The sequence below is a fragment of the Sinomicrobium halophytocola genome (assembly GCF_052983395.1).
Genome location: NZ_JBRKIT010000040.1, coordinates 288,358 through 346,028 on the forward strand (window position 1 = coordinate 288,358; position 57,671 = coordinate 346,028).

Below are 57,671 nucleotides of genomic sequence, written 5' to 3' on the forward strand. Positions count from 1 at the left end.
AACGCCTTAAAGAACTGACTAAAAGAACTACTTTTATTCGTGTTACGGAACAACAAAACGAAGTTTTCGAATAGATGCCCATGCGAACGGAATTCTATTCCCCGCATTCAGATAGTTAACAATTATGAATATAACCACCGAGAACATTTTACTCATAGGCTCTGCCCTGCTCTTTATAAGTATAATTGCCGGAAAAACTTCCTATCGCGTTGGGCTTCCTACCCTTATCCTGTTCCTTGCCATAGGGATGCTGGCCGGCTCCGAAGGCATCGGGGGGATTCACTTTGATGATCTGGGAACAGCGCAGTTCATCGGTATCGTATCTTTAAATTTCATTCTTTTCTCAGGGGGACTGGACACCAGCTGGAAATCAATTAAACCCGTCTTCTGGCAGGGAATATCATTATCTACCCTCGGGGTGCTTCTTACCGCCACATCCCTGGGCTTTTTTGTATGGGCCATCACCGATTTTACGATCTACGAAGGGATGTTACTTGGTGCGATTGTCTCATCAACAGACGCCGCAGCGGTTTTTTCTATTCTCAGGTCCAAAAACATAGCCCTCAAAACCAACATACGCCCCACCCTGGAACTGGAAAGTGGTAGTAATGACCCGATGGCATATTTCCTGACTATTGCGTTTCTGAGCCTGGTAATAAACCAGGATGAAGGCATATGGTCTGTCGTACCGATGTTCCTGAAACAGATTTCCCTGGGCCTGCTATTGGGCTTTCTCTTTGGTAAAGCCGGTAAATTTATCATTAACAAGATCAATATCGATTTTGAAGGACTATACCCGGTATTGGCAATAGCGCTCATGTTTTTTACGTTTTCAGCTACCGATTTCATAGGAGGCAATGGGTTTCTTGCCGTATACCTGTGCGCCGTATATCTTGGCAACCAGGATATCATTCACAAGAAGACCATTATGAGAATGTTTGACGGACTGGCCTGGCTTATGCAGATAGCCCTGTTCCTGACCCTGGGGCTCCTGGTTTATCCCAGTCAAATCCCACCTATCTTTGGTATAGGCATCCTCATTTCACTTTTCCTGATCTTTATCGCACGGCCATTCAGCGTATTTTTCAGCCTCGTATTCTTCAGAATGAAACTTCGCAGGCGCTGGTATATTTCATGGGTAGGACTACGAGGAGCCGTTCCAATCGTATTTGCTACTTATCCCTTACTAGCCGGTATAGACAAAGCAGGTATCATTTTCAATATTGTGTTCTTCGTCTCCGTAACCTCCGTACTCGTGCAAGGGACCACCCTATCGGTTGTAGCCAAATTGCTTCATGTAGCACTTCCGGAAAAAGCCAAACGAAAAACACCGGTAGACCTCTTTTTGTCCGACAGTGCCAAATCCGCATTAGAAGAAATACACCTGGACGCGGACAATCCTTCCGTAGGCAAAAAAATTGTAGACCTGCATTTTCCTAAGAACGCGATCATTGCCATGATAAAAAGAAACGGAAAGTATATAACACCAAATGGAGCTACCGTACTGGAAAACGGGGATTTTCTGGTGGTCCTGGCCGAAAATAAGGACGGACTGGAACAGGTATATGACACCCTCCAGATACGCGATACAGAACACAAATACGAAATGGACTAAATAACTACTAATCGGTACTTGCCGTTTAGCGCCTACTCCCGCCCGAAACAACAGTATAGATACTCTTTCTCAGGCAAACCTACCTTAGCGGTTGAGTTCCGTATCCGTAAAATAATACATCGCCTTTTGCAAAAATTCTGCAAAAAAAGGATTGGGTTTTCCGTTTACCGTAGTATACCTTTTATCCTGTACATAAAGATCTCCTAATCCTTTATACGCTTCCGCCTTGGTAGCTTTCGGATTCCCCCAGAAGCGCATAATATACTCATAGTGCCTCCGGATCTCCGACTGCACTTCTACATCGGCCGGATTCCTGTCACAAAGCTGTAACAACTTTTCGGTATTCGCTTTGAAGCCGTCCTGCAATGCCTGAAAACTCTCTTTGTCCATTTTCAGCAGTTGTTTCTCCGCGTGCTCTACCTGGCCCGGCCATTTTTCCATGGCTTCCTTTCGCCAGATCCCGGCCTGTTCCCTCGGCAGCCCCTTGTATAAATCTTCCGGTTTTATCATTTTTTTGTTTTTTAAATTTGTAATGGTTTGCTGTAATGTAGACATCATGGTATGTATCCGATTTTTCTCGGCAATAAGGCGTTTTCTGTGATCTTCCAACGCCATCAAAATATCGAATTCAGGATCATCCAGCGCCTCTTTTATATCCTTTAAGGGAAATGCCAGCTCCCTGTAAAAAAGGATCTGCTGTAAGCGAAGGAGGTCCTCTTCCCCATACTTTCCGTAGCCAGCAGTAGTACGAACCGATGGTTTCAGCAAGCCGATATGATCGTAATAATGTAGTGTACGCACACTCACTCCCGCTATTTTGGCCAGCTTTTTCACCGAATGATACTTCATGACTGTACTTTTAAGATTAACAGGAACAAAAATAAGCTATGACATAAGGTAAGGGTCAAGGATTTTTTGTTCTTTTTCAGAAAATAAAACATAAACATATGATATATAGTGTTTTGATATCATATTTTTAACTTTCATTCATCCCTAAACACGGCAAAAAACAAAAACTGTTACAGAAACTATTTAAGTTTTATCCTGATGAACGAATCTTGGCTCGGTGAATAACACCCATTTTATCTAGCTACACGCAACCTTTGATTCCTTTACCGATCTATTAACTAAACCCTAAAATTTATTGTTATGGTATCAAAATTCAATTGCTATGTCTGCCTTATTCTTGGTCTTCTTTTCTTTCCGGGATGCTCGGATGACGACGACGGAAACGACAACCCCAAAACCGTCGATTTCCATTTTTCCGAAGATGCGGAGGGATGGAGCGGTGATTTTGCCGATTACCCTGAAGGAGAGGAGGACTTCTACGAACTGGAATTCGGTTACGCACCTCTTCCTGAACCCCTTGATGACTCCGAGGGAGCCCTCAGGCAAATAGGGAATAACCACAGTGATGATCTGTTCATGTTTATAAAACGGAAAATAACAGGTCTCGATCCCAACCGGGAATACCGTGTTTATTTTGATATCCGCATAGCCTCCAATGCCCCGGAAGGGTCGGTGGGTATAGGCGGAAGTCCCGCAGAATCCGTATTTATAAAGGCTGGTGCTGTAAAAGATGAGCCGGAAAAAAAGGTAGGCGAAAATGACTATTTCGAGATGAATATAGACAAGGGAAATCAGTCACAACCGGGAAAAGACATGATCAACATAGGTGATTTCTCCAATGAAACAGACAATGACACCTATGTCATCGTACAAAGAGGCAATACCGACCCCTTTACGGCAACCAGCAATGCAAATGGTGAATTATGGCTGGTCTTAGGTACGGATTCCGGTTTTGAAGGTACTACTACCATCTATTACGATAGTATATCGGTCACATTCGAATAAAAAACAAAAACCTGGCAGATCGCAATGCTCTGCCAGGTTTTTATCTTACTATTATGAACAAAAAAATTATTTATTCTCTTTATCCATTTTCTCTTTAAGTTCTGCAAGAGCATCCAGGTCACCGAGAGTTGTTTTCTCCACATTGGTGTTGGTAGCAGACTTAATGTTCTTCTCTTCCTGTTCTTTGAAGATAGCTGTGTGAGAAGCTACAACCCTTTTGAATTCTTTGTTGAACTCAATCACTTTGAATTCGGCTGTTTCTCCTTTTTTCAGTTTTTTACCATCTTCTTTTTCCAGGTGACGGGAAGGAACGAAAGCAACGATATCCTCATTGAGGTTTATGGTAGCTCCCTTGTCTACGATCTCACTTACTTCCGTAGTGTGAACCGTACCCACACCGAACTCGGTTTCGTATTTATCCCACGGGTTTTCCGTAGTTTGTTTGTGACCGAGGCTCAGTTTACGTCCTTCAACATCCAGTTCCAGCACTTCCACTTCCAGTTTGTCCCCTACGGTAACAAACTCAGACGGGTGCTTGATCTTTTTGGTCCAGGAAAGATCTGAGATATAGATAAGACCGTCAATTCCTTCTTCCAGCTCTACGAATACGCCAAAGTTGGTGAAGTTACGTACGATACCTTCGTGTTTGGAACCAACAGGATATTTGCTGGTGATATCTGTCCACGGATCCGGGGTCAGTTGTTTGATACCAAGCGACATTTTGCGTTCCTCTCTGTCGAGAGTAAGTACAACTGCTTCTACTTCGTCTCCTACGGAAACAAAATCCTGAGCGGAGCGCAAGTGCGTAGACCAGGACATTTCAGAAACGTGGATAAGTCCTTCCACTCCTTCAGCTACCTCGATAAAGGCACCATAATCTGCAATAACAACTACTTTACCTTTTACCTTATCTCCGATTTTAATGTCGTCGCTAAGAGCTTCCCATGGATGCTTCTGAAGTTGCTTCAGACCAAGTTGAATTCTTGACTTGTTATCATCAAAATCAAGGATTACCACATTCAATTTCTGATCCAGTTCCACAACCTCACTCGGATGGTTAATCCTGCTCCAGGAAAGGTCGGTAATATGGATAAGACCGTCAACACCTCCAAGGTCGATAAATACACCGTAAGAAGTAATGTTTTTAACAACTCCTTCGAGTACCTGACCTTTTTCAAGCTGACCGATAATCTCTTTTTTCTGTTCTTCGATATCTGCTTCGATAAGCGCTTTATGCGAAACCACAACGTTCTTGAATTCATGGTTGATCTTTACCACTTTGAACTCCATGGTTTTGCTTACGTACTGATCGTAATCACGGATAGGTTTTACATCTATCTGTGATCCTGGCAAGAACGCTTCGATACCAAATACATCTACGATCATACCTCCTTTGGTTCTGCATTTTACAAAACCGTTTACGATTTCACCGTTATCATAAGCAGCATTAACCCTATCCCAGGCTTTTATCGTACGGGCTTTTCTGTGAGAAAGCACCAACTGTCCGGATCTGTCTTCACGAACGTCGATTAGTACCTCTACTTTATCACCAACTTTCAGGCCGGGATTGTAACGAAATTCGTTAAGAGAAACAACACCTTCGGATTTAGCGTTGATGTCGATGATAGCTTCCCTGTCTGTAAGGTGAGCCACAACTCCTTCTACTACTTCCTCATCGGCAGTATCTACGAAATTCTCCTCAACGAGCTTTTCAAACTCTTTAAGTTTATCTTCTTCAACTTTTTCAATACCTTCCTCGTAGTTGTGCCAGTCGAAGTTCGCTAAAAATTCTTCAGGATTCTTAACATCCTGTTCTGTTTTTGTTTGTGTGTCAGCCATTGCTGATTTAAAATTTGTATTCCGAATCCGTACAAGAGGTGCAGCAATAGGAATTCAGAAGAATTAATAATTTAGTTTTTACACGCCTTTCCCTCCTGGGTTTGCTTAAAAGGAGTGCAAAATTACAATTATATTTTTGATTTCCAAAAGTTTGCACCACAATAATTCACACAAAAACGTACCTGACACCGTTATTCCTTGTGAAATTCTGACAAACAAGGAAAATATTGTGTTTAAAACGTTCGCCCCCCTCCCCGCTCCTGACATTTTTAATACCTTTGCGCCAAAATTACAGTTTAAATTACACGTCAATGCTACAACCTATTTCCTGCAACGGTTATAACATCTATTTCAATGAAAACGGATACGGAAAACTCCATGAGTATCTTGAAGAAAAAAAACATTCCAAGGTTTTTATCCTTACCGATGAACACACACACCAATACTGCCTTTCCCGTTTTATGGGCAAGATGCCGGAAGATTTTACAGCAGAGGTCATAGAAATAGAATCCGGGGAAATCCATAAAAATATGGAGACCTGTAGCCAGGTGTGGCAGGTACTCTCCGATATGGGAGCAGATAGAAAAAGTGTAGTAATCAACCTCGGGGGGGGGGTGGTTACCGATCTCGGAGGCTTTGTCGCTTCTACTTTTATGCGGGGCATAGATTTTGTGAATATTCCCACCTCCCTCCTGGCTATGGTAGATGCTTCCGTAGGCGGAAAGACCGGTGTAGACCTGGGTCCCTTAAAAAACCAGGTCGGAGTAATCAATGTTCCGGATATACTGATCGTAGATACCGACATGCTGCAAACCCTTCCGGCAGAACAAATGCGCAGCGGCCTGGCAGAAATGCTGAAACACGGGCTTATCTATGATAAGAACTATTGGGCAGAGTTTCTGGACCTCTCTTCTTTTAACCTGGATGACCTGGATACCCTGGTAAGGGACTCCATCATCATAAAAAACAATATAGTGATGCAGGATCCAAGGGAAGCAGGCCTTCGTAAAACATTAAATTTTGGTCACACACTGGGTCATGCCATAGAATCATATTTCCTTCAAAACCCCGAAAAACCCACCCTGCTCCACGGAGAGGCCATTGCCATAGGCATGATAATGGAGACCTTTCTTTCTGTCGAGCTGGAGCGATTTCCACAGGAAAAACTGGACCAGGTAACCTCGGTTATCCTTTCCTACTTCCAGAAAGTAGATATAGAAGAAGCAGACATAGAACACATCATATCCTATCTGAAATATGACAAAAAGAATTCCCACGGGAACATCAATTTTGTATTACTCAAGGACATAGGAATTCCGGTCATAGACATCCGGGCCGATAACGAAAAAATAATCCGTTCCTTTGCTTATTATAAGGTACAGGAAATTCAGAAGAGTTAATCCATTTTCTCATAACGATACTGGCATCCTTCAATACAATAGGGAGGACCCAATGGGTTAAATATAAGATCTCCTCCTTTAAAGTTGAACAGTATATACTGCGGTTCGGTGGAATAATTGCAGTTAAAGTCCAGTTGAAGCGTATCTCTTCTTATGGAAAATTTTCCTTCCGGGCAATCCGTCGCATTGGAGGAAAAAGTGCTATCCGCTTTAAATTGATAGATTGCTCCTTCTTCCACCTTCTTCCAGCGAGTATCCTCTGCTCCGGTACCAACATAGCTTTCGGTCATTTGCCATTTCCCGATAACAGAAACCTCGGTAATGTCTGTATCCTCCGAACATCCCAAGGCCAGGGACACCGCGAAGAACATACTTAAAATAGTTTTCATCTTTGTTTTGGGTTGCTTAAACATCATTTGCTTTTTGAAACATTTATTTATTTTAAGATGTCCTGCTTCTCGAACGGTTGCGTGTTTTAACATTAGTCTGCATTTTTAAAGTGTATTTTAAACGTTATAAAAAGCGTAAAACCTTCTTCTATTTTTTGATTCAAAACCTTTACGAAAACGATTGAAATATATACTTTTGCCCCCGAACACTAAACTAATGACACCCTTTCGTACAAAAAGCGGGAGGTACTACACAAAACACAGAAAAATGAGTTTTACAAAAACTTACGAAAAGGAACTTGCTTTTCAGGCAGACCGCCGAAAAGCTTCCGTGGAATTCAGTAAAATAGTAAGCGACCTATGGTATGACAAAGCCATTGAGCTCGTTCTCTTCCGGAACCAGCTTATAGACCGGAGTGTCAGTGAGATCATCAACCTGCATGAATATGCGGGAGAATTCGTGCAGAAGCCCATCTCTATTTTTGATACGGTAGAACTAGCACAGGCTATTAAACAAATGACACTCCCTCCTGCCAAACTGGATATCGGCAAACTCACCTACGAGTACCATCTGGAAGATGATAAATACACCAATGTAACCGCTTTTATCTACGACAAACTACAGGATGCACAAAACAGTAAGGAAATACAGCCGAAAGATGTTGTATTGTATGGTTTCGGAAGAATAGGAAGGCTACTGGCCAGGGAACTGATGGCCAAAACCGGGAAAGGAAACCAGCTTCGCCTCCGCGCTGTTGTTACCCGGGGAAAATCCGATGCGGTTACCCTTGAAAAAAGGGCTTCCCTGCTACGTAACGATTCGGTACACGGTGATTTTCCCGGCACCGTAGCCACAGATCCGGAAAACGATGCGCTCATCATCAACGGGACCACCGTGCATATGATATCTGCCAATGCTCCCGAAGAAATAGACTACACGACTTATGGTATAGACAATGCCCTGGTAATGGATAATACAGGGGCTTTTCGCGATAAGGAACAACTTAGCCGCCACCTGGTATCCAAAGGAGTAAGTCACGTTTTACTCACTGCTCCCGGAAAAGGCATTCCCAATATCGTACACGGGGTGAACCACAGAGAATACGATCCGGAGGAGATAAAAATATTTTCCGCCGCTTCCTGCACCACCAATGCCATCACCCCCATCCTTAAAGTCATTGAAGACTCTCTCGGGGTTGTAAAAGGACACCTTGAGACCATCCACGCCTATACCAACGACCAGAACCTCGTAGATAATATGCACAGCAAATATCGCAGGGGAAGAGCCGCAGCACTTAACATGGTCATAACCGAAACCGGAGCCGGGAGTGCTGTTGCCAAAGCACTGCCTTCACTTGAAGGAAAACTTACTTCCAATGCCATACGGGTTCCCGTCCCGAACGGGTCATTGGTGGTACTGAGCCTCGAGGTAGAAAAAACCACTTCGAAAGAAGGGCTCAATACCATTATGAAAAAGTACGCGCTGGAAGGAGAGCTTGTAGAGCAGATAAAATACTCCCTCAGTAATGAACTCGTATCATCGGACATCATAGGCACCTCCGCTCCGTCCATATATGACAGCAAAGCCACCATTGTTTCCGCGGACGGAAAAAATATCGTACTCTACATCTGGTATGATAACGAGTACGGATACAGCCACCAGGTGATCCGGCTTGCCAAATATATTGCCAGGGTAAGGAGATACACCTATTATTAATTTCCGGCAACGACAACCAATAATTTGTCAATCTATGCCTCTACAAGGCCCAGAAACAGCAGAAAAAGGTTAGATTATTGTTTTTCAATTTATTATAAACTCATAATATTCTATATATTTGCAGCCTCACTTACCATGGTGAGGCTTTACCTTTTTTAACCCCGGTAACAATAAGTAGGTTATCTAAACGTTACGAACCATAAACAACTATAATAAATATCAAGTACAGTCCGAAATGAAAATGAAAAACATGTACCTTACGTGTATTGCACTTACCCTTATCCATCTTTTTACCAACGTTATATATGCGCAGCAGCAAACTGTAGATGAAGAAGACCCCGGAAGCAAATTATCACTTACCGAAGGCAACATCGACAACCAGTTTGAATTTGTCATACAGCGTTCCAACAACTACCAGGAATATAAAGTAGTTAAAAAGAACTGGCTTTACACACTTAAGAAAAATACACTCGACTCCCTGGCACGGGTAGAAAAAGAACTTACCGAAGCCATAAATCTCACCAAAACCCAAAACACGGAAATCGAATCGTTAAAAGGGGAACTGGGAGAAAGCAACGATCATGTATCTACTCTAACCAACGAAAGGGACAGTATTTCTTTTTTCGGTGCGCTTATTGACAAAACCACTTATAAGGCTACCATGTGGGGAATCGTAGGTCTGCTGGCCGTGGTACTCTTCTTTTTCGTCTACAAGTTCAAAAACAGCAATGCAGTGACGCATAGTGCCAAGAAAGCCCTTTCCGAACTGGAGCAGGAATACGAAGATCATCGTAAAAAGGCCTTGGAAAGAGAACAAAAAGTAAGAAGACAACTCCAGGACGAGATCAATAAACAAAAAATCTCCAAAACAAAATAGGTTCGGAAAAACCTCCGGATTACAATGTAAAAAAATAAAGGTTCAGGGCCGGTATACAACTATTGGCTCTGAACCTTTAACTTTGCAGTCTAAATTTACCGAAAACAATGCGTATTGATATTATAACCGTGCTCCCCGAACTGCTCAAAAGTCCTTTTGAAGCCTCCATTCTCAAACGGGCCATAGATAAAGGACTGGTAGAAGTACACACTCATAACCTTCGCGATTATACTACGGACAATTACAAGACCATAGATGATTACCAGTTTGGCGGTGGTGCCGGAATGGTCATGATGATAGAACCTATTGACAAATGCATTTCCTTATTACAGTCCGAAAGGAATTACGACGAGATCATCTACATGACACCGGATGGGGAAACCCTCAATCAAAAGACTGCTAATTTCCTTTCCCTCAGGGAAAATATCATTATACTGTGTGGCCACTATAAAGGCGTGGACCAAAGAGTGAGAGACCAATTCATCACCCGGGAAATATCCATCGGAGATTATGTACTTTCAGGCGGAGAGCTGGGTGCTGCCGTACTATGCGATACGATCATCCGGCTTATCCCCGGGGTCCTCAACGACGAAACGTCCGCACTCACCGACTCTTTCCAGGACGACCTCTTAGCCCCGCCGGTTTACACCCGACCTGCAGAATACAAAGGATGGAAAGTCCCGGATATCCTGCTCAGCGGTAACTTTCCCGAAATTGAGAAATGGCGTGAAAAGCAGGCCTATTTACGTACCAGGCAGAGAAGACCGGATCTGCTAAATGATTAGACAGGCAAAAAGAGTTTACAGAGCAGGATTTTATCGATCAAAACTCTTAACTTTGAATGTACAATCACACCCTTGTCATATACTAAAAAAATGAACAGACGGGATTTCATACATCACACTGCAGCCTCCTCAGCGCTTCTGACCCTCGGAGGGCTCTCTTTATCATCCTGTAGCACCCCATCGACAAAAAAACACATTACCATACTGCACACCAATGACGTGCATAGCCATATCGACGTATTCCCTCCGGACGATCCGCGAAATCCCAACCAGGGAGGAGTAGCGAGAAGGGCTACCCTGGTGGAAAATATACGCCGCGAAAATCCCAACACCCTGCTTCTGGATGCCGGAGATATATTTCAGGGCACCCCCTATTTCAACTATTACGGGGGAGAACTGGAATTCAAACTGATGAGCATGCTCAAATATGATGCGGCAACACTGGGCAATCACGATTTCGATAATGGTATTGACGGCCTGTATGCGCAATTGCCAAATGCAAACTTTGATTTCCTTATAGCCAACTACGACTTTTCCAATACGGTTATGGACACACACACCAAACCGTATAAGGTATTTATAAAAGACGGAGTTAAAATCGGTATTTTCGGCCTGGGTATCCGTTTAAAGGGACTGGTTAACGACAATCTTTATAAAGAGACCAAATATCTGGACCCTATAGAAATCGCTCAGGATATGTCGGCCACACTCCGCAACCAGGAAGGTTGTAACATTGTTATCTGTCTGTCCCACATCGGTTATCAATACAGAAATCCCGAAACCACCTGCGATATCAAACTGGCCGAAAACACGGAAAACATAGACCTTATCATAGGCGGGCATACACATACTTTTATGGACAAACCCGCTATACACCATAATCGTCAAGGAGAAGAGATACTGGTAAACCAGGTGGGTTGTTTTGGCATCAACCTGGGCCGCATAGATTTTTACCTGGACGACCAGAACAACCTTATGAAGCAGGGAGGTAGGTCTATAATCGTCTGATAAACTTACTCTTTAATCTGTTCCGTTCGTCACATCTGTCAGATCAGGTATTCTATATTGTGTCTGTCATGAAACGGAATGAGTACTACACAATAGCAGGTGCCGACCCTCGTCATTTTTTCCCGTTGGAAAAACAAAAGTCCTTCATTTTCCCTATCTTTGATATGAAGGTGCCGCTTTTTAACAAAGCAAAGCATCCTCGATTTAAACGAAAAACAACAAACACCCAAAACCATGTATACCAAGCCCTTATTCTTATTAGGCATTTTATTGCTATTCATCGCTCCGGGCAAAACCGTAGCACAGTCCGAAACTATTTCCGTAGACTCTTTTGACAAGGTTATTATAAACCCGCACATTCAGGTTACATTCCGGGAAGGTGACTCAGAATCCGTAGCCGTGGAAATGATAGGTGAACCATTGGAAAAATTGCATGTGGAAGTAAAAAACCAGGTCCTGCATATGTATCTCGATGGTGCCAGGGTTGTTACCAAAACGGAAAAGATCAAAAGGGAAGGCCGAAAGGAAAAAAAGCCCATCTACAAGGGTACGGTGGTAAAAGCCGTGGTTACCTATAAAAAAGCCGGCACATTCTCCGTAAGGGGTGATGAAACCATAGTTTTCGAAAGCCCGGTCCATATCGATAAAATGAGACTTAATATCTACGGCGAATCCGAAGTATATCTCAATGAAGCCACTGTAGAAGATCTCAGGGTAACTATTTACGGGGAATGTCACCTGGAAATCAAAAAAGGAGATATTGCCAAACAAAAATTTACCACTTACGGAGAAAGTGAGGTCAACACCCTTAAGGCCAATAATAGGTCCACAAGGATCGTAGCATATGGCGACAGCAATTTTGAATGCAGTATTTCCGAAAGGCTCAAAGTTACCTCATACGGAGATGCTACCGTTAAATACAAGGGAAATCCGGAAATCCGCAAAGGGATTAATATAGGAGACACTGAAATATCCGCGCTCCCCTGACCTGTCCGTATTGCTGTCACAATAGGCTTTATCCGGAACCTATCCCGTAATTACAAAGAAAAACCAGAAAAACAAGGTATAAATTTGGCTGGCAAGATAAGGCTAAGTAATTTTAAACTTTAAAAACTTACATTATGAGAAAAGTAGCATTATTAACATTATCTGTTTTGTTTTTGTCTGTTTCCTGTAAAGACAAGGCAAAAAAAGAAAAGGAAAACATACTGGAAAAAGAACCGGCTCCGGTGGAGACCAAAACCGAAGCTCCAAAGGAACTCACTATAGCTATGGAACCGAAAAGTGAGTCCAATGTAAAAGGTAGCGTAATCTTCAAAGAAGAGAACGGCGAGGTTACCATGACCGCTACATTCGAAGGCCTGGAGCCTGGAGAGCACGCAATCCACCTTCACGAAAAAGCAGATTGCTCTGCCGCAGACGGTACTTCTACCGGAGGTCACTGGAATCCTACTTTCCAGAAGCACGGTAAATGGGGTGATGCCGAAGGATACCACAAAGGAGATATCGGAAACTTCAAAGCCGATGAGGAAGGTAACGGCTCCATTACGTTCTCTACCGATGAATGGTGTATAGATTGTAATGACGATACCAAGAACATTGTTGGTAAAGGAGTTATCGTTCACCAGGGAGTTGATGACTTCACCACACAGCCCACCGGTGATGCAGGCGGACGAATAAGCTGTGGTGGAATTATACAATAAAACCCTTTACAAAATTTAATCCGTTATCAGGGGCCCGGGCCATAATTAAATTGCTATTTATATAACCCATTTTTATTATTATGAACCCCTCGGCTGCAGGTTGGATAGATAAGTTGAACACTATTTTAGATAAATCCGGTTCCTTTCCTGTAGAGAATAGTCTTCTTTATGACAAACTCAGGGATGCAGGGTTTATTTACGGTACCAATGTAAAACTGGCTTATCCCCTCGATATCGAAAACAGGCTGACAGAGGAAGAATTGTCTAAAACTCATTTGTACATTTCACTCCTCACTGCAAATTACACACATAACGGAGTCCTCGTTTACGAGGAAGCCATAGATTCTATCATTGCTTTCTACACGGAAATAGAAAGCAATGATATTTCTTTTTTTCACAAATTGCTCTCCGGGAAAAGACCATCATCCAAACTGGAAAAGGTTATAGGCAACCGGATACAGTTTGATGAGAACATCCTTACTAAAAATTTCAATCGTATCCTTACCAATGTATTGCTGTATACCGACGTACTTGCATATATCCAATTCCTTAAAGGCAATACCGACTGTATAACCTACGCCAGAAACCTGGAAACTTTTGTTATCAATACTATGTACAGGGCCCTTGAAATAAAACCGGAAAAAAACGAATTCGATATGCAACTGGTAAAACTATTCGAATCATCCGCCAGGTACACCGGTTCTTTTGATAAGGAAATGATCATCCCTTCCGGAGAAGAAAAACATTCTTTTACCTCCGGACTGGAGAAAAAATACCTCCTGGACCTGGCCAGCCTTACCGTCTGGAATGATGAGACCATAGACCAGGTAGAGAAACAATTTGTCTTTGATCTTGGCCATACCCTGGATCTCAAAAAAGAGGAAATCGAAAAATCTATCGTTTTGGTTCGGGACTTTTTCCGGACACATAAGGATGAAATCCCCATTCTCAACTTCTCCAACCCGGTAAAACACTTTTACGACAATTCTTCGCGAATGGTGAGTAACCTCATCCTCAGGAACAAAAAACGCTTGCAGCAAGAACTTCTGCAAAGTAAGGAACTGGTAGTCCTCTTGTCCAAATCTACCGTAAAAGAATTGACCAAAGAGGAAAAACAGAAGCTGAAATTCCAGTTACTGGACATCTGTAAATCCATCCCCTCCCTTGCCATTTTTCTTCTTCCCGGCGGAGGCATACTTCTTCCCTTACTGGTTAAATTTATTCCTAAGCTTTTACCGTCTGCTTTTGATGACAATAAAATATCGTGATATAACGAAAGTTCAGAAGAGATCCCCCTCTGACAAAAGTGATCCTGGATTTTTGCACACAGTCCCTGCCTTATCTTTACATTAATCAATCGTTAACCGATCTTTCTCATTCCGTCTTTAAAACATCTCATCCCATCGATTCCCCTGCCGAAACATCCGGAATTCTCTTCCCAATAAGACTCTTATTTTTTTCCTCAACTGCCGTATTTCCTGTTATCAGCAACTTACCCGGTATTTTTTTAACGATTTCGTTATATTACATACAACATTCTTTCATAAATAAAAAAAATCTGTACATTTAGACGGCCATTGGCATCGTGGATAGATCCTTACCAAATCTCTTGTTTATAAGGGGTAAAATCTATCTTTTTTTGTGCAATATCAATCTAAAATCCAATATGAATTTTTCAACTGTAGACATCGTTATTTTTATCGGTTACCTGATCGTATTATGCGCCATCGGGCTTTGGCTTTCTTTTAAGGACAAACAGGAAGGTGCCGAAGATTATTTTCTGGCTAGTAAGTCACTTCCCTGGTGGGCTGTAGGCGGCTCGCTGATAGCTTCCAATATTTCCGCGGAGCAATTTATCGGAATGTCCGGCTCCGGGTATGTGGTGGGCATGGCCATAGCATCTTACGAGCTTATGGCTGCCATTACCCTGATCATCGTAGCCAAGTATTTCCTTCCCATTTTTATCAAAAAAGGGATTTACACCATGCCCCAGTTTCTGGAAGAGCGTTTTGACAAACGGGTACATACCGGGCTGGCGATTTTCTGGGTCCTGCTCTTCGTGTTTGTAAATATCACTTCCGTACTTTATCTGGGAGCACTGGCCCTGAAAACGATCATGGGTATCGATATGGCCTACGGTATCATAGGACTGGTGGTCTTCGCTTCTACTTTTTCCATTTTCGGAGGTCTGAAAGCCGTAGTATGGACGGATGTCATACAGGTAACCGTGCTTATTTTCGGTGGTTTGCTGGCCAGTGTACTGGTCTTAAATGCCATCGGGGGAAGTACCTGGGATGGTTTTTCTGCCTTACTGGAAAGAGCCCCGGAAAAATTCGATATGATACTCGACAAGACACATGAAGAATACAAAAACCTTCCCGGCATAAGTGTTCTTGTAGGAGGCATGTGGATAGCCAACCTCTACTATTGGGGAAATAACCAGTATATCATACAGCGTGCCCTCGGGGCAAAAAGCCTTAAGGAAGCCCAAAAAGGCACAGCATTTGCAGCCTTCTTAAAAGTTTTACTCCCTTTGATAGTGGTTATTCCCGGAATTGCCGCTTTCGTGCTGGATGCAGACATCAGCAAACCGGACGAAGCTTATCCCTGGATCCTCGACAATTATGTAATTACCGGGTTTAAAGGCCTTGCTTTCGCCGCATTGATCTCTGCCATTGGTTCTTCCTTAAGTTCTATGGTGAACAGTACATCCACCATATTTACTATGGACATATACAAACCGCTAAACAAAACGGCAAGTAATAAAAAAATAGTGACCATAGGGCGTATTGTAGCGGCAGTATCCCTTATTATTGGAGGTATAGTAGCCCCTCTCCTGGGGAACCTCGATCAGGCTTTCCAATTCATCCAGGAATATACCGGTTTTATAAGCCCCGGTGTTGTGGTTGTTTTCCTTTTCGGAATGTTCTGGAAAAGGACATCTGCGAATGCAGCTTTCTGGGTCGTTATTTTATCCATTCCACTATCGGTAGCCTTAAAATATTTTGCCCCGGGAATCCCGTTCATGAACCGTATGGGGCTGTGTTTCCTGATCCTTTCGACTATAATCATTGCCATATCTCTCATTGAGAATAAAACCGATGACAAAAAAGCGATCTACCTGGAAAAAGGTCTCTTCAAAACCTCGCCTGTATTTAATACGGCAGCAATCCTGATCATGGGGATACTTGCGGTGATCTATGCCGCCTGGTGGTAAAATATCGCAACATTGAAAAAGAAAAGATTAACAACTGACAAACTTCACCCTTATACCGGGAATAATACCTATGACAACAGAAGCATTAACAGATAAAATACAAACGCTTTTCACTGAAAAACACAACACTGCGCCTCTTATCGTCCAATCTCCCGGACGTATCAATATTATCGGGGAACACACCGATTATAATGATGGCTTTGTACTGCCGGGTGCCATAGACCGTTATATTATCTGTGCTACCGCCAAAAATGGCAGTACGGATACATGCTCAGTCTATGCCGCGGACATGGAAGAATACTGTACTTTCAGTCTCACCGATCTAAAACCTTCCGAAAGAGGAAGCTGGAAGAATTATGTGCTCGGTGTCGTGGCAGAAATACAAAAAATGGGGAGCAAACTAACCGGTTTCGATATCGTGTTCGGAGGAAATATCCCCAATGGCTCGGGCCTGTCTTCTTCTGCCGCCCTGGAGAACAGTATCATATACAGTCTGAATGAATTGTTCGGATTACAGCTGTCCCGAAAAGAAATGATGTTGCTTTCCCAAAAGGCAGAACACAATTTCGTAGGAGTACAATGTGGTATTATGGATCAGTTTGCCAGCATGCAGGGAAAAGAGAACCATGTGTTGTTCCTGGACTGCCGTACTTTGGATTTTACCCCGGTTCAGATCGATTTTCGAGATTACGAATTACTCCTTATTAATTCCAACGTAAAACACAGCCTTGCCGATTCGGCTTATAACGACAGGAGAAATGCCTGCGAAACCGGGGTAAAGGCACTACAGGAAAAGTTCCCGGAAATCAAAGCCCTGCGCGATGCTGCTGAAGAAGATCTCTTGCAGGTAAAAGACCTGTTGCCCGGAGAGGTATATATCCAGTGCCTGTATGTCATACAGGAAAACAACCGTGTTAAACAGGCTATACAAGCAATAGAACAAAATAATATCGGTAAACTTGGCGAATTGCTCTTTGCATCCCATAACGGGTTGCAACATCAATATCAGGTAAGTTGCCCGGAACTGGATTTCCTGGTGGAAAAAGCCAGGAAAACATCCGGTATACTCGGTAGCCGAATGATGGGAGGCGGTTTCGGCGGATGTACTATAAATATCATCAAAAAAGGGGAAGCCGATGCATTTGTTGAATCTGTAAGACAGGAATATATCCGTATGTTCGAAAAGGAACCGGACACGTACCGTGTCTCATTAACAGACGGGACCGGCATCAGGGTCTCCTGAGGGGTTTATAAGATTTCTCTCCTGCCTAAAATGCTTAGAAAAAGAAAGCTCATGTCAGCATCAGTCCTGCCCAAAATAGTAAAAACCCCGTACACATTATGAAAGACGGCGTTTTATACTGGAACGTGGACCCGGTTATCATCCAGGTAACCGACACCTTTCCGTTAAAGTATTACGGACTGCTCTTTGTGTCCGGTCTTTTGCTGGGATACCTGGTGGTAAAAAGAATTTACCGAAAGGAGAACATTCCGGTAACACAACTGGACAAGCTGCTCACTTATATTGTTATAGGTACGGTAGCAGGTGCCCGGCTGGGACACTGTTTATTCTATGAACCCGGGTACTATCTAAATCACCCGGTAGAGATATTTTTGCCCATACAGGAAATTAACGGTTCGTATAGGTTTACCGGGTACCAGGGGCTTGCCAGTCATGGCGGGGCCATCGGGGTGCTTTTGGCTATTATGCTGTACTGCAGGAAATATAAAACACGGCTCTTATGGGTGCTGGACAGGATTTCCATAGCCATTCCGCTTACCGGGGCATTTATACGTTTCGGTAATTTTATGAATTCCGAAATATACGGTAAGCCCACCAATGGTAACTGGGGGGTAGTATTTATGAGAGACGATCTCATTGCCCGGCATCCCACGCAACTGTACGAGGCCCTGGCCTATTTATCCATATTCGTAGTACTGATCCTGCTCTACCGATCGCAAAACGTACGACAAAAAAGCGGTTTTCTGTTCGGGCTTTTTCTCGTTTTATTATTTACGGCAAGGTTTCTTCTCGAATTTTTTAAGGAAAACCAGGTAGGATTTGAAGATAATATGATTATTAATATGGGACAGTTATTGAGTATTCCTTTTATTTTACTGGGAATATTCTTTATTTTCCGCAATCGTATGCAAAGCGTAAAAATAACAAGTTAAAATAGTAAACACACCATGATCCAGAAAGAAGTTTTGCAAAATCAATCTCACAAAAGATTTAACATACTAACCGGGGAGTGGATACTGGTCTCTCCACACCGGACCAAACGCCCCTGGCAGGGACAACAGGAAAAACAACCGGGAGCGGATAGGCCTTCGTATGACGAAAGTTGCTATCTCTGCCCCGGAAACAAAAGGGCAAGTGGCGATATAAACCCGGAATATACGGATACCTATGCGTTCACCAACGATTTTGCCGCCCTACAGAACGAATCCGACCCCTTTATTATCAATGACGGGTTGCTCCGGGCGGAGAGCGAACAGGGTACATGCAGGGTCATTTGCTTTTCCCCCGATCACTCCAAAAGTCTGGCCGATATGGAAACCCCCGATATAGAAAAGGTAGTTTCCCTCTGGCAGGAAGAATACAGGCATCTCGGCCAGCAGGAAGACATCTGTTATATACAAATATTTGAAAACAAGGGTGCTGTTATGGGGTGCAGCAATCCGCACCCGCACGGACAGATCTGGGCCCAGAGTTCCATACCTAATGAAGTGATAAAAAAAGACAAGAGACAAAAAGAGTATTACCAAAGTAACCGGAAGAGCCTGCTGTCCGATTATATATTACAGGAAATAAGCAATAAAGAGCGACTGGTTTATGAAAACGAACATCTTGTTATACTCATCCCTTTCTGGGCGGTATGGCCTTTTGAAACAATGATATTGCCCAAAAAGCACCAATCCCATATCGGACAATTGTCCGGAGCGGAAAAAACAGCTTTTGCGGATGCCATCCGTTTTATAACTGCTACTTACGACAAACTTTTTGATTGCTCCTTTCCATATTCCGCAGGTATTCACCAGGCGCCCACGGATGGAAAAGATTATGATCACTGGCACTGGCACATGAGTTTTTACCCGCCGCTACTCCGGTCGGCAACCGTGAAGAAATTTATGGTAGGCTATGAAATGTTTGCTATGCCGCAACGGGATATTACCGCGGAAAGTGCGGCACAGCGGTTACGCGAATTAGCCTAGCCAGTCTTTAAAATCTTTAACCCGTTCCCGGCTTACGATGATCTCCTGCCCGTTATATCGGTGCAGTTTCACTTGAAGCCGGGCATTGGTATACGCTATAATATCGCGGATAGCCGATACATTAACATAGAATTTGCGGCTTACCCGGTAAAAGGTATCCGGAGGTAATTCGTTTTCCAGTGAATCCAGCGTAGTGTCCAGAAGATAGTCCCTGCCTTCGGAAGTGTGTATATAAGTACCTTTATTCTCACTGTAAACGCATTCTATCTCCTCTATCGGAACCATTTTCAGACGCTGACCTATCTTCACCGTAAAACGTTTTTTGTACTGACGGTCCAACGGGTTTACGAGCATTTTTCGCACCTCTTCGAAATCCAGTTGTATACGGCTGGCAGGAATGCGATCGCGATACTTTTTCATGGCCTCTTCCAATTCTTCATCGTCTATGGGCTTTAACAAGTAGTCTATGCTGTTCAGTTTAAACGCCCTTAAAGCGTATTCATCATAGGCCGTGGTGAAGATCACCGCGCTCTTTACTTCTATGGCTTCAAAAATTTCAAAAGACAGGCCGTCCGATAATTGTATGTCGAGGAATATGAGATCAGGATGCTCGTTCTTTTCAAACCACTCGATAGCCTCCTCTACGGAATGCAGCATGTCGTTCACTGGTATTCCCAGTTTTTCCACCATACGTTGTAATCGTCTTGCCGCAGGTTTTTCGTCTTCTATGATAATAACTTTCATGTATGTGAGCTACGATGTTTATTATATTTTTTCTTATTCCCAGCGCTGTCTCCGTTCCTCTTTTTCCATATAGCGCCGTATTTGCCTTTTTTCCCATTCCTTACTGAGAAAAAGATTGGGAATAAATACGGACATACCATGTACAACCACCCCTATGCCCCAGAAAATCGCCGTAGAAAAGGTACCGAAAGTCCAGAACTTTTCTCCGTCTTTGTACGCTTCCACACCTATAAATCCAATGAGAAGCAGGTTTATGACCAAATACCAAAGCAAATGCCTGTAAAATCCCGTTTCCCTGTCAAGCCTTTTCTTTGCGCGAAGATATTTCTCTTCTTTTGTGTAGTTCTCCATAGTTAATTGCTTTTAGAATTACATAATGAAAGCTACTCCCATCTGGTGCTTTCTTCTTCCTCCTTCATATATTCCCGGATCTTTCTTTCCTCCCACTGTGCTCCGAAGAAACCATTGACCAGGAACACTCTTGTCGCATGAAAAGCCAGACCCACTCCCCAGCCAACAGCCGGGAAAAAGAACCATTTGACTTTCCAGAATGTCCAGTAATTAATAAAAATCAGGATCAGGTTTACAACCACATAACAAAATAAATGCCTGTAAAACCCCTTTTCTCTATCCAGTCTTTTTCTGGCACGACGGTATCTTTCGTCTTTTGTCGTATTCATATTCATAGTTGGTCTCTTTAAAAATTGGAAACAAAATCACTTACTGCCACCGGGTACCTTTTTCTTCCTCCCGCATGTATTCCCGTATCTTTCTTTCTTCCCATTGCCTGCCAAAAAAGCCTCTGTCCAGGAATACCCGGGCAGCGTGAAAGGTCAGTCCTATTCCCCAACCGAAAGCGGGAAACCAGAACCACTGAAAGTTCCAGGACGTCCTGTAGTTGATAAAGATTAGGAAAGGGATGACAATGCAGTAAGACATTAAATTCCAGTAAAATTCCTTAAGTTCTTCCACCCGCCTTTTAGCAGCCATATATTTTTCATCCATTTCTTCGTTTTCTGTTTGCATCATTTCTATTTGCTTGGTTAGCATCGGTATTTTCACTTCAAAGGAAACGGCGTTTTCATATACTTCCACTTTCCTTTCGGTAAGCAACTTATAACGTTGTTTTATATTCGCCAGGCCTACGCCACTACCCTTTTTTATGACTTGTTTGCGTTGTATGTTATTTCGTATGACAAGATTTCTCCCTTCCTCACAGATCGTTATGTGTAAGGGATGCTTTGCCGTCACCGTATTGTGCTTTACGGCATTTTCCAGCAACAATTGGAGGGACAAAGGCACTACTTTTGCTTCCGGGTTACCGGCTTTCTCCGGCATTTCGAATTCTATGCTGTCCTCGAAGCGCATTTTTAAAAGGCTCACGTAAATCCGGGCAAATTGCAACTCCTCATCCACGGATACCAGTTCCTTGTTTTTTTGCTCCAGGACATAACGGTAGATCTTGGACAAGGAAGTCGTAAACTTCTGGGCGGATTCCGGTTTTTCATCGATAAGACTGGTCAGTACATTGAGGCTATTGAACAAAAAATGCGGATCAAGTTGATTTTTAAGTGCGTCGAACTGTGCGGATGCCGTCCCTGCTATGATCTTCTGTTCCTTTACCCGTTTTTCCTGGAATGCCCGGTAAAAAAAGAAAGCGTGGAAAAACAGGGATATGAACAGGGTAATGATGATCACCCCAAAATAAAATCCACCGTTCTCCGACATCAAGAAATCCCGGAAAGATAATCCGTCCAGGTATACCCGATGAAAAATTCGAAGAACAAAAACACAGGGGAGGGTTACCAGTACTGTTCCGAGTATTCCCGTAACCAGGTTGTACTTTTTTTGTTTCCTTTTATAAACGTCACTGATATACTTTACGATATAGGCATTTACAAAAGTCAGTGGTATTCCATACAACGCATAATAGCCATAAGACAACAGGATATCCCCGTTAAAGGCCGTGGAGAACCCGGATAAGAACCTATAGGTCTGGTCCACCAGAAAAAGTACGGCGCTTATCAGTGCTCCTATAATTACCAATCGGAAATATTCTTTCATGAATTCGTTTTTATCATTAATCCCGCGTCTCTCTTTTCCGGGGACGGGAAGCTGTAATGTGACAGAACATTATCATTCTCTGACTGTTAAAATTACAATTTTCCCCGACATATCCATTTACACAAGAGCAAATTTCCGGTTTGTATTTGTCTTCCGGAAAATCAACTATCCGAATTGTAAAAATCACCGGATGAACTGTCTTTTACATGGCAGAAAGAGATAATCTTGAAGATTTCTCATGTTATTTTCCCTGATCTTACCCGAATGAGGTGAAGGATTGACCCGCCCTGTAGTCTATCGTCAGCCGATGAGGTCTGCTCATATACGGGTATCTGGAGGGTATAAAAAATCCCGTTTCCCTGTTTCGAAGTACAGGAAAACGGGACATCCGGGAAAGATCCCCTTATTCTTTAATAAAACGTTTGGTAACCTTTTCCGTGGCCGAAACTAACCGGATAAGATATACTCCGGGCCTTAGCCTGTCCGTAGGTACGGCATTTTCGCGAAGCACCCCTTTATCTACTTGTCTCCCGGTAAGATCTATAATAGTATAGTTCACCATTTCTCCGAGATTTTCAATATATAAAAGGCTTTCGCGAACCGGGTTGGGATATAATTTTACTCCAGGAGCATCCCGGGCTTCTCCCCTTCCCTTATCGGAAAAAGCGAGTAAAGGCGTTTGAGCTGCTTCGGCACTTCCTATACAAAAAGCAGTAGATTCCGAAGCATTAAAATCCCCTCCGGAAGCCAATACCTCCCCGGTTTCCGTATTGGTAAGGGTATACGAACCGTTACCGTAGGAACAGCAAATACCATCGCCATAACTGTCGCGTATAATAAAAGTATAGCAGCCGTCTTCCAAAGTTTCACTCAGCAATAACGCAGAACCTCCGGGTTCTTCATTATAAGTACCCCCCTGGGCCACTATACCGTTACTGTCATCCAGTATTTCCCAGCTTGTCTCTGCCGGGTAATTATCAAACGCAAAGGCCAGTTCCACATCGGCCGAACCGGTCGGGGGTGTGGTAGTGCCCATACAAAAATCCGTAGACTCTTCATCGGTAAAAGTCCCGCCGGAAGCAAGGGTATCCCCGGTGGTTATATCGGTGAGCATATAAGAACCATTGCCATAGGAACAGCAAATACCGTCTCCGTAAACATCTTTAATAACAAAAGCATAACACCCCTCCGGCAGGAATTCCTCGATCACCAGTGTAGAACCATCTGGCTGACTCCCGTATGTTCCCCCGGAGAGGGCAACCTGTCCTGTTCCGTCCAGAACTTCCCAGCTCGTCTCTTCGGGATAATTGTCAAAGGTAATACTGAGGCGGACATTGTTATCGTCTCCACCCCCTGGCTCATCGGAAATGGTGAAATTGGTATTGGATATATCATAGAAAATATTGCCGGCGGCTTCCACTCTAACCCGGTTCTGATTGCCGGGAGTATCCGGCACGGTAATATCTGCCGAACCGGTATTCGGTACACCGGAAGCGAGAACGGAAAACGTATTTCCACCGTCAGCAGACAACAATATGTTCACATTCTGGCAATTCACAGGCGCATTGCTGGTCCCGGCAACATCCCACGTCACGGTTTGTGTCGTCCCGATCTCCCAGTTCACATTATTGTTGGGAGAAGTAACGGCAAACGGACCGGAGTTACCATCTACGGTCACTGACATATCATCACTGTTATTCGCGGCTCCCCCCGCACGATTATCCCTGACGGTCAGCCTGAAATTCATTGTTCTGCCTACATTGGGAACCACTTCCCATTGCGAAGATGTGCTCCCGGACAGAACCGTGTTCAGGGCCGGAAAATACCTTTCTTCTGAGGTGGAGGGTATTTCGGAGCGGAAAGCTACTCCCGAAGTAGCTGTAGCTGTCGGGAAGGTATGTGCAGCATTATTCTCATCCATTTGCTCCCAGCAATAGGTTAGTACATCCCCGGCATCGGCATCTGTCCCGGACCCGGTAAGTACAAAGGGTGTCCCTTTTGGTATGGTATAATTCGCCCCGGCATCGGCCGTAGGGATGTTGTTGCCTGTAGCGGTTTCTGCCTGGCAACTGGTAGATTTCACATAATTGGTAATCTGTTCTATGGTAAACGCGTGAAAATAGGGATCACTGTGTGGCTGTACATCCGTACTGCCCGTAATTCCGGCATATCCCATAATGGTAGACCCGCTCCCCGGTTCGAAATGTGCGTCGGTACCTTCATTGCGTATGGTAAATGTATGGTTTCCTCCGAACTGATGTCCTATTTCATGGGCTACATAGTCCACATCGAAATTATCTCCCTCCGGGGTGGAGTGGGAACTGAAACCGCTCCCTTTTTGGTTATTTACACAAACACAACCTATACATCCCGCATTACCGTTATTTCCTCCCCGTTGTAACAGGTGTCCCACGTCGTAATTAGCTTCTCCTATAACACTGCTCAGCGTAGATTGCAACTGGCTGTTGTAACTTCCGCTATACGGGTCGGAAGAGGCGTTGGTATAGATAACATCATCCGTATTGGCTATGAGTTGCATGGTAACGCCAAAATCATTCTCAAAAAGGGCGTTAACCCTGGTCATCGTCGCATTAATAGCCGCCAGGGCATCGGCTTTGGTTCCTCCGAAATACTGAGTGTATTCTCCCGGAACGGAAACTGCCAGCCTGAAGGTACGCAGTATACCGTCATCCGCATTGGGCCTGGCCTGAACGGAAGCGGCTTTCTTTGTCACCTGGTCTTTTACCATACATTCGAAAGGCTCAGGAGGTGTATCCCCGTCATTTCTGTCGTATACAGTATAATACGTCCGGTCCGAGGTATACGGTTCTATAAAGACCGTTCCATTTCCGGAGGAAAGCCGCATGCTTTGTAAACCGAGATGGGATAGGCTGAAACGGATCACCATAGACGGATCGTCCATACCCTGACCTGCGTAAGAATGTATTTCCGGATATCTTGCAGCAAGATCCGGGTGCATTACGGAAGCCTCTGTTACCCGAAAACTTTCCAACTCGCCTTCCGCGTTGGGAAAGCGAACTACAATTCCGGAAGACACGGCACGTCCTCTTTGCGGAGCCCCCTGCAGTGCCTGTTCCAGTCCCTTTACATCCAGCTTGTAAATTTTCCCGTAAGAGAGTGCTTCTTTAGCAGGCATTACCTGCGATTTTCCTGTTCCTCCGGCCAATGACCAGAAAGAATCCTGTCCGTAGCCATACCACAGGCTACATAGAAACGTAAAAAAAAGTAGTCTTTTTCTCATAATAAGTTAAGTTTAGGATTATAGGCAATACGTTAAAATTAACAATTTTTAAGAAAAAATACATAAATTATAACAAATAAAATTTTTATAAATTTAAAATATAACCTCATACCTGCCAGAAACATAGAGACTTCAACGTATTTTATACAGGTGTCAAAAACAAAAAAACCGAAAAGGGAGTCTAAAACATCCATTTCGGATTGAAATGGTATGCCCGATCCTTTTTCGGTTTTAAGAAGGGAAATTTCCGATAGAAAATTATCTCCGGAAAGTTTTTTATTATCCGTGTATCCGTGGCAAAACAGGTTTCCGGTCTCCCTGAAACCTATGGATTGAGTAATCCGGTAGTTTAGTTAAAAACGACTTTTTTGTCCGAGCGTGGGAGTTCTGCAAAGATGAACGGATTGGTTATGGCCATACTTGTCATATCGCCTTCTCCGGGCTGTACTTTCCGGACATATACCTGCACGGAATCTCCCGTTTCTTCTATTTTTTCTATTTCCACCCGGTTTCCGCCGGACGACAGTTGTCCCATAAACATAGCAACAACCATGTTTTTAGTAAAATCTACCTTCGGAACCTCTATTCCGGGTCTCCGGGTACGGTTTATGATGCCGTATACTTTTTCCAGTTCTTCCTGGCTGGTTATCACCCTGTTTTCCGCCGTATCCGTACCGCCGTAACTATCTTCAAGGAGGACTTTATAATCCAGCGGATTTTCTCCGGCATCGCTGCTTTGTGCCTTACCATCCTGTTTTGCTCCTACACAGGCACAAAACAATAGAATTACACCGATAAGTAATAAAGATTTTTTCATGTTTCTCAGGGCTTAATATATGGTTAACTTAATCGTGTGAAAACAACAGAGCATCTCATTCCTGTTTTTCCTTATCCGTTTCTTCCTCTTTACCCGTTTGTTTTTCTTTTTTCCTATCATAATAATTATCTCGAAAGCTCTTCCCCTTACGATTCTTCCACTTTCGTACACTCCTTCGGTTGTTCCACATAACCAAAAGGAATAAAAGAACAACCATTATTACCCAGCCAATACTTTTCATACCAATAATCAGACAAATATGGTTTATAATATATTAATAATCTTTCGATTGATGACCTCAAACTGATTTTCAGATCAGTCCCTTATTTCTTATAAAGTTACGTTTTTAAGGGCGAATTATGAAATCTTCCCTGGCCTGTCCTCTCCGAAAGAATACTACTCCTACATAAAAAAGGTCTACGGTAACGGTCACTTGCTTATTTTTTTTCATCTCCTCCCAGGCCATTCCAGCTGTAGTATTTTTATGTATACCCTTAATTATTAACACCTCATCAAATCCGGTTTTTTCCTCTTTCTGAAAATATTTCATAGCATCCGGTCGGAGTTCTTTATTGTAATAGGTGATTTTTCCTTTGGTATCACTTACGGATATACCCGGAAAGTATTTTTGTAACGCGCCTGTTAATTCTTCATCCGGTTGTAAAACACCTACACTTTCCGCATGGAAATACGCAATGGTACGAAACAGTAACCGTTGCGCTTTTGTTCCTCCGAACTTTTGTTTGGTGTACAATCCCCTGGTAACATAGGCATAGACAAAAGGCGAATGTACCCCGTGCTGATTGGTAGATTTAAGCAGAAATTTCAGATACCCGAGCATACAAGCGCTTTAGTCTTTATATGAGAGCTCCAGCCATCGGTCGGTCTTGTCCTCTATTTCCGCCAAAATCTTTTTGAGTCTTACGGAAAGTTCGTCAATACGTCCTCCATCCATGCTTTCGTCGAAGAACATGGCTTCTATTTCTTTCTTTTCTTCTTCCAGTTTACGTATATCCTTTTCCAGTCGGTTGTACTCCTTCTGTTCGTTATAGGAAAGGCCTTTATTAGCATCTTTACGCCAGGTGTTCTTTTCCTTAACGGAATTGTTATCTGTAGTTTTTACCTCGTTCGCCGCCGCTGGTATACTATCGTTGTAAACCCTGTAATCCGTATAATTCCCTGGAAAGTCCTCTATTTCGGCATCACCCCTGAACACCAACAAGTGATCCACGATCTTATCCATAAAATACCTGTCGTGCGACACTACGACAAGACAGCCAGGGAAATCCAGTAAAAACTCTTCCAGGACATTGAGGGTAATAATGTCAAGGTCGTTTGTAGGCTCATCGAGAATAAGAAAATTGGGGTTCCGGATAAGCACGGTACATAGGTAAAGACGTTTTAATTCGCCTCCGCTCAGTTTCTCTACAAAGTCGTATTGCTTTTTCCGGTCGAACAGAAAGCGCTCCAGAAGCTGGACGGCAGAGATCTGTTTGCCTTTCATTAAAGGGATATAATCTCCAAAAGCGCGGATAACGTCTATTACTTTCTGTTCCGGTTTTACTTCTATTCCGGACTGGGTATAGTACCCGAACTTCACGGTTTCACCGATAACAACCTTACCACCGTCGGGAGCAACGATTCCGGTGAGCAGGTTCAGAAACGTGGATTTGCCGGTACCATTTTTACCGATAATCCCCACACGCTCTCCTTTCCTGAATACATACTGGAATTTTTGAAGTATTTTTTTATCCTCATATACTTTGGAAACATTGTGCAACTCTACGATCTTGCTTCCCAACCGTTCCATGTTGATCTCCAGTTGCACCTGGTGATCTTGACGACGCTGATGTGCTTTCTCCTTGATGTCGTGAAAATCATCTATCCTCGATTTGGATTTGGATGTCCTTGCCTTCGGCTGCCTGCGCATCCAGTCCAGTTCCTTTACATAAAGGTTCTTCGCTTTTTCTACGGAGGCTTTTTCTGCTTCTACGCGCAATTCCTTTTTTTCCAGGTAATAAGAATAATTCCCTTTATAGGTATAGAGTTTTCCGTCTTCCAGCTCCACGATCTCGTTGCATACCCGTTCCAGGAAATACCTGTCATGGGTTACCATGAACAAGGTCATGTTTTCCTTTGCGAAGTAAGATTCCAGCCACTCTATCATTTCCAGGTCCAGGTGGTTGGTCGGTTCGTCCAGTATCAACAGGTCCGGATTGTCGAGCAATACCGTAGCCAGTGCAAGTCTTTTTTTCTGTCCGCCCGAAAGCGAAGACACCTTTTGGGAAAGGTCATCGAGTTTCAGCTTGGAAAGTATTTGTTTGTACCTGGTTTCGAAATCCCATGCCTGGTGCAACTCCATGTGTTCAAAGGCACGCTGGTATGCCTCTGCATCTTCCGGATTTTGCAAAGCGTCTTCATAGGCCCGGATAACTCTCAATATTTTATTTTCGGAAGCAAAGATCGTTTCTTCCACCGTGAGCCCGGGTTTCAGTTCCGGTTCCTGAGGCAGAAATCCTATGTATATCCCGTTCCTGGAAACTACCTGCCCGCTATCCGGTGTGTCTTTTCCCGTTATAATGTTCAACAGGGAAGTTTTCCCGGTGCCATTCCTGGCGATGAACGCAATTTTCTGATCTTTGTTTATCCCGAAAGATATATCGGTAAACAGAACACGTTCCCCGAAAGATTTAGATATATTTTCTACTGACAGATAATTCATTGTGTCTCTTTGACCTAAAATATTAGATTTGAGATATTAGATCGGGGATTTTGGACTCCATACACTAATAACTCCTTAATTCCGGGATTTCCTATGTTCAAACACCTGCATCCAGTATCTGGGCTGCGTGGTCTTTGGTTTTCACCTTTTCTATGACCCGTTCCACTTTTCCTTTTTCATCAATGATAAAAGTCATACGGTGTATTCCGTCATAGGTCTTACCCATAAATTTCTTTTGTCCCCATACACCGAAAGCTTCGATCACCTTCTTCTCCACATCGGCGAGTAAAGGAAAGGGAAACTCATATTTTTCCTTAAAGTTGGACTGTCTCTTTTCAGAATCTGCACTTACACCAAGCAACTCATATCCTTCCTTTTTCAATTCCTGGTAATTGTCCCGCAGGTTACATGCTTCGGCAGTACACCCGGGGGTACTTGCTTTCGGATAAAAGAAAACAATCCATTTTTTACCGAGGTAATCCGAAGGGGATACTGCATTTCCATCCTGGTCGCTAACTGTGAATTCCGGTACTTTATCTCCTGGTTTCAGTGTTTTCATTTTTATATAGATTTTAGATTTGAGATATTAGATGTTAGATTTGGGATATTCGATTATGACTTCGGACTTTTTTACATATTTTAGTCGGCCAAAAGTAATGTAAAAATGACCAAAACCCAAAAAGTGGCGTTTGTCATGGAAACGCTGGAAAAGATATACCCGGAAATCCCGATACCTCTTGACCATAAAGACCCTTATACCCTGCTTATTGCCGTATTGCTATCGGCGCAAAGTACGGATGTACGGGTCAATCAGATCACGCCTTTGTTATTTGAAAAGGCCGATAATCCCTATGCCATGATAAGGCTTACCCGTGAAGAAATCCAGGATATCATCCGCCCCGTTGGGCTCTCTCCCATGAAATCCAAAGGGATCTACGAACTGTCGCATATCCTCATCGACAAATATAACGGTGAGGTCCCTGCGGATATGGAAGCTTTGGAAACCCTTCCGGCGGTAGGTCACAAAACTGCCAGTGTTGTGGTTTCGCAGGCTTTCGGTATTCCCGCTTTTCCGGTGGACACCCATATTCAACGGCTTATGTATCGCTGGGGATTGAGTAACGGAAAAAACGTAATCCAAACGGAAAAGGATGCGAAACGATTGTTTCCGAAAGAAAAATGGAACAAACTGCACCTTCAGATCATCTGGTATGGCAGGGAATATTCTCCGGCCCGCGGATGGGACCTCGAAAAAGATATTATTACCCGAACCGTGGGAAGAAAATCGGTAATAGACGAATATTATAAAAAGAAGAAACCGTCTTCTAAACTATAACCCATCCGCGAAACATCACCCATGGGGGTGAAGGGCAGTATCGCCGGAAGAGGTTTTCTTTAAAAAACGGTTTCTTTAACTACGTGTTCAGTTCAGCAGGGTTTCGAACTGTATTTCCTTATAATCCACAACACGAAGTGCTTTGGAATAATTGAGCAGAAAATTAATAGTCTCCCGCTTGGGTCCGATTTTCTTATAATCCGCTGATTTCTTGGTGTAAAGATTTGCCATGCCGTTTATAAAATTTCAGGGTTGTTTTTTTAAAAACGTGGCAAAACCTTTAATATTGCATTACTGGTTTGTTAAAACTATGTTATTTTTTTCCACTATTTTCCGAAGGTTGATAATGGCATAGCGCATTCTCCCCAAAGCAGTATTGATACTTACCCCGGTGATCTCGGAAATCTCTTTAAAGCTCATATCTTTGTACATACGCATAATCAATACCTCCTGCTGATCTGTCGGAAGTTCTTTTATAAGGTTCCGTACATCGTCTTCCACCTGGTCTTTGATGATCTGCCTTTCCACATTAAGTGCGTTATCGCTTATCACCGAAAAGATGTTAAAATCATCATTTCCCTCAAATTTGGGCATTCGTGTATTTTTCCTGAAATGGTCAATGATTAGGTTATGTGCTATACGCATTACCCAGGGAAGAAACTTTCCTTCCTCATTATACGCTCCTCTTTTCAGGGTTCGTATCACTTTTATAAAAGTATCCTGGAAAATATCTTCTGCGATATCCTTATCGAATACTTTGGAAAAAATAAAACTATAAACTCTTTGGGAATGACGATTGATGAGTGCTTCCAACGCCTTTTCATCACCGCACAAATATTGTTCTACCAAAGCAGAATCCTGAAGAAGTTGCTCCATAATTTATTACTTTTTAATCGAAAGTGATGCATTTCCCCTAAGGAAAATACCGTATTCTATTTTTCAGTTCTCAAAAGTAATTTTATGGCCTATGCAATGTTTTTTTAACGTTTAGCTGGCCAAATATAATAACATTCCTTAAATAAATGCAAATATTAAATTGAATTTTCCGTAAAATATTAGAAGTGCAATAGGGTTCAAAAGTAGCTCAAATCCTGTAAAACCAGGTAATCCGACAGGATAATGATCAAAAAGTAAAACAGGCTTTTCAATTGCCTTATTATCCTTTATCTTTGTATTTTTCCTTTTTTGCTATGACGGATATATCGCTATTAAGTCCAAAACAAAATATACTTATTAAAGGAGCCCGGCTCCACAACCTGAAGAACCTGGATGTCGCTATTCCCCGGAATAAGCTGGTTGTCATAACCGGACTTTCCGGTTCAGGTAAGTCCAGCCTTGCTTTTGACACCCTTTATGCCGAAGGGCAGCGCAGGTATGTGGAAAGCCTTTCATCTTATGCCCGACAGTTCCTCGGAAGACTGGATAAACCCAAAGTCGATTATATCCGTGGAATAGCCCCGGCCATAGCTATCGAACAAAAGGTGAATTCCACCAACCCGCGTTCTACTGTAGGTACCACTACGGAGATATACGACTACCTGAAACTGCTTTATGCACGTATAGGCAGAACATTCTCTCCCGTATCCGGGGAAGAAGTGAAAAAGAATACCGTAACCGATGTGGTGGATTTTGTAAACAGCTATGAGTCCGGCACCAGGCTCTTACTTTTGTCCCCGGTACACATACCGGATCATCGCAGTGCATTGGAAAACATCAAAATACTTGCACAACAGGGGTACGCACGTATAAAATATCGGAATGAAATAATCCGTATAGACGAAATCGAAGAAGAAATAGACCGGGACTTTTACCTGGTGGTAGACAGGATCATTACCCGACCGGATGATGAAGATTTTATAAATCGTCTTTCTGATGCTGTGGAAACTTCTTTTTTCGAAGGAAAAGGCCAATGTATTATCGAAGAAATGGCCACCGGAAAACAAACGACATTCAGTAATAAATTCGAAAGGGACGGTATTCAGTTCCCGGAACCGAACATACATCTCTTCAGTTTCAACAATCCTTTCGGCGCTTGTCCGAAATGTGAAGGGTACGGAGATATAATAGGTATAGACGAAGAACTCGTCATACCCAATTCGGGCTTATCCGTATATGAAAACACTATCTTTCCCTGGAGAGGAGAAAGCATGGGGTGGTACAGGGATCAACTGGTCAACAATGCCTATAAGTTCGATTTTCCCATCCACAAACCGTGGTTTGAGCTCACCGAGAAGCAAAAACAGTTGGTTTGGGACGGAAATTCCTATTTTACCGGGCTCCATGATTTTTTTGCGGAACTGGAGGAAAAGAACTATAAAATACAAAACCGGGTAATGCTTTCCAGGTACCGCGGAAAAACGAAGTGCCCGCAATGTAAGGGAAGAAGGCTTCGCAAAGAGGCTGATTACGTAAAAATAGACGAGAAAACCATATCCGAACTGGTGGAAATGCCGTTGCATCGTCTGGCGGACTTCTTTCAAAAAATAACGCTAACCGAATATGAACAGAAAGTAGCCGGAAGGCTGCTTAAAGAAATAAATAATCGTTTGTTATTCCTTTCCAATGTGGGACTGGAATACCTCACCCTCAACCGTAAGTCCAATTCACTTTCCGGAGGGGAATCGCAGCGTATCAATCTGGCTACTTCCCTGGGGAGCAGCCTCGTAGGGTCCATGTACATCCTGGATGAACCCAGTATTGGACTCCACCCCAAAGATACCGAAAAACTCATATCCGTACTGCAATCGCTACGCGACCTGGGTAATACGGTTATTGTGGTGGAACATGACGAGGACATTATGAAAGCCGCCGATACTATTATAGATATCGGTCCGGAAGCCGGTACGCTCGGAGGAGAAGTCGTGGCCACAGGTACTTATAAGGAAATACTTAAAGCCCATACACTTACCGGGGACTACCTGAGCGAAAGAAAACAGATAGAAGTCCCTAAAAAACGACGGGCTTCCAAAAATTACATTCATATTAAAGGGGCCAGGGAAAACAATCTCAAAAATATAGATGTTACTTTTCCGCTGAACATGCTTACCGTTGTTACCGGCGTATCCGGAAGCGGGAAAAGTTCGTTGGTAAAGAAAATCCTCTACCCTGTGGTCCTCAAAGAAACAGGCGGATACGGGGAAAAAGCCGGGAAATATACTGCTGCGGAGGGAAATTACGGCTCGCTTAAGTCCGTGGAGTTTGTCAATCAAAACCCAATAGGGAGATCTTCCAGGTCCAACCCTGTTACTTATATTAAAGCATATGACGATATACGGGCGCTGTTCACTTCCCAGAAACTATCAAAAATAAGGGGATATCAGCCAAAACACTTCTCTTTTAACGTGGATGGCGGACGTTGCGAAACCTGCAAAGGAGAAGGCGAAGTAACCATAGAAATGCAGTTTATGGCCGATGTGGTACTGCCCTGTGAAACCTGCAAGGGCAAACGCTTCAAAAAAGAAATACTCGAAGTGACCTTCGAAGGAAAAAACATTAATGATGTGTTGACCCTTACCATAGATGACGCCATCGACTTCTTCGGAGAACACAAACAGAAAAAGATCATCAATAAGCTACAACCCTTACAGGATGTGGGACTGGGATACGTTACCCTGGGGCAATCTTCCTCCACTCTCTCCGGAGGAGAAGCGCAACGGATAAAACTCGCTTCGTTCCTGTCTAAAGGTAATACAGATGAAAAAGCCCTGTTTATATTTGACGAACCCACAACGGGATTGCACTTCCACGATATCAAGAAACTGCTTGCTTCGTTTAATGCGCTTATAGAAAAAGGGCACTCTGTAGTTGTCGTAGAACACAACCTGGAACTGATCAAATGTGCGGACTATATTATTGATCTCGGTCCGGGTGGTGGAGAAAAAGGTGGTACTGTAATTGCCGAAGGCGTTCCGGAAGAAATTGCCAAAAACAAAAAATCGTTTACGGCAAAATATCTGAGGGAGAAATTGCCCTTAGGAGTTAATAATCTTTCCTGAAACCACAATATTCATATTTTCAGTGTTAGAGACGCACGGCCGTGCGTCTCTAACAAACACAAATCCTGTTAACAGGAATTTAACCCGTTAAACATCCCCTTTTTCCAGATTTGGCACGCTATTTGAAATTAACAGAATACCTTAAACGGTTAGTTAGTTTTTTTCATATTTTGGTTGGTTAGTTGTAAGACCCTGCACCATCTAATGATGCAGGGTTTTATTTTTACACCTCATGCGTTAAGGTATAAGTGTATAGGAAGGCATCATGTCTACTTACCAGTTCTCTCCGAACTCTTTGTCACTCATATACCTTTTTACGAAACCGGAGGACCTTTCCGGATTTTTTTCCTGCCATAAGCAACAGTATGAAGGAAATAAAAGACATCAGGAATATAAGTAATATCATAGGGAACTTTGTGCCGTCATACATTACTCCCATCAACGCCGAGATGGCTGCTCCCGCTCCCATTTTAAAACTGCCGTTCATCGCCGATGCCGATCCTATATTATTCGAAAAGGGCCTGAGAGATAACGCAGTGGAGTTAGGGTTTATAAAACCGAGGAGAAATAATATACAGAACAAAAGTCCGGCAAAGACCGATAGCGGAAGCTCAAACCGCCACACCCCTATAAGAAAGATAACGGTAAGGATAAGCTGTATAAAAGAAGTTTTACGGGTCAGTTCCACAGCATCAAAACGGTTCAGAAGATACCTGTTGCACTGGCTCCCTGCAATAAAACCGCAAGCATTCATCCCGAACATCCAGCCAAAAGTAGATTCGGATACTCCGTATATTTTCATCAATACAAACGGTATCCCGGAAACATAGGCGAACATAATAGCCATAGCAATACTACCGGAAAGTCCGTATAAGATAAAATCGTTATTTCTCAGTACCGAAATATAATTGCCTGCTATTTTTTCAGGTCTTAACGATACTTCTCTGTCCTGCCCTTTACTTTCTTCCAGAAAGAAACGGATCACCACCATAAGTATGACAGCAATAACAAAGAGAAAAACAAAAATGGAACGCCATCCGAAAGCACCTGTGAAAATCCCTCCCAGAGTCGGGGCAAGCACCGGAGCCACACCCATAACCAGTAATATGGAAGAAAAGGCCTTAGCTATTTCGTCTACCGGAAAACGATCGCGGATAATAGCGCTATAAGCTACCATACCCACACATCCTCCCAGCGCCAGGATAAGCCGCATCCCTATAAGCCACCAAATATCCGGGGACAAGGCACATCCAATGGCAGCAAACGCATAGATGGCAAGACCTATCAGTAAAGGCTTCTTACGTCCGAAACGATCCAGTAAAGGGCCGTAGATGAGCTGCCCCACCGATATACCCACAAAAAAGGTGGTCAGCGTCAGGGATACATGCGCATCATCGGTCTTCAGATCTTCCGCAATGGCCGGAAAGCCTGGAAGATACATATCTATGGAAAAAGGTCCTAAAGCAGCAATAAAGCCCAATATAACAATCAGAACCTGCTGTTGTTTCTTTGTCATTTCAGAAATAAAATATGGATAAAACCGGAATTTCGTAACGGGAATGTGCAAAAATATGCATAATAAAAGTACCTGTCCTCCTTACCCGGTGCTTTAACATCATATTTACATTTCCACAAAAAAGAGATGATCTATTATGAGAAAAAAATAACAACCGACATATGGACAGTCGTTATCTGACAAATTCGTCTTTTCTGCCTGTAAAATATAAAAAGAAGTATTTTTAATACGGATTTCTGCCTGATCCGTAAAAAGAAACATTTTTACAGGCCCAGCGATGAACTTTGAGGAAAAAAAGTTATTTTCGTTTCTATCCATGCCATTCAGGGGTAAGAAAAAACAGTTATATAAATATGAATATCCAGCAGCTTTTCTCCCGTTATACATATATCTGCCTTTTTGTCCTTTTTTCGACCTTAAGTATCGCACAGGAATTGAAATCTCCCACAGAATTCCTGGGCTACGAACCGGGAACCCGCTTTACCCGTCATTATCGGGTCGTAGAATATTACAGACACCTGGCGGAAGCTGCACCCAATATGATAAAGCTGCAAAACTACGGCGAAACCAATGAACACCGGGAACTTATACTTTGCTATATTTCCTCTCCTGCCAATATAAGTAACCTGGAATCTATCCGTACCGAGCACCTTAAATCGCTGGAAGGAAAAACGGATAACGATATTGCCATCGTATGGCTCAGCTACAACGTACACGGCAATGAAAGTGTAAGTACCGAAGCTTCCATGCAGACCGTTTATGACCTCGTTACCCAAAAGCAGGAATTACTGGACAATACGGTAGTTATCCTGGACCCTTGTGTGAATCCGGACGGAAGGGACCGCTATGTGAACTGGTATAACCAGAATGTCAATGTCCCCAACAATGTAAACCCGGATGGCAAGGAACATCACGAACCCTGGCTCAACGGACGTCCCAATCATTATATGTTTGACCTCAACCGGGACTGGGCATGGCTCACCCAGAAAGAAAGCAGACAACGTGTAGCGGTCTTCAATCAGTGGTTACCACATGTACATGCCGATTTTCATGAACAGGGCATGGATGCCCCTTATTACTTTGCTCCGGGCGCGGAACCCCTCCACGAGGTTATTACGGACTGGCAAAAAGACTTCCAGGTAACGATCGGGAAAAATCATGCTACTTATTTTGATACCGAAGGATGGCTGTATTTCACCAAAGAGGTATTTGACCTACTATATCCCAGTTACGGGGATACTTACCCGATGTACAACGGCAGTATAGGTATGACCTATGAACAGGGAGGCAGCGGCAGGGCTGGCCTGGGTGTCATTACTTCCGCCAAAGATACCCTCACGCTCAGGGACAGATTGGCTCATCATTACACTACCGGAATATCTACTGTAGAAATATCTTCCGAAAATGCCGGAAAACTAAATGACGAATTCGAAAAATTCTATACCCGCCGTGATTATAAATACCGCAACTATGTCCTTAGCGGTAACCGTGACCATATAAATACCCTTACCCGTCTGCTGGACCGGCATAATATCCGGTATCATTTTACAGCGCAAACTGTAGTAAAAGGTTTTGATTATACCACAGGAAAGCAGGGAAGTCTGAAAACTGCCGAAGGAGATCTCGTAATCCCTTCCGACCAGCCCAAGAGCACGCTCGTAAAGGTATTGTTCGAACCCAGGACCAAACTGAATGACTCCCTCACTTACGATATCACCGCCTGGGCACTCCCCTATGCCTACGGGCTTCATGCCGTTGCTACGGAAAACAGTACGGTTTCCATCAGTAATAAGCCTTCCGAGACGACACCTCCTTCCCTTTCTCCCGGTCCGGCTGCTTACGCCTATGTCTCCGATTGGAAAAGTATGGAAGATGCCCGGTTTCTCACCGCTCTTTTAAAAGAAGGCCTCCGGGTCAGGTATACCGAAGAGCCTTTTACAGTTGCCGGAAAAGATTTTACAAGAGGAAGCCTCATCATTACCAGAACCGATAACGCCAGGGATAAGGACTTTCCCCGGAAATTAATCTCCGTAGCAAAAGAACACGGCCGGGAGCTCACCGCTACATCTACCGGATTCGTTACCAAAGGAAAAGATTTAGGTTCGTCATACGTACGCCCGGTTCCCAATGTTAAGGCAGCGCTTTTGTCCGGATCTCCCGCTTCCACCCTGAACGTAGGCGAAATATGGCATTTCTTTGAGCAACAACTGGGATATCCCTTAACCATAGTGGACACGGACTATTTTGACCGAATAAACCTTTCATCCTATAATGTGCTGATACTTCCCGAAGGAAATTACGCTGAGTACCTGGACGAAACCAAGCTAAAACGCCTAAAAGAATGGATAAAAAACGGCGGAAAGCTGATCGCGATAGGAAAGGCACTCCATACGCTCAAAGAAGAGGAAGACTTCGGACTTAAGGAAAAAGAAACAGAAGAGAATGATTCGCTTTTTATACCCGTACCCTACGATTCCTGGGAAAGAAATCACGTAAAAAACAATATTACAGGAGCCATTTACAAAGTAAAGACAGATCCTACCCATCCCCTGGCTTTCGGTTACCCAGACACTTATTTTTCCCTGAAGCAAAGCAGCAGTGCATTTGATCTGCTAAAAAATGGCAATGCATTTTACCTCGAAAAAGATGGAGCCCCGTTATCCGGTTTTGCCGGTAGTGAAGCACAGAAAAACATTGCGAACACCCTGGTTTTTGGCGTTCATTCGTATGGAAAAGGGAGTATAGTGTACCTGGTAGACAATCCCCTGTTCCGGGGATTCTGGGAAAATGGCAAGTTATTATTTGTCAACGCGCTCTTTATGGTACAATAGAGTAATGTGAGTCGCAGATTACTGGTTGTACAGGGAACGTTATAAGGTCATCATCATTACATCCGTGTATTTGTGACTAAAATTTATAGAAACCAAGATCAATAAAAAAAGGGCCCGATATCGGAGCCCTTTTTGTGCGTTCTTACGCCTGCATCTTCTTAGCTTTTTTAGCCTCGCGTTTTTCTTTGATCATCTCCATGATCGCTCCGCTTATCCAGTAAGGAATTGCAAAAGCAGTAAGGAAGACCATCAACCAGAATCCCAAAAGGGCTATACCCGCGAACGCTAAAAAGCCTAAATACTGGTCAAATTCAAACATAATTTCCGGAAATTTTCGAATTCGGAACAAAAGTACCGTTTTTAATTGAAATCCCGAAGGCTTTTCCGAACTAAATCAAAAAACTTCCCGTATAAAAAGACAAAAATCACCAGGTATTACACGGCAAAATAGTAATTTTGTAGATAGTGTAAAATCTTAATAAACATCATGGAATACAGAATAGAAAAGGATACGATGGGAGAAGTTAAAGTCCCTGCAGATAAGCTGTGGGGAGCCCAGACCGAACGTTCCAGAAACAATTTCAAAATAGGCCCTTCCGCTTCTATGCCGCTGGAGATTATCTACGGATTTGCTTACCTGAAAAAAGCCGCGGCCTATACCAATTGTGAATTAGGTGTACTCCCGGAAGAAAAAAGGGACCTTATTGCCCAGGTATGTAATGAAATACTGGAAGGAAAACACGACGACCAGTTTCCCCTGGTTATCTGGCAAACGGGTTCGGGTACCCAGAGTAATATGAATGTCAATGAAGTGGTTGCCAACCGGGCACATCAAATTGCCGGAAAGACCATAGGCGAAGGCGAAAAAACTCTTCAGCCTAACGATGACGTAAACAAATCGCAATCTTCCAACGATACTTTTCCAACCGGAATGCACATTGCTATCTACAAGAAAATTGTTGAAGTTACTATCCCCGGGGTTACAAGGTTGCGCGACACCCTGAAGAAAAAATCGGAAGAGTTCCGGGATGTGGTAAAAATAGGACGTACGCATCTTATGGATGCTACACCCCTAACGCTCGGACAGGAATTCTCCGGATATGTGTCGCAACTCGACCATGGCCTTAAAGCCCTGAACAACACCCTCGATCACCTTTCCGAACTGGCACTCGGAGGTACTGCCGTGGGAACCGGGATCAATACCCCCCAGGGATATGCGGAAAAAGTAGCAGAGTACATCGCGAAATTTACCGAAATCCCTTTTAAATCCGCCAAAAACAAATTCGAGGCCCTGGCTTCACACGACGCCCTTGTGGAAACACATGGTGCGCTGAAACAACTGGCTGTCTCCCTGAATAAAATAGCAAACGACATACGTATGATGGCTTCCGGACCACGTTCGGGCATCGGGGAACTACTCATACCTGCCAACGAACCCGGAAGTTCTATTATGCCCGGAAAAGTAAATCCTACACAGTGTGAAGCACTGACCATGGTTTGTGCACAGGTTATCGGTAATGATGTTGCTGTATCTGTTGGTGGTACCCAGGGACATTATGAACTTAATGTTTTCAAACCGGTAATGGCGGCAAACCTCCTGCAATCCGCACAGCTCATCGGTGATGCCTGTGTAAGCTTCGAAGAGCACTGCGCCTCCGGAATAGAGCCTAACCACACCAGGATAAAGGAACTGGTAAATAATTCCCTCATGCTGGTTACCGCTCTCAACCCCAAAATAGGATACTATAAAGCTGCGGAAATCGCCAATACCGCTCATAAAAACGGAACTACCCTCAAAGAAGAAGCCGTCAACCTCGGGTACCTCACCCCTGCAGAATTCGACGAATGGGTAAAACCCGAGGATATGGTAGGCTCCCTGAAGTAGCCCTTTGTAAGTAAAGATGTTACCCCATGCATCTCAACCGGGCAAAAGCCGTGCATCTTCATAAGATCCCGTTACGCAAGGATCTCCAAGAAAGACCACACGGCTTTTATCACACAAAAAACAGACTCGTGAAAGTACTCATCAAAAACATCCGGCAACTCCTCCAGGTAAGGAACAACCATGTTAAGAAATTGTCAGGATCGGAAATGAAAGACCTTCCCATAGTAGAAGACGCCTTTCTTCTTATAGAAAACGGCAGCATAGCAGACTACGGAAAAATGAAGGATCTTCCGGATATAGAAACAGACGAGGTTATCGATGCCTCCGGCAAATTGGTTATGCCGGCATGGTGCGACAGCCATACGCACATCGTATATGCCGGGAACCGGGAACAGGAATTCGTAGACCGTATCAACGGCCTTTCTTATGAAGAAATAGCCAACCGGGGCGGTGGTATCCTTAACTCCGCAAAAAAACTGGAAGAAACCCCCGAAAACGACCTTTACCTGCAATCGGCAAAACGACTGGAAGAAGTAATTGCCATGGGCACCGGTGCTGTTGAAATAAAAAGCGGCTACGGACTCAGCACGGATGCCGAACTGAAAATGCTCCGGGTTATAAAAAAACTTCGGGAAAACTATGACATTCCCGTTAAATCCACTTTTCTCGGAGCGCACGCTATTCCGACAGCATACAAATCGGACAGAAAAGGCTATATAGACCTTATCATCAACGAAATGATCCCTTCCATAGCCGAAAAAGGCCTTGCGGAATATATCGATGTATTCTGCGAACAGGGATATTTCACCACAGAAGAGACCGAAAGCATCCTTGAAGCCGGAAAAGCTTTCAATCTCATCCCTAAAATACATGTCAACCAGTTTCACGCCATAGGTGGCGTTCAGATCGGAGTAAAACACAACGCGCTTTCCGTGGACCACCTGGAAGTCATGCGGGAAAAAGATATAGAAGTGTTGAAAGGATCGGATACTATGCCCGTTGCATTACCTTCATGCTCTTACTTTTTGAGTATTCCCTATACTCCGGCCCGTCAAATGATAGATGCAGGCCTTCCCCTGGCGCTGGCTACCGATTATAACCCGGGGTCAACCCCCAGTGGTAATATGAATTTTGTAGTCGCTACTGCATGTATCAAAATGAAAATAACACCCCAAGAGGCCATTAATGCTGCTACGATAAACGGAGCTTACGCTATGGGATTGTCGGAAACTCACGGAAGTATTACAAAAGGAAAAAAAGCCAACCTCATTATTACAAGGGAAGTGCCAGGTTACTCTTTCCTGCCATATGCTTTCGGAAGCAATCATATAGAACAGGTACTTGTTAACGGAAAGACTTTTATCCGTAACTGATTATCATGTTTTACTGTTTCAGGCTTTATCACGGTCCCTGAACAGAATTGAAACCCATAAAAAAACCACTATCCGAAACACCGATAGTGGTTTTTATAATAGCTTATATCAGGATGCTATTTCAACTCGAAAGATGAAGAGCCTAATTCCCTCAACTTACTGTCAAAGATCTTAACCTCGTAATTACCTCCTTCAAAACCATCTCCTTCCTTATCCAGATAATCACATACATCAAGAGCCGCATTTTCATAGAAGAAGTTAGATATTTTACTATACGTTAAACTCTTGGTAGCAGCAGCGGGTTCCTTTACGGACTCCATTTCTTCTACTACCTCTTCCGCAACAACCGAGTCTCCATCTATCGATGCAACTCCATCGGCTACTGCATTTTTGGCCTTAGATATGGTTTTTTCTACAGGAGGCGCATAAGTGGCAACTGCATTTTCTCCCATAATAGCCCCGGCAGGCCCGATAACCTGTACGTAAAACTGCGTATCCCCGGAAGATGCTATACGGTTTGCAGCAATAGTGTAACATATTTTTAGTTTATCCGCTCTCCTGTGACGGTTTACGGAAACCAATTTTCCGCTGTTACGCTCTCTCACGGCTTCCACAGAAAACTTGGAAAGGCTGAGTGCTGATCCCGCATCCACTACCTTGGCAAGCTGAACGTTCTGCGTCAGGATTGAATCGGCATACTCCGTTTGTCTTTCCAGTGTTGTCCTGGTGCTATCCCTTTGTATGATCAGCATTTCGTTGGATCGGCGCAGGGAGTCGTTTTGGGCCAGGAGAAATTCCCTTTCCTTGGTAAGCACATTTACCTGCCTTCTGTAACGGTACAACGCAGAAATATCCGCCTTCATACTCTTTACGGAATCGATATACTGGTCTATCCTTGTTCTCGCGTCCAGCAATTCCTGATTTGTCGAATCGCCTTCCTGGATCGCCCTGTCATAATCTGCCTTGAGATTATTCAGATCTTCGACCACCATGTTTTTCTGATTCGTAAGGTCTGCCGTAGTCTTTTTCTTATCGCTGTACAAGCTTGAGGTATAGATCAATGTCCCTATCAGGGCTACCCCAAGCAATGCAGCTATAACTTTCAAACCGTTATTACTCTTTGATTCAGTCATAATGATTTCTTTTTAACTGTTAACGCCTAATTTTAATTTTTGTTATATGGCCTAATGAATATATATACGATTAAATTTAACAAATAGATTTTTTATTTTCATATTTGCTTTAAGATTTAAACCAGGTATATGCGAAATCTTTTGTGTTTATACACCCTCAGGGATATGGAAAAAATCGTTTCCCACAGAAAGGGAGAAGTTAAATTCGGGGAACGGGTAAGATTGCTCAACGAGGGGCAGGAGATGGAAGAACAACTCCGGGAATCCAAAGCCAGGTATGTTCTTTTCGGAGTACCCGAAGATATAGGTATCGCCGGAAATTACGGCCGAAAAGGGGCACGGCATGCATGGAATGCCACACTGCAACAATTACTGAACACACAAAATCATCGGGATAATAAAGCAAAAAGGGTGTTATTACTCGGGCACCTGGATTTTTCGGAAGAGATAAAAGAACTTGACGCAATGGATCCTTCCAAAAATACATATACCGAAAGGGCGAGAGAACTCACGGCACAAATAGATATAGAAGTAACTGACCTGGTCCGGAAAATCGTAATGGCCGGGAAAAAACCCATCATAATCGGAGGAGGGCATAACAACTGCTACGGTATCATCAAAGGGTGTGCCCTAGCCCTGGGCAAACCGGTAAACAGCATTAACATAGACGCGCATACGGATTTCCGATCGCTGGAGGGAAGACACAGTGGCAATGGTTTTTCTTATGCTTTCAAGGAAGGCTTTTTGCAACGCTATTTTATTTTCGGCCTGCATAAGAACTATACTTCGAAATCTATTTATAAAAAGCTGGAAGATCAATCGGACCATATACGATTCAATACCCTGGAAGACCTGTTGCTCCCTTCAGAAAACGGTCTGGATTACCAGATGGAACAGGCATTCCATTTTATAAAAAGAGAGCCATACGGTATAGAAATAGACTGCGATGCCATACAGAATGTTCCCAGCAGTGCCAGGAGTCCTGCCGGATTTACCTTAGAACAGGTACGAAAGCTTATACATCACTGGAAGAACAGTAAAAACATTCAATACCTGCACATATGCGAAGCAGCACCGCAACCGGAAAATGACAATGAAACCCGCCTGACCGGCAAACTTATCTCTTATCTCATTACCGATTTTATCCGGAAATAGGTCCGGCATGAAAACAGGATCAAAATCTTTTCGTAATTTTAGGAGATCGTGTAATCTATAACCCCGAAATTATGAAAAGATATATTGCTTCGCTGGGCTTTACTGTTCTCAGTTGCTCTTTCGCCTGGAGCGGATTTTCCCAGGCAAAGTCCGATACCCTGGTTACGGGAAAGGAAAATAAGATTGTTATCCGGCCTGTATTCCACGGCACCCTTGCCCTGCAATGGAAGGATATTTCCATCTACTCCGATCCTTACGGCGGTGCCGAAAAATTTTCCGGGCTGGGCACCCCGGATCTTATTTTCATTTCGGATATCCATGGTGATCACCTTGACAAGAGTACTTTGGAGGGACTGGATACATCCGAAGCCATTTTTGTAGTACCACAGGCCGTTGCGGATCAGCTCCCTGAAAACTATAAAAGTAAAATGGTAATAATGAAAAACGGGGAAAAGAAAAAAATATCCGGCATTACCGTAGAAGCCTTACCAATGTACAACCTTCCGGAAAGCGAAGATGCCCCTCATGTAAAGGGACGAGGCAACGGTTATGTACTTACAATGGACGATAAAAGAGTATATATCAGCGGAGACACCGAAGATATTCCAGAGATGAGAGCACTGAAAAATATCGATATCGCTTTCGTATGTATGAACCTCCCCTATACCATGCCCGTGGAACAGGCCGCAGATGCCGTTCTGGACTTTAAGCCTGCTATTGTGTATCCTTATCACTATCGGGGCCGGCCAGACATGAGTGACACCGAAAAATTTAAAAGACTGGTAGATGCGGAAAATAAAGGTATTGAAGTCAGGCTGAGAGATTGGTATCAGTAAAAACCACTTCCCCGATAAAAATAATTGCCCGGGTATAATGCTGTTTTTCGGCATATACCCGGGCAATCTTATTATATGACTTGCACCTGCAGAGTTATTTACTCAGGTACATCTTTCTTCTGGTATACAGTTCGTAAAACTGGTCGTCCTTCAGGCTGTCTATAAAGAGAATACCCTCTCCTGTACTCTTCATTTCGGGTCCCAGGCTTTTATTAACATTAGGGAACTTATTGAAAGAGAAGACCGGTTGTTTTATGGCATATCCCTTTAACTTCGGTTTAAAATCAAAGTCCGTAACCTTGTTTTCTCCAAGCATGACTTTGGTGGCGTAATTCACATACGGTTCTCCGTAGGCCTTGGCTATAAACGGCACTGTTCTGGACGCTCTCGGGTTGGCTTCTATGATATATACGACATCGTTCTTGATGGCAAACTGTATATTGATAAGCCCGACAGTATTGAGGGCCAATGCTATTTTATGCGTGTGGTCTTTGATCTGTTGCAAGACAAATTCTCCGAGGTTAAACGGTGGCAAGGTAGCATTAGAATCTCCGGAATGGATACCACAAGGTTCAATATGCTCCATTATACCTATGATGTAGACGTTTTCACCGTCGCATATAGCATCTGCTTCGGCTTCTATGGCACCATCCAGGTAATGGTCCAGCAACAATTTGTTGTTCGGTATCTTACGGAGTAGATCTACCACATGTTCTTCCAGTTCTTCCTTGTTGATCACGATTTTCATTCCCTGTCCCCCAAGTACGTAAGAAGGCCTTACCAGGATCGGGAAATTAAGATGGTCGGAAAGTCTAAGTGCGTCTTCCGCTGTTTCGGCCACACCGAATTCAGGATACGGAATATCGTTATCTTTAAGCAGTGTGGAAAAACTTCCCCTATCTTCGGCCAGGTCAAGAGATTCAAAGCTTGTACCAATGATCTTAATCCCGTATTTATCCAGCTTTTCCGCCAGTTTAAGCGCGGTTTGCCCACCTAGCTGAACAATCACTCCCTCGGGGTTCTCGTGACGGATGATATCGTAAATATGTTCCCAGAAAACCGGCTCGAAATAAAGTTTATCCGCGGTGTCAAAATCCGTCGATACCGTTTCCGGATTACAGTTTATCATGATGGTCTCGTATCCGCATTCCGCCGCTGCAAGTACCCCGTGTACACAGCAGTAATCAAATTCAATCCCCTGTCCTATACGGTTAGGTCCGGAACCGAGTACCACGATCTTTTTCTTTTCGGTAACTTTACTTTCGTTATCTACAAAACGTTTTCCGTCAGCAGTTTCTATTTCATCTTCGAAAGTAGAGTAATAATAAGGTGTCTGCGCCTTGAACTCTGCTGCACAGGTATCTACCAGTTTATAAATACGTTTTACACCAACCTCTTCCCTTTTGTTATATACTTCACTTTCCCAGCAATCCAGCATATGGGCTATCTGCCTATCGGCAAAACCTTTTTGCTTGGCTTCGAGCAGGAGTTCTTTAGGCAGGGACTCTATCGTATACGTGGATATTTCTTTTTCCAGGTAATACAGCTCTTCGTATTGTTTGAGGAACCACATGTCTATTTTGGTGATCTCGTGTATCCTGCTAAGCGGTATTCCCATTTGTATGGCATCGTAAATAACGAAGACCCTGTCCCAACTGGCGTATGTCAGTTTTTCGATGATCTGATCGTAATTTTTATACCCTTTCCCGTCGGCACCAAGTCCGTTTCTCTTAATCTCGAGAGATTGTGTGGCTTTGTGAAGCGCTTCCTGGAACGAGCGTCCTATTCCCATCACCTCTCCAACGGATTTCATCTGTAGTCCGAGAGTCCGGTCGGAACCTTCGAATTTATCGAAGTTCCATCGTGGTATTTTTACAATAACATAATCGAGCGTAGGCTCAAATAATGCCGAAGTGGATTTGGTAATCTGGTTATTCAGCTCATCCAGCGTGTACCCGATGGCCAGTTTCGAAGCTATTTTTGCAATGGGGTATCCTGTTGCTTTAGATGCCAGCGCGGATGAACGGGATACTCGGGGATTTATTTCAATAGCGATGATGTCTTCTTTCTCATCCGGACTCACGGCAAACTGCACATTACATCCTCCCGCAAAATCACCGATACTGCGCATCATGTGGATAGCCATATCCCGCATTCTCTGGAAGGTCCTGTCCGAAAGGGTCATTGCAGGCGCAACCGTAATGGAATCCCCGGTGTGGATTCCCATCGGATCCATGTTTTCGATCGTACAGATAATAACAACATTGTCGTTTTTATCGCGTAACAACTCCAGTTCGTATTCTTTCCATCCCAGCAATGCCTTGTCGATCATGACTTCATGGATCGGAGAAACCTCCAGTCCCCTGGTCAGCATTTCATCAAAATCCTCTTTGTGATGCACAAAAGAAGCTCCTGCCCCTCCGAGAGTAAAAGAGGCCCTGATCACCAGAGGGAAACCGAATTCCTGGGCTATTTCTTTTCCTTTGAGATACGATGTTGCCGTAGCCTGTGGAGCCATGGGGATACCTATTTTCAGCATCAGCTCCCTGAACTTCTCACGGTCTTCGGTAATATTGATCGCATCAATGTCTACCCCTATGATCTCTACGTCAAAATCTTTCCAGATTCCTTTCTCATCGGCCTCAATACAAAGATTTAATGCAGTCTGTCCCCCCATAGTCGGTAATACGGCATCTATATTCGGGTGTGCCTTCAGTATTTCTATAATGGATTTCGTGGTCAGCGGTTTCAGGTACACATGATCTGCCATGGATGGGTCCGTCATAATAGTTGCCGGGTTACTGTTTATCAAAACAGTTTCCACTCCGTCTTCTCTAAGGGAACGCAGGGATTGCGAACCGGAATAATCAAACTCACACGCCTGACCTATGATAATAGGCCCCGAACCGATAATCAGAATACATTTTAGATCTTTTCTTTTTGGCATTTCTTTGGTATTGTGTTATTTAAACAAATTATGTGCAGATAAGATATAAAAAAAGGTGTCACTCTTTAAAGCAACACCTTTATATGAATAGAATTTCAATAGCATTATTTCTTATGCCTTGGTTCGGAAGATACGGTTAATTTCTTTCTTCCTTTTGCCCTTCTTCGGGCAAGCACTTTTCTACCGTCCGCAGACGCCATTCTCTCTCTAAAACCGTGCTTGTTCCTTCTTTTTCTCTTTGAGGGTTGAAATGTTCTTTTCATTGTCTAATATCTTAAAACTTCTTTAAAAATACCTAATTCATCATGCACGAGATTCCTTCACAAAAGTGCGGCGCAAATATACGAAGAGTTTTTACTTTCACAAACCATTTAAAAAAAATATTTTTCCCTGTTATTTTCAACGTTATTTTCAACCGCTAAGCGGGCAACCGTTTGGTATTCCGCAGATCTGTGCCCTGACTATCCTTCACATATCTTTCAATACCATTGTCCGGTCATTTATTCCGTGGAAATTTGACATATACGGTATGTGCTCCGTGACTTTTTTTTAACTTTGCATTCTTGTTCGCCAAAGTGCATTCTTAAAAAAACATAACATGTTCAATAAAAATCTAAAATTAGTTATCGCGGCGCTTGTCATCGGCTATGCAGTTTATCAGTTTATCGAAGGCAATATAGGTAACGGTATAAGCCTCATATTACTTTCACTGGTGTTTATTTTCCTTTATTTCAGAAATGAAATGATACTTCTGGCCTTTCTTCGCATGCGCAAACAGGATTTTGAAGGGACTGCCAAATGGCTGAATAAGATCAAAAACCCGGAAACAGCCCTTATCCGCAAGCAACAAGGATATTACAATTACCTTCATGGTATCATGACTTCTCAAACCAATCTGACCACAGCCGAAAAATACTTCAAAAAAGCCCTGAAACTGGGACTTTCCATGAATTATGATGTTGCTATGACCAAACTGAGCCTTGCGGGAATCGCCATGCAAAAACGACGAAAGCGAGAAGCCACCATCCTCCTTAACGAAGCCAAAAAACTGGACAAACAGAACATGCTTGCCGATCAGATAAAAATGATGCAGCAGCAAATGAAAAAGATTTAAGTTTGAAGTTCGAAGCCCGAAGTTAGAAGTATTTTCATCTTCGTGCTCCGAACTCTTTTCTAACTTTGTACATTATAGTATCCTTTTTCAGGAATTTCTATAAAATATTTCTTCCTGGATTTATTATTGAGCTTGGTTTCCCTGAGCCATGGATTGTGTATTTTAAGTATTTTATAGTTGATCCCCTGTTTTTTTGCAAAATCCGCCAGATCTTCTATTTCATAATCCACTTCCATTTTTCGTGTAGGGATATATGTATACATGTGCCTGGGCTCTATATTAAATCCGTATTTCTGCGGATTGGACAGTATTTCTTTAATAGCCAGTATCCGAAAGAGATACCTCCCGGTTTCTTCGCCCAGTAAAATATCGTAATAATCACTTTCTTTCTGTCTCTCCAGTTGCCTGGACACCCCTGTTCTTCCGGCATTGTATGCCGCTGCGGCCAATGTCCAGCTTCCGAATAAATCTTTTGCCTTCTTCAGATAATCACAGGCTACTTCGGTAGATTTCTCCAGGTTATAACGTTCGTCCACATTCTGGTTTACCTCCAGTCCGTGTTCCTTGCCAGTAGCGCTCATAATCTGCCAGAACCCCGTAGCCCTTGCTGGAGAGACTACATTCTGCAGCCCACTCTCAATGACGGCAAGATATTTGAAATCGTCGGGGATGCCGTGTTTTGCCAATATGGGCTCTATGACAGGAAAATATTTATGCGCCCTTTTTATAAGCAACAGCCCGTTGGACTGCCAATATGTATTCACCAATATTTCCCGGTCCATACGTTCCTGTATATCCGGGTCGTTCAATGGTACCTGCTCTCCTGCAAAGCTCATATTATCCAAAAAATCGATAGCATATACGTTATAATCACGTACAGCTTTGTCAACGACCTCCGGGTCATTTCCCGCTTCTATGGCGTCTTTCCCTTCTCCCTGCACCGAACTCAGAAAAAAACCTGCCAGTGCAATAATTCCTATGGCCATAAGACCTTTTTTCAACCATTCCATAACTCTCATATTGATCTCTGTTTCTCTTTAACATTAACGCTGATTTTCCCGTAATCATATAAGAAAACCGCGAACATATCATGCAAACGCTTTGTAAAGGTAAAAAAAATCCCTGTTACGGGATCCGAACAAATGGCTATTTTCAATTCTCAATAAGCGAAGAAAGGTGTTCATTAAACCATTTATAACGGTTTATAATCATAATATGCGTACCCTTATCGATACGGATACAGTCTTTAATCCTGGTAATAGGAAATACAGGATCTTTATCTCCGTGAATGTGGATTATCCCCGGAAGTATCTCATCCCTTTCCCAACGGACAATGGCATCAATGGCCCAATCGATATATTTTTTATTCCGGACAGACAAATATTTTTCGTATAACTGTATTCTTTTGGTAACCGCTTCACCAAAAGCATATTTAGCCAATAGTTCCACATTGTTGACCAAACCGGTAGGAAGCAGCCTATGAACCCTGGTATGTTTTGCAAATAACATCCTGACCGGCAATTCTTCCCTGCACTTTACACTCGATACGATAATTATTTTTCTCGGACGTACATATGCCGCCATCTCCTGTACCAGCATACCACCGAATGACACGCCTACAAGCACCGGTGCTTCGTGTTTTATATTGGCACTCATTCTTACCGCATAATCTTTTAATGATTCGTTTTCCAAGGGTAGTATCCATTCCAGGTAATGTGTTTCAAAACGATCTTCCGGTAATCGGATGTTCTCAAATATAAGCGGGCTAGCCGCCATGCCGGGCATAAAATAAACAGGTATTTTGGGCGTATCCATCAATTTGTTATATGATTGTATAATAGACTCTTAGTATTTTTTCATATCTTTGTACGCGCTAATCACAAATGCTATGGTTTTCTTCCGTTTTTTCAGAACGGTTTCGGGAAACGATAATCCAGCGTAAAATCTGAATTTTTTCGTAGTTCTCTACAAATTTAGGTTTTACGGAAGAAAAAGAAACATTTCTCCTACAATTCTTGCACAGGGAAAATTTAAGATGAAAAAAAACAAAGGTGTATATCACATGCACAACGAAACCCAGATTGTCCGGCATACGGTTCTATGTCGCTTCTGGATTCCGCTTACACTATAATTCCAGTAAATAAAACTAAAAACGATGAGTGAAGTAGCTGTTAAAGACAATGATTTTTTGCGTCAGTTCGAAACCCGTGTAAACGGCAAACTGGCCAAAATAGAGTACTCCTCCCAGGACAAAAAGATCTTCCTGACCAAACTGGTTCTTCCCGAGAACTTCGATGAGCACCAGAAAGACGACTTTATCGAGTCTGTGCTGCAAATTGTAGAAGAACGCAATATGCGGGTAGTTCCCACAAGCCCGGAAATAGCGGGATTCTTGCGAAAACACAAAGAATATAAGGACCTGCTTCCGGTGGGTATTCGCATCTGAGGTAAAACTCAAGCCCTGTCGCCCATTCAGAGGATAGTGGTCACATTACTGATGTCCCCGGATCGCGGGAATGCCCGGTCATGGCCGGAATAGTTCTATCGTGTAATCCAGTAATTCAGCCCCTCCTGCATCGCCATGTCCCGGAACAACAATTTTTAAATCCGGATATTCCGTCTTTATTTTACGGATCGTTTCCGGCCATGCGGTGACATTAGCATCTTCCAGGTTGCCTTTATTCGCCCCGGAAGTTTTGACGAGACAACCTCCAAACAACACGCCATCACCCGGGAGATAGCCTGTTATATTGTCTTTTGTATGTCCTTCTCCCGGATATTCCATGATTATTTCCTGATTTCCCGCCCGGAACGTTTTGGAGCGGTTAAAACCTTTTTGAGGAACCGGGGAAGCATTTGATGCTGCCAATGCAATAGTTGCATTACCCGCATAAGAAGGTATACCCCTCCCGTGAAATGCGTTCAGCCCGCCCAGGCAATCTTTATGAAAATGCGTAGGAATAATTGCTTTGATCTTACAATGCAGGGAATCTTCCACCCAACGGATGAGTTCTTCCGAAACGCTGTCGTCTCCCGGAGTATCGAGAACTATAGCCTCTTTCCCGTCAAAAAACACAGCCCCGTTGCAGAAAACCCTGCCAAAACCTTCCACATCCATATAAGACGTATGAACATATGCATGATCGGATATCCTGCGGACCTCCAGACTACCTGAACTGTAATTTTTATCGGCGATCACGGATTTTCCGGTACCGCACCCCAACAATATCAAACTAAAAAAGGAAAGCAAGCTATATCTCATCATAGTTACCGGGAAGATGTATTTTTAACAGCTACAATTCAGGAAGCATAGACTTCTTCGTTGACAAAATCAAAACGGACCAGTCCGTCTTCATCTATATCTTTAAGCACGATCGTATGCAGGGTATTTACCAGTTCCGGGTTCCAGGGAGCCTTGACCTTAACGTAGTTCTCGGTAAATCCGTGTATATACCCCGCCTTGTTTTCTCCTTCGAAAAGTACGGTCCGTTTAGTTGCCAGTTGACTTTCATAAAACGCACGGCGTTTTTTCACAGATAATCCCCGGAGCATTTTACTTCTTTTGGCCCTTACTTTTTTGGGCACCACACCGTCCATTTCCGCCGCCAGGGTATTATCCCTTTCGGAATAGGTAAATACATGGAGATAGGATATATCAAGTTCGTTTAAAAAATGATAGGTTTCCAGGAAATGTTCGTCCGTTTCCCCGGGAAATCCTACGATAACGTCTACTCCTATACACGCATGCGGCATTACTTCTTTTATTTTCCGTACCCGGTCCACATAAAGTTCACGAAGATACCTGCGTCTCATTTTTTTCAGAATATCATTGCTTCCGGATTGCAGGGGAATATGAAAGTGCGGAACAAAAGACCTGCTGTCCGCTACAAATTCTATGGTTTCGTTCTTTAACAAGTTCGGTTCTATGGAAGAAATACGAAGACGCTCTATTCCTTCCACTCCGTCCAAAGCCCGTACCAGGTCCAGAAAGGTATGTTCATGCTTCTTGTTCCCAAACTCTCCTTTACCGTAATCCCCAATATTCACCCCGGTAAGAACGATCTCCCGGATATTTTTCCGGGATATTTCCCTGGCATTATACAATACATTTTCCAGTGTATCGCTTCGGGATATTCCCCGTGCCAGCGGAATGGTACAATACGTACATTTATAATCGCAACCGTCCTGTACTTTCAGAAAAGCACGGGTCCGGTCCCCTATAGAATAACTTCCTACATAAAAATCGGCATCTTCTATCTCACAGGAATGCACCTCTCCGAAGTCATTTTTGGACAGGTCGCTTATATAATCGGTGATCTTGAATTTTTCCGTAGCTCCCAGTACCAGGTCTACACCATCTACCGCAGCCAGTTCTTCCGGTTTCAACTGGGCATAACAGCCTACGGCGGCGACAAAAGCATTTTCGTTATTTTTCAGGGCTTTCTTCACTACCTGTTTAAACTGCCGATCAGCATTTTCCGTTACCGAACAAGTGTTGATGACATAAATATCCGCCGTTTCATCAAAATCAACACGATCAAACCCTTCATCCTGGAAACCCCGGGCAATGGTCGATGTTTCCGAAAAATTCAGTTTGCATCCCAATGTATAAAAAGCCACCTTTTTTCTTTGATCCATGTACCTGCCTGATTATAAATTCAACGCTTCCCCGAAAACACTAGAAATGAATAGCTTGTGCTTATATCGGGAGTGCAAAGTTACTTAAAGTATTTAGAACCAAGTTAAAAAAATTCTGTAGATTCGTGGACTGCGTTTAAAACTATTTACTCATGTCACAAAAAATTACTCTACTATTCCTTTTCATTTGCATCTCCTGCTTCGTTAATGCACAGACAAGTAGTCTCAGCGTTGAAAAGATCATGCAGGACCCCCGGTGGATGGGTACTTTCCCTTCAGACGTACGATGGGACGAGCACGGTGAAGTACTCTATTTTAAATACAACCGGGATAACGACCCTTCGGACTCTCTTTACCGCATAAAGATAAAGTCACCCGAAACCATAGAAAAAGTCCATGCCAAAGAAGCTATGGCCCTGATCCCCGAAAACGGAAGCTACAATGAAGCCCGGACAAAAAAATTATTCACTAAAGACAAAAGTCTCTTTATCTACGACTTAAAAAAGAGACAACAAACCGAACTTTTACAAATGGAGAGCCCCGTAGTATCTCCGGAATTTCTGGCTGACGAAAACAAAGTAGCCTTCCAGGCAGGTAACAACCTTTTCACGTACTCCCGGGCAACCGGACAGACAAGACAGGTAACCAACATTAAAGAAGGGGAAGCAGACAACAAAAAAGAAAAAGAAGTTTCCCCTAAAGAAAAATGGCTTCGGGAAGATAACCTGGAATTGCTTCGGGTGGTGCGCGAAAGAGAAGAAAAGAAGGAAGAAACCAAAGCATATAAGGAAATGATCCCGGAAAAAAAAACTTATACATTCTATTCCGGTGACAAACAAGTATTCAACCTGAAACTATCCCCCGATGAAAAATTTGCCGTTTTCAGCCTACGTACCCGTGGGGATTCACAAAAAACCATTGTTCCCAATTACATTGATGCCTCCGGGTATACCACTGATCTGAATACCCGTACTAAGGTAGGTGAAGAGAGCACAAAGGTAGAGTTGGCCGTATATAACCTTCAAAAGGACACCGTGTATATGGTAAAAACGGAAAACTTGCCAGGCATGAAGGACTTGCCTGACTATACAAAGGATTACCCGGATAAAAACTGGGAACCTGCCGAAAGAGAAGTTGTGGTCTCCGGGGCTTCTTTTTCTCCGGATGGCAGGCATATTGTTGTAAATGTACGTTCCAAAGACAATAAAGACCGCTGGATAGCATTGCTGAACCCCAAAGACGGCAGCCTGAAAAGCCTGGATCGTCAACGGGACGAAGCCTGGATCGCCGGGCCCGGTATCGGATGGAGCATGGGAGGCGGCATCCTGGACTGGTTGCCCGATAACAAACACATTTATTTCCAGTCCGAAGAAACCGGGTATTCCCACCTGTACCTGCTGGATGTAACTACCGGAAAGAAAAAAGTGCTGACTTCGGGTAAATTCGAAGTATTTAACCCGCTTGTATCCAGAGACGGCAAAAGCTGGTACCTCACGACTTCCGAAGTACATCCCGGCGAACGCCATTTCTACAAAATGCCGGTCTATGGAGGAAAAATGGAAAAACTGACTTCCATGACAGGAAACAACGAAGTATTCCTGTCTCCGGATGAAAAACACCTGGCTATCAGGTACTCCTACAGTAATAAACCCTGGGAACTTTATCTCAAGAAAAATACTGCCAGCCCAAAGGAAACACAACTCACCTCCGGGCAATCGGAAGATTTTACAGCCTATTCCTGGCGCGATCCGAAACTCATACATTTCACTGCTGCCGATGGTACGCAAGTCCCTGCCCGTTTATATCTTCCGGAACAGGGCGTAAAAAACAACGCAGCGGTAATATTTGTACATGGGGCGGGATACCTTCAGAATGCACATAAATGGTGGTCATCCTATTTCCGGGAATACATGTTCCACAACCTGCTCACAGATCTGGGCTACACCGTGCTAGACATCGATTACCGGGGTAGCGCAGGATACGGACGGGATTGGCGTACCGCTATTTACCGGCATATGGGAGGCAAAGACCTCTCAGACCAGGTAGACGGAGCCAGATTCCTTATCGCCGAGCACGGGATCGACCAGAAAAAAATAGGTGTTTACGGAGGTAGCTACGGTGGTTTCATCACCCTGATGGCCATGTTCAAGGAAGGAGACACCTTCACCTCCGGGGCGGCTCTCCGATCTGTTACGGACTGGGCGCATTACAACCACGGGTACACATCCAATATACTTAACGAGCCTTTTAACGACCCGGAAGCATACCGGAAATCCTCTCCTATTTACTTTGCAGAAGGACTGAAAGGCAATCTGCTCATAGCTCATGGCATGGTAGACGTCAATGTGCATTTCCAGGATGTGGTACGACTCTCGCAACGCCTTATAGAACTCGGAAAAGACAACTGGGAAATGGCAGTTTATCCTGCTGAAGACCACGGATTCGTAGAACCCAGCAGCTGGACGGACGAATACAAGCGAATCCTAAAGCTATTTAACACTACCCTACTGAAGAACTAAGTTTCGACAGACGTGATAAAAACAAAACCGGGAGCATGTAAACTCCCGGTTTTGTTTTATACTGATAAATATCCTTGTCAAAAGCTTTTAATCCTTACGCCATTTACTTGTGGCTTCAAAAACGTATTCCAGAATTTTGGCATCGTCTTCCGTAAACGTCACGTTACGTCTTACCGAAGCTTTTTGCGCAGAAGCTATGGCCTTGGACAAATTATATACGGTAAAGCCGCTCGCTCCTCCCCAGGAAAAATCCGGAATAAAATTACGCGGCAGGCCGCTACCGTAAATATTGGTGTTCACCCCTACGACCGTTCCCGTATTAAACATGGTATTGATACCGCATTTGCTATGGTCTCCCATCATAAGCCCGCAAAACTGCAACCCCGTTCTCTTAAACGTCTCTTCCTCATAGCTCCACAGTTTTATCTCATCATAATTATTTTTCATATTGGAATTATTGCTGTCCGCCCCTATATTGCACCATTCTCCCAAAACCGAATTTCCCAGAAAACCTTCGTGCCCTTTATTGGAGTACGAGAAAAGGACAGAATTATTGATCTCCCCTCCTACTTTACAATAAGGTCCAACAGTCGTCGCCCCGTATATTTTTGCTCCCATTTTAACTATTCCTCCTTCGCAAAGGGCAAAACCTCCGCGAATATGGCACCCTTCCATAATCAGGCTATTCTTTCCTATATACACAGGCCCATCCGATGCATTAAGCGTAGAAAAATACATTTCTGCGCCTTCTTCTATAAAAATATTTTCCGGGGCTATGACCTGCACTCCATCCGGAACGGGCATACTCACTCTGCCTTTGGTAAGAAGTTCAAAGTCGGCCAGAAGAGCTTCCCTGTTCTTTGAAAATATATCCCAGGTATCTTTTATGCGTATCGGATTTCCCGAATATTCCTTTTCCCGAAAAGCGGAAAGATCTGTTTCTTCAAAACCTTCTGCACTGTAGTAGGCTATTACACTCCCTCCTCCCGACACCATTTCACCGGGTTTTAATTGTTTTACCATATCTACTAATCCGGGCTCAGGCAAAAAAGAGGCATCGATAAGAATATTCTCCTCTTCACGTACCAAAGGAAATTTAACGGAAAGATAATCCTGTGTCAGCGTCGAAACTGTTTCGTTCAGTAGTTTTTCCCATTTTTCCTT

Annotated in this window: 49 protein-coding genes (2 of these 49 only partly in view); 25 read left to right on the forward strand and 24 right to left on the reverse strand. The window is 43.4% G+C overall.

The window, feature by feature from the left end; genetic code table 11:
• Positions 1-74, forward strand: the 3' end of a protein-coding gene (locus ACVBDY_RS17950) for a GMP reductase (protein WP_447176838.1). It extends 964 nt beyond the left edge of the window; only the last 74 of its 1,038 coding nucleotides appear in the window; its start codon lies off the left edge, out of view; the stop codon is at positions 72-74.
• Between the two features lie 50 nt (positions 75-124).
• The gene (locus ACVBDY_RS17955) at positions 125-1,615 is read left to right on the forward strand and encodes a potassium/proton antiporter (protein ID WP_447176839.1); all 1,491 of its coding nucleotides are present in this window, start codon (positions 125-127) and stop codon (positions 1,613-1,615) included.
• A gap of 84 nt (positions 1,616-1,699) precedes the next feature.
• Here the strand turns inward: ACVBDY_RS17955 and ACVBDY_RS17960 are convergent, their stop codons facing one another.
• Positions 1,700-2,464, reverse strand: coding sequence for a MerR family transcriptional regulator (locus ACVBDY_RS17960; protein WP_447176840.1), 765 nt, complete (start codon positions 2,462-2,464; stop codon positions 1,700-1,702).
• 300 nt (positions 2,465-2,764) lie between these two features.
• Between ACVBDY_RS17960 and ACVBDY_RS17965 the strand changes: the two genes are divergently transcribed.
• Positions 2,765-3,469: a hypothetical protein gene (locus ACVBDY_RS17965; protein ID WP_447176841.1), complete on the forward strand. Its 705-nt coding sequence runs from the start codon at positions 2,765-2,767 to the stop codon at positions 3,467-3,469.
• 66 nt (positions 3,470-3,535) lie between these two features.
• Here ACVBDY_RS17965 and rpsA read toward each other — a convergent pair whose 3' ends face one another.
• Positions 3,536-5,308 (reverse strand): 30S ribosomal protein S1, encoded by a 1,773-nt coding sequence (gene rpsA, locus ACVBDY_RS17970; RefSeq protein ID WP_447176842.1) that lies wholly within the window; start codon positions 5,306-5,308, stop codon positions 3,536-3,538.
• A gap of 311 nt (positions 5,309-5,619) precedes the next feature.
• Between rpsA and aroB the strand changes: the two genes are divergently transcribed.
• Positions 5,620-6,708 carry a 3-dehydroquinate synthase gene (aroB, locus tag ACVBDY_RS17975; protein ID WP_447176843.1) on the forward strand — a complete coding sequence of 363 codons (1,089 nt, stop codon included), beginning with the start codon at positions 5,620-5,622 and terminating at the stop codon, positions 6,706-6,708.
• Here the strand turns inward: aroB and ACVBDY_RS17980 are convergent.
• On the reverse strand, positions 6,705-7,097 hold the full coding sequence (locus tag ACVBDY_RS17980) for a lipocalin family protein (protein ID WP_447176844.1): 393 nt from the start codon (positions 7,095-7,097) through the stop codon (positions 6,705-6,707). The genes aroB and ACVBDY_RS17980 overlap by 4 nt on opposite strands.
• Positions 7,098-7,365: 268 nt before the next feature.
• On the opposite strand from ACVBDY_RS17980, the gene ACVBDY_RS17985 reads away from it, so the two are divergent.
• The 11 genes from ACVBDY_RS17985 to ACVBDY_RS18035 all read left to right on the forward strand — a co-directional run bounded on the left by ACVBDY_RS17985 (position 7,366) and on the right by ACVBDY_RS18035 (position 19,620).
• Positions 7,366-8,814, forward strand: coding sequence for a glyceraldehyde-3-phosphate dehydrogenase (locus tag ACVBDY_RS17985; protein ID WP_447176845.1), 1,449 nt, complete (start codon positions 7,366-7,368; stop codon positions 8,812-8,814).
• Positions 8,815-9,064: 250 nt separating this feature from the next.
• A complete protein-coding gene (locus ACVBDY_RS17990) occupies positions 9,065-9,691 on the forward strand; it encodes a tRNA (guanine-N1)-methyltransferase (RefSeq protein WP_447176846.1) in 627 nt (208 codons plus the stop codon).
• A 107-nt stretch (positions 9,692-9,798) separates the two neighbouring features.
• On the forward strand, positions 9,799-10,476 hold the full coding sequence (gene trmD / locus ACVBDY_RS17995) for a tRNA (guanosine(37)-N1)-methyltransferase TrmD (RefSeq protein ID WP_447176847.1): 678 nt from the start codon (positions 9,799-9,801) through the stop codon (positions 10,474-10,476).
• 90 nt (positions 10,477-10,566) lie between these two features.
• Positions 10,567-11,484 carry a bifunctional metallophosphatase/5'-nucleotidase gene (locus tag ACVBDY_RS18000; RefSeq protein ID WP_447176848.1) on the forward strand — a complete coding sequence of 306 codons (918 nt, stop codon included), beginning with the start codon at positions 10,567-10,569 and terminating at the stop codon, positions 11,482-11,484.
• Positions 11,485-11,718: 234 nt separating this feature from the next.
• Positions 11,719-12,471, forward strand: a complete 753-nt coding sequence (locus tag ACVBDY_RS18005) for a GIN domain-containing protein (RefSeq protein ID WP_447176849.1) — start codon at positions 11,719-11,721, stop codon at positions 12,469-12,471.
• Positions 12,472-12,605: 134 nt separating this feature from the next.
• Positions 12,606-13,187, forward strand: coding sequence for a superoxide dismutase family protein (locus ACVBDY_RS18010; protein WP_447176850.1), 582 nt, complete (start codon positions 12,606-12,608; stop codon positions 13,185-13,187).
• An 80-nt stretch (positions 13,188-13,267) separates the two neighbouring features.
• Positions 13,268-14,455, forward strand: coding sequence for an LETM1-related biofilm-associated protein (locus tag ACVBDY_RS18015; protein ID WP_447176851.1), 1,188 nt, complete (start codon positions 13,268-13,270; stop codon positions 14,453-14,455).
• 398 nt (positions 14,456-14,853) lie between these two features.
• On the forward strand, positions 14,854-16,404 hold the full coding sequence (locus ACVBDY_RS18020; RefSeq protein ID WP_447176852.1) for a sodium/sugar symporter: 1,551 nt from the start codon (positions 14,854-14,856) through the stop codon (positions 16,402-16,404).
• A 70-nt stretch (positions 16,405-16,474) separates the two neighbouring features.
• Positions 16,475-17,647, forward strand: coding sequence for a galactokinase (gene galK / locus ACVBDY_RS18025; protein WP_447176853.1), 1,173 nt, complete (start codon positions 16,475-16,477; stop codon positions 17,645-17,647).
• Positions 17,648-17,745: 98 nt separating this feature from the next.
• The gene (lgt, locus tag ACVBDY_RS18030; protein ID WP_447176854.1) at positions 17,746-18,579 is read left to right on the forward strand and encodes a prolipoprotein diacylglyceryl transferase; all 834 of its coding nucleotides are present in this window, start codon (positions 17,746-17,748) and stop codon (positions 18,577-18,579) included.
• Between the two features lie 15 nt (positions 18,580-18,594).
• A complete protein-coding gene (locus ACVBDY_RS18035) occupies positions 18,595-19,620 on the forward strand; it encodes a UDP-glucose--hexose-1-phosphate uridylyltransferase (protein WP_447176855.1) in 1,026 nt (341 codons plus the stop codon).
• Here the strand turns inward: ACVBDY_RS18035 and ACVBDY_RS18040 are convergent.
• The 9 genes from ACVBDY_RS18040 to bcp all read right to left on the reverse strand — a co-directional run bounded on the left by ACVBDY_RS18040 (position 19,612) and on the right by bcp (position 29,788).
• Positions 19,612-20,364, reverse strand: a complete 753-nt coding sequence (locus ACVBDY_RS18040; RefSeq protein WP_447176856.1) for a LytR/AlgR family response regulator transcription factor — start codon at positions 20,362-20,364, stop codon at positions 19,612-19,614. The genes ACVBDY_RS18035 and ACVBDY_RS18040 overlap by 9 nt on opposite strands.
• A 33-nt stretch (positions 20,365-20,397) precedes the next feature.
• On the reverse strand, positions 20,398-20,715 hold the full coding sequence (locus ACVBDY_RS18045; protein ID WP_447176857.1) for a 2TM domain-containing protein: 318 nt from the start codon (positions 20,713-20,715) through the stop codon (positions 20,398-20,400).
• Positions 20,716-20,747: 32 nt separating this feature from the next.
• Positions 20,748-21,044, reverse strand: coding sequence for a 2TM domain-containing protein (locus tag ACVBDY_RS18050; protein WP_447176858.1), 297 nt, complete (start codon positions 21,042-21,044; stop codon positions 20,748-20,750).
• A gap of 40 nt (positions 21,045-21,084) precedes the next feature.
• Positions 21,085-22,428, reverse strand: coding sequence for a 2TM domain-containing protein (locus ACVBDY_RS18055; protein ID WP_447176859.1), 1,344 nt, complete (start codon positions 22,426-22,428; stop codon positions 21,085-21,087).
• A gap of 403 nt (positions 22,429-22,831) precedes the next feature.
• Positions 22,832-25,690, reverse strand: a complete 2,859-nt coding sequence (locus tag ACVBDY_RS18060) for a zinc-dependent metalloprotease (protein ID WP_447176860.1) — start codon at positions 25,688-25,690, stop codon at positions 22,832-22,834.
• A 349-nt stretch (positions 25,691-26,039) separates the two neighbouring features.
• Positions 26,040-26,507: a protease complex subunit PrcB family protein gene (locus tag ACVBDY_RS18065; protein WP_447176861.1), complete on the reverse strand. Its 468-nt coding sequence runs from the start codon at positions 26,505-26,507 to the stop codon at positions 26,040-26,042.
• A gap of 346 nt (positions 26,508-26,853) precedes the next feature.
• Positions 26,854-27,348, reverse strand: coding sequence for a hypothetical protein (locus ACVBDY_RS18070; RefSeq protein WP_447176862.1), 495 nt, complete (start codon positions 27,346-27,348; stop codon positions 26,854-26,856).
• A 9-nt stretch (positions 27,349-27,357) separates the two neighbouring features.
• On the reverse strand, positions 27,358-29,229 hold the full coding sequence (locus tag ACVBDY_RS18075; protein ID WP_447176863.1) for an ABC-F family ATP-binding cassette domain-containing protein: 1,872 nt from the start codon (positions 29,227-29,229) through the stop codon (positions 27,358-27,360).
• Between the two features lie 97 nt (positions 29,230-29,326).
• Entirely contained in the window at positions 29,327-29,788 is a 462-nt protein-coding gene (gene bcp / locus ACVBDY_RS18080) for a thioredoxin-dependent thiol peroxidase (protein ID WP_447176864.1), read from the reverse strand.
• Positions 29,789-29,893: 105 nt separating this feature from the next.
• Between bcp and ACVBDY_RS18085 the strand changes: the two genes are divergently transcribed.
• Positions 29,894-30,565: an endonuclease III domain-containing protein gene (locus tag ACVBDY_RS18085; RefSeq protein ID WP_447176865.1), complete on the forward strand. Its 672-nt coding sequence runs from the start codon at positions 29,894-29,896 to the stop codon at positions 30,563-30,565.
• A gap of 87 nt (positions 30,566-30,652) precedes the next feature.
• Here the strand turns inward: ACVBDY_RS18085 and ACVBDY_RS18090 are convergent, their stop codons facing one another.
• Positions 30,653-30,796, reverse strand: coding sequence for a hypothetical protein (locus ACVBDY_RS18090; protein WP_447176866.1), 144 nt, complete (start codon positions 30,794-30,796; stop codon positions 30,653-30,655).
• A 60-nt stretch (positions 30,797-30,856) separates the two neighbouring features.
• Positions 30,857-31,441: an RNA polymerase sigma factor gene (locus ACVBDY_RS18095; protein WP_447176867.1), complete on the reverse strand. Its 585-nt coding sequence runs from the start codon at positions 31,439-31,441 to the stop codon at positions 30,857-30,859.
• A 314-nt stretch (positions 31,442-31,755) separates the two neighbouring features.
• On the opposite strand from ACVBDY_RS18095, the gene uvrA reads away from it, so the two are divergent.
• Positions 31,756-34,560, forward strand: a complete 2,805-nt coding sequence (uvrA, locus tag ACVBDY_RS18100; protein ID WP_447176868.1) for an excinuclease ABC subunit UvrA — start codon at positions 31,756-31,758, stop codon at positions 34,558-34,560.
• Between the two features lie 298 nt (positions 34,561-34,858).
• Here the strand turns inward: uvrA and ACVBDY_RS18105 are convergent, their stop codons facing one another.
• Positions 34,859-36,076, reverse strand: a complete 1,218-nt coding sequence (locus ACVBDY_RS18105; RefSeq protein ID WP_447176869.1) for a multidrug effflux MFS transporter — start codon at positions 36,074-36,076, stop codon at positions 34,859-34,861.
• Positions 36,077-36,429: 353 nt separating this feature from the next.
• Between ACVBDY_RS18105 and ACVBDY_RS18110 the strand changes: the two genes are divergently transcribed.
• Positions 36,430-38,907 (forward strand): M14 family metallopeptidase, encoded by a 2,478-nt coding sequence (locus ACVBDY_RS18110; protein WP_447176870.1) that lies wholly within the window; start codon positions 36,430-36,432, stop codon positions 38,905-38,907.
• 142 nt (positions 38,908-39,049) lie between these two features.
• Here ACVBDY_RS18110 and ACVBDY_RS18115 read toward each other — a convergent pair whose 3' ends face one another.
• Positions 39,050-39,256, reverse strand: coding sequence for a hypothetical protein (locus ACVBDY_RS18115; RefSeq protein WP_072316097.1), 207 nt, complete (start codon positions 39,254-39,256; stop codon positions 39,050-39,052).
• 138 nt (positions 39,257-39,394) lie between these two features.
• Between ACVBDY_RS18115 and fumC the strand changes: the two genes are divergently transcribed.
• Together fumC and hutI are read left to right on the forward strand one after the other, a co-directional pair.
• A complete protein-coding gene (fumC, locus tag ACVBDY_RS18120; protein ID WP_447176871.1) occupies positions 39,395-40,792 on the forward strand; it encodes a class II fumarate hydratase in 1,398 nt (465 codons plus the stop codon).
• Between the two features lie 128 nt (positions 40,793-40,920).
• The gene (hutI, locus tag ACVBDY_RS18125) at positions 40,921-42,165 is read left to right on the forward strand and encodes an imidazolonepropionase (RefSeq protein ID WP_447176872.1); all 1,245 of its coding nucleotides are present in this window, start codon (positions 40,921-40,923) and stop codon (positions 42,163-42,165) included.
• A gap of 116 nt (positions 42,166-42,281) precedes the next feature.
• Here the strand turns inward: hutI and ACVBDY_RS18130 are convergent, their stop codons facing one another.
• On the reverse strand, positions 42,282-43,298 hold the full coding sequence (locus tag ACVBDY_RS18130) for a DUF8428 domain-containing protein (RefSeq protein WP_447176873.1): 1,017 nt from the start codon (positions 43,296-43,298) through the stop codon (positions 42,282-42,284).
• Positions 43,299-43,427: 129 nt separating this feature from the next.
• On the opposite strand from ACVBDY_RS18130, the gene ACVBDY_RS18135 reads away from it, so the two are divergent.
• Together ACVBDY_RS18135 and ACVBDY_RS18140 are read left to right on the forward strand one after the other, a co-directional pair.
• A complete protein-coding gene (locus tag ACVBDY_RS18135; protein WP_447176874.1) occupies positions 43,428-44,453 on the forward strand; it encodes a formimidoylglutamase in 1,026 nt (341 codons plus the stop codon).
• Positions 44,454-44,524: 71 nt separating this feature from the next.
• The gene (locus tag ACVBDY_RS18140) at positions 44,525-45,289 is read left to right on the forward strand and encodes an MBL fold metallo-hydrolase (RefSeq protein WP_447176875.1); all 765 of its coding nucleotides are present in this window, start codon (positions 44,525-44,527) and stop codon (positions 45,287-45,289) included.
• 94 nt (positions 45,290-45,383) lie between these two features.
• Here ACVBDY_RS18140 and carB read toward each other — a convergent pair whose 3' ends face one another.
• Both carB and rpmH read right to left on the reverse strand, forming a co-directional pair.
• A complete protein-coding gene (carB, locus tag ACVBDY_RS18145) occupies positions 45,384-48,236 on the reverse strand; it encodes a carbamoyl-phosphate synthase large subunit (RefSeq protein WP_447176876.1) in 2,853 nt (950 codons plus the stop codon).
• Positions 48,237-48,340: 104 nt separating this feature from the next.
• On the reverse strand, positions 48,341-48,499 hold the full coding sequence (gene rpmH, locus ACVBDY_RS18150) for a 50S ribosomal protein L34 (RefSeq protein WP_072316091.1): 159 nt from the start codon (positions 48,497-48,499) through the stop codon (positions 48,341-48,343).
• 335 nt (positions 48,500-48,834) lie between these two features.
• On the opposite strand from rpmH, the gene ACVBDY_RS18155 reads away from it, so the two are divergent.
• Complete coding sequence (locus tag ACVBDY_RS18155) at positions 48,835-49,350, forward strand: DUF2892 domain-containing protein (protein ID WP_447176877.1); 516 nt, start codon at positions 48,835-48,837, stop codon at positions 49,348-49,350.
• A gap of 59 nt (positions 49,351-49,409) precedes the next feature.
• Here the strand turns inward: ACVBDY_RS18155 and ACVBDY_RS18160 are convergent, their stop codons facing one another.
• Both ACVBDY_RS18160 and ACVBDY_RS18165 read right to left on the reverse strand, forming a co-directional pair.
• Positions 49,410-50,360: a lytic transglycosylase domain-containing protein gene (locus tag ACVBDY_RS18160; RefSeq protein WP_447176925.1), complete on the reverse strand. Its 951-nt coding sequence runs from the start codon at positions 50,358-50,360 to the stop codon at positions 49,410-49,412.
• A 142-nt stretch (positions 50,361-50,502) separates the two neighbouring features.
• Positions 50,503-51,165: an alpha/beta hydrolase gene (locus ACVBDY_RS18165; protein ID WP_447176878.1), complete on the reverse strand. Its 663-nt coding sequence runs from the start codon at positions 51,163-51,165 to the stop codon at positions 50,503-50,505.
• A gap of 340 nt (positions 51,166-51,505) precedes the next feature.
• Between ACVBDY_RS18165 and ACVBDY_RS18170 the strand changes: the two genes are divergently transcribed.
• A complete protein-coding gene (locus ACVBDY_RS18170) occupies positions 51,506-51,796 on the forward strand; it encodes a GNAT family N-acetyltransferase (RefSeq protein ID WP_447176879.1) in 291 nt (96 codons plus the stop codon).
• A 78-nt stretch (positions 51,797-51,874) separates the two neighbouring features.
• On the opposite strand, the gene bla is transcribed toward ACVBDY_RS18170, so the two are convergent.
• Positions 51,875-52,615: a subclass B1 metallo-beta-lactamase gene (gene bla, locus ACVBDY_RS18175; RefSeq protein ID WP_447176880.1), complete on the reverse strand. Its 741-nt coding sequence runs from the start codon at positions 52,613-52,615 to the stop codon at positions 51,875-51,877.
• Between the two features lie 35 nt (positions 52,616-52,650).
• Positions 52,651-53,988 (reverse strand): tRNA (N(6)-L-threonylcarbamoyladenosine(37)-C(2))-methylthiotransferase MtaB, encoded by a 1,338-nt coding sequence (gene mtaB / locus ACVBDY_RS18180; protein ID WP_447176881.1) that lies wholly within the window; start codon positions 53,986-53,988, stop codon positions 52,651-52,653.
• Between the two features lie 152 nt (positions 53,989-54,140).
• Here mtaB and ACVBDY_RS18185 point away from each other — a divergent pair, with 152 nt between their 5' ends.
• Positions 54,141-56,507 (forward strand): S9 family peptidase, encoded by a 2,367-nt coding sequence (locus ACVBDY_RS18185; RefSeq protein ID WP_447176882.1) that lies wholly within the window; start codon positions 54,141-54,143, stop codon positions 56,505-56,507.
• 87 nt (positions 56,508-56,594) lie between these two features.
• On the opposite strand, the gene ACVBDY_RS18190 is transcribed toward ACVBDY_RS18185, so the two are convergent.
• Positions 56,595-57,671, reverse strand: the 3' portion of a protein-coding gene (locus ACVBDY_RS18190) for a GlmU family protein (RefSeq protein ID WP_447176883.1). It continues 99 nt past the right edge of the window; only the last 1,077 of its 1,176 coding nucleotides appear in the window; the start codon falls outside the window, past its right edge; the stop codon is at positions 56,595-56,597.

Excerpts from the sequence above, each read along its gene's own strand:
- fumC (WP_447176871.1), top strand. The coding sequence starts at position 39,395 with ATGGAATACAGAATAGAAAAGGATACGATGGGAGAAGTTAAAGTCCCT.
- ACVBDY_RS18090 (WP_447176866.1), bottom strand. The coding sequence starts at position 30,796 with ATGGCAAATCTTTACACCAAGAAATCAGCGGATTATAAGAAAATCGGA.
- uvrA (WP_447176868.1), top strand. The coding sequence starts at position 31,756 with ATGACGGATATATCGCTATTAAGTCCAAAACAAAATATACTTATTAAA.
- mtaB (WP_447176881.1), bottom strand. The coding sequence starts at position 53,988 with ATGGATCAAAGAAAAAAGGTGGCTTTTTATACATTGGGATGCAAACTG.
- ACVBDY_RS18010 (WP_447176850.1), top strand. The coding sequence starts at position 12,606 with ATGAGAAAAGTAGCATTATTAACATTATCTGTTTTGTTTTTGTCTGTT.
- rpmH (WP_072316091.1), bottom strand. The coding sequence starts at position 48,499 with ATGAAAAGAACATTTCAACCCTCAAAGAGAAAAAGAAGGAACAAGCAC.
- ACVBDY_RS18055 (WP_447176859.1), bottom strand. The coding sequence starts at position 22,428 with ATGAAAGAATATTTCCGATTGGTAATTATAGGAGCACTGATAAGCGCC.
- ACVBDY_RS18070 (WP_447176862.1), bottom strand. The coding sequence starts at position 27,348 with ATGCTCGGGTATCTGAAATTTCTGCTTAAATCTACCAATCAGCACGGG.
- galK (WP_447176853.1), top strand. The coding sequence starts at position 16,475 with ATGACAACAGAAGCATTAACAGATAAAATACAAACGCTTTTCACTGAA.
- ACVBDY_RS17965 (WP_447176841.1), top strand. The coding sequence starts at position 2,765 with ATGGTATCAAAATTCAATTGCTATGTCTGCCTTATTCTTGGTCTTCTT.
- ACVBDY_RS18015 (WP_447176851.1), top strand. The coding sequence starts at position 13,268 with ATGAACCCCTCGGCTGCAGGTTGGATAGATAAGTTGAACACTATTTTA.
- ACVBDY_RS17955 (WP_447176839.1), top strand. The coding sequence starts at position 125 with ATGAATATAACCACCGAGAACATTTTACTCATAGGCTCTGCCCTGCTC.
- rpsA (WP_447176842.1), bottom strand. The coding sequence starts at position 5,308 with ATGGCTGACACACAAACAAAAACAGAACAGGATGTTAAGAATCCTGAA.
- ACVBDY_RS18170 (WP_447176879.1), top strand. The coding sequence starts at position 51,506 with ATGAGTGAAGTAGCTGTTAAAGACAATGATTTTTTGCGTCAGTTCGAA.
- ACVBDY_RS18000 (WP_447176848.1), top strand. The coding sequence starts at position 10,567 with ATGAACAGACGGGATTTCATACATCACACTGCAGCCTCCTCAGCGCTT.
- ACVBDY_RS18005 (WP_447176849.1), top strand. The coding sequence starts at position 11,719 with ATGTATACCAAGCCCTTATTCTTATTAGGCATTTTATTGCTATTCATC.
- ACVBDY_RS18140 (WP_447176875.1), top strand. The coding sequence starts at position 44,525 with ATGAAAAGATATATTGCTTCGCTGGGCTTTACTGTTCTCAGTTGCTCT.
- ACVBDY_RS18035 (WP_447176855.1), top strand. The coding sequence starts at position 18,595 with ATGATCCAGAAAGAAGTTTTGCAAAATCAATCTCACAAAAGATTTAAC.
- ACVBDY_RS18135 (WP_447176874.1), top strand. The coding sequence starts at position 43,428 with ATGCGAAATCTTTTGTGTTTATACACCCTCAGGGATATGGAAAAAATC.
- ACVBDY_RS18065 (WP_447176861.1), bottom strand. The coding sequence starts at position 26,507 with ATGAAAAAATCTTTATTACTTATCGGTGTAATTCTATTGTTTTGTGCC.
- ACVBDY_RS18130 (WP_447176873.1), bottom strand. The coding sequence starts at position 43,298 with ATGACTGAATCAAAGAGTAATAACGGTTTGAAAGTTATAGCTGCATTG.
- ACVBDY_RS18050 (WP_447176858.1), bottom strand. The coding sequence starts at position 21,044 with ATGAATACGACAAAAGACGAAAGATACCGTCGTGCCAGAAAAAGACTG.
- carB (WP_447176876.1), bottom strand. The coding sequence starts at position 48,236 with ATGCCAAAAAGAAAAGATCTAAAATGTATTCTGATTATCGGTTCGGGG.
- ACVBDY_RS18105 (WP_447176869.1), bottom strand. The coding sequence starts at position 36,076 with ATGACAAAGAAACAACAGCAGGTTCTGATTGTTATATTGGGCTTTATT.
- ACVBDY_RS18160 (WP_447176925.1), bottom strand. The coding sequence starts at position 50,360 with ATGGAATGGTTGAAAAAAGGTCTTATGGCCATAGGAATTATTGCACTG.
- bla (WP_447176880.1), bottom strand. The coding sequence starts at position 52,615 with ATGATGAGATATAGCTTGCTTTCCTTTTTTAGTTTGATATTGTTGGGG.
- ACVBDY_RS18155 (WP_447176877.1), top strand. The coding sequence starts at position 48,835 with ATGTTCAATAAAAATCTAAAATTAGTTATCGCGGCGCTTGTCATCGGC.
- ACVBDY_RS18060 (WP_447176860.1), bottom strand. The coding sequence starts at position 25,690 with ATGAGAAAAAGACTACTTTTTTTTACGTTTCTATGTAGCCTGTGGTAT.
- ACVBDY_RS17980 (WP_447176844.1), bottom strand. The coding sequence starts at position 7,097 with ATGAAAACTATTTTAAGTATGTTCTTCGCGGTGTCCCTGGCCTTGGGA.
- ACVBDY_RS18085 (WP_447176865.1), top strand. The coding sequence starts at position 29,894 with ATGACCAAAACCCAAAAAGTGGCGTTTGTCATGGAAACGCTGGAAAAG.
- bcp (WP_447176864.1), bottom strand. The coding sequence starts at position 29,788 with ATGAAAACACTGAAACCAGGAGATAAAGTACCGGAATTCACAGTTAGC.
- ACVBDY_RS18110 (WP_447176870.1), top strand. The coding sequence starts at position 36,430 with ATGAATATCCAGCAGCTTTTCTCCCGTTATACATATATCTGCCTTTTT.
- ACVBDY_RS18040 (WP_447176856.1), bottom strand. The coding sequence starts at position 20,364 with ATGAAAGTTATTATCATAGAAGACGAAAAACCTGCGGCAAGACGATTA.
- trmD (WP_447176847.1), top strand. The coding sequence starts at position 9,799 with ATGCGTATTGATATTATAACCGTGCTCCCCGAACTGCTCAAAAGTCCT.
- aroB (WP_447176843.1), top strand. The coding sequence starts at position 5,620 with ATGCTACAACCTATTTCCTGCAACGGTTATAACATCTATTTCAATGAA.
- ACVBDY_RS18095 (WP_447176867.1), bottom strand. The coding sequence starts at position 31,441 with ATGGAGCAACTTCTTCAGGATTCTGCTTTGGTAGAACAATATTTGTGC.
- lgt (WP_447176854.1), top strand. The coding sequence starts at position 17,746 with ATGAAAGACGGCGTTTTATACTGGAACGTGGACCCGGTTATCATCCAG.
- ACVBDY_RS17960 (WP_447176840.1), bottom strand. The coding sequence starts at position 2,464 with ATGAAGTATCATTCGGTGAAAAAGCTGGCCAAAATAGCGGGAGTGAGT.
- ACVBDY_RS18165 (WP_447176878.1), bottom strand. The coding sequence starts at position 51,165 with ATGGATACGCCCAAAATACCTGTTTATTTTATGCCCGGCATGGCGGCT.
- ACVBDY_RS18185 (WP_447176882.1), top strand. The coding sequence starts at position 54,141 with ATGTCACAAAAAATTACTCTACTATTCCTTTTCATTTGCATCTCCTGC.
- ACVBDY_RS18075 (WP_447176863.1), bottom strand. The coding sequence starts at position 29,229 with ATGAATTATCTGTCAGTAGAAAATATATCTAAATCTTTCGGGGAACGT.
- ACVBDY_RS17985 (WP_447176845.1), top strand. The coding sequence starts at position 7,366 with ATGAGTTTTACAAAAACTTACGAAAAGGAACTTGCTTTTCAGGCAGAC.
- ACVBDY_RS18020 (WP_447176852.1), top strand. The coding sequence starts at position 14,854 with ATGAATTTTTCAACTGTAGACATCGTTATTTTTATCGGTTACCTGATC.
- ACVBDY_RS18045 (WP_447176857.1), bottom strand. The coding sequence starts at position 20,715 with ATGGAGAACTACACAAAAGAAGAGAAATATCTTCGCGCAAAGAAAAGG.
- ACVBDY_RS17990 (WP_447176846.1), top strand. The coding sequence starts at position 9,065 with ATGTACCTTACGTGTATTGCACTTACCCTTATCCATCTTTTTACCAAC.